Source organism: Sphingomonas ginsengisoli An et al. 2013 (assembly GCF_009363895.1).
Classification (GTDB): Bacteria; Pseudomonadota; Alphaproteobacteria; order Sphingomonadales; family Sphingomonadaceae; genus Sphingomicrobium; species Sphingomicrobium ginsengisoli.
The window spans coordinates 2,476,568-2,530,725 of sequence record NZ_CP045434.1 but is presented as its reverse complement, the minus strand read 5'-3'; the positions used below and the strand labels follow the sequence as shown (position 1 = coordinate 2,530,725).

Sequence of the window (54,158 nt, the reverse complement as noted above, 5' to 3'; positions counted from 1 at the left end):
CCGCCGGCAGCGCCGCTTATGCGATCAGGGTCGACGCGAGCGGCCGCGCGACCGACTGCCGGGCGCGACAGAGCAGCGGCGACTCCGAACTCGATGCGGTCATCTGCCAGATGCTGGTGCCCCGCCTGCGCTTCGCCCCCGCGCGCGACTCGGCGGGCCGCCCACGCCCCGACGAGATCACCTACATCGCCAACTGGTCGCGCCGCTAGCGCGCGGCGACTGCCCGCGTCGGCGCGGCACTGCCGCCGAACAGCACCACCATCCGGCTCGCGTCGCGTTTGTAGATGTCGTCGTGGACCGCATAAACGCCGTCGCCGCTCGGCACCGCGGTCAAATAGGTAATGTAGACGGGGACGGGCCGGTCGAGCGGCACTTGCTGCTCGGGCGTCGCCCCGGCGGCCTTGAGCGAACGGCCGTAGAGCCACTGCGCCAGCCGCGGCGCGGCTTCGAGCCGGACGCACCCGCCAGAGAACAACCGCGACGCCTCGCCGAACAATTCGGTCGAGGGCGTGTCGTGGAGGTAGATGCCCTGCTCGTTGGGGAACATGAACTTCATCACCCCCATCGAATTGCCCGCGCCGGGTTCCTGCCGCAGCCGGACCTGGATTCGGCCCGCGGCCACCCCCGCCCAGTCGACCTTGGTCGGATCGGCGATCGTCGCATTGTCCGACCAGTCCGACAGCAACCGGTAGCCGTGCTGCCTGAGATAGCCGACGCCCGACTTGACCACGAACGGCGCGACCCGCTCGGCGGCGAGGTCGGCCGGGACGTTCCAATAGGGCCGCAACACCGTGTAGCGGATCAGCCCCGCCATCATCGGGGTCGGGTAGATCGGCTTGCCGACCACGACCTTCATCGAATCGACGGTGGCGCCCTGCTCCCACATCGTCAGCCTTTGCTCGGCGGCGTTGACGAGCACATACCGGCCGGCATCGGGCGCGGGCAGCAGGCGCGCGCGCTCGAGGTTGACGGCGAGGAGCTGGCGCGCGGGCTCGTCGGCCGCCTGCAGGATGTCGCGGCGAAGCGCGGCGTAATAAGGATGCATCCAGCCCATCGCCTGGAGATAGGCGGTAAGCGAGGGCGCGGCGGCGGCGGCCTCGAGCGCGGCACGCGGGCTGGGCGCCGCTGGACGCAGCGCCGGATCGACGAAGATGGTGCCAAGGTCGTTGGCGCGGAACTTGAGGTCGCGGACGTAGGCGCCGAACGCGCGGCTCAGCAGCACTTCCTGCGCGCGCCGATCGCGCTTCCAGAAAGAGCGTTCGATGTCGGCGACATGATAGGTGGCGGGGTCGAGCCCGTCGACGCGGGCGTCGCGCAGCAACGTGAGCAGGGCCTCGGCCGCGCCTTCATTGCCCGGCGCCAGCCACAGCGGCTGGCCGCCGCGCGCGGCATAGAAATCGTCGACCGACTGACCGGTCGCAGATGGCGCCACCGTGGCCGGTCGCGCGATCGCCGCCGCGGCCGGCGCGCTCGCCAGCAGCGCGGGCAACGCCAGCGCGCAGAACAGACGTGCCGGCCGCGCGAGGCGACCGGCACGCGAAAACGACTTCGGATACGCGAAGCCTGTCACGGGAACGCGGACGCTTAGCCGCGCTCGCCGCTGCGCACGGGGGCGCTGTAGGTCGGAGCCGGGGCCGGAGCCGGCGCCGGGGCGGCCTGCGGCGGCGCACCCTGATAATATTGGCCGTTGTAGACGTAGCCGTCGACCTGGCCGTCATTGTTGTTGTCGGCCCAGACCGCGCCGGCGAGACCGCCGACTACCGCGCCCGCGACCGCACCGGTCAGGACGCTGACGCCCGGGATCACCGCGCCGGCCACCGCGCCCAGCGCCGCGCCGCCGATCGCCCCGGTCGCCACGCGGCCGGTGGTGCTGTCCCAACCCGACGGAGCACCCTGATAATATTGCCCGTTCTGGACGTAGCCGTCGGCATAGCCGTCGTTGTTGCGATCGGCCCACACCGCGCCGGCGAGACCGCCGACCGCGGCACCGACCGCGGCGCCCGCGATCGTGCTGACACCCGGGAGCGCCGCACCCGCGACCGCGCCGACGCCTGCGCCGACCGCGGCGCCCGTGGCGGCGTCGGCCATGCCGTCATTGTTGTAAGTGCTGCACGCACCCAGCGAAACGGATCCGGCCAGCAAAATGGCCAGTGCAGTCTTCTTCATCATGCCTTCTCCCGATGAGTCAGTGGCAGACCGCGCGCGAAAGGACCGGACAGGCCCGATCGCACCTTGCGCACGCAGTCAGCGGGAGTTGGAACGCAACCGTCACGGCCAAGGTTCCGGGCCAGGTTCGGCGGCGTTGCGGAAGGGGCGAAGGCGCTGGCGGGCAGTGCCCGACGAAGATGAGCACTATGAAGTCGTCATAAGCATCTGATTACAGATATGAAAGTTTAGTCTGTGCGGCGATCGGCAGCTATAGGTGCCGATCGCGCGCCTTTGGGTAGCCATGGAGGGGTTTCGGCTATCCTTTGATGTTGCGAGGATCATTTCCATGCGAGTCTGACTGTCCGATCCGGCCATCCCGGTTATGGATTTTCAGTTCCGTCTCGGCATTTCTGCTGATCTGACGACCACGATCCACTGCATCCTGTTTGATGTTGAAATGGCCGCTCGATCGGTCGCTGCCTCCGCGACGGACGTCCCATCCGCCTTTCGGGTTCGGGACCACGTGATGGGTGCCCCCACTGCTCTTACCTTTGGACATTGGCGAATTCCTTTCGTTTTGCCGTGATCCACGCCCGGTTTTGCAACAAGCCTCACTTCATGTGCAACGGATGGCTAGTGTTACGCATCGAGCAAGAAGGCAGATACAACAATTTTGATTGACATGCAACATTTGTCGCATTATATGCACCATACGACATTAAGCATGCATCAAATCACGGATTTAGCGCACATGGAGCACTTCTCAATCATACAGGCCCTTTGCCGGGCAGCCATGGCGGAGCCGTCGCCAGCATTGCGCAAGCAGGTCGAGCGATTGCGTGATGCCTTGAGTAAGGATGGAGAGGATAAGCAGGCGGCGTCGCTTGGCGGCATACTGGCTGCGGCGGAGCGCCTGAAAGAGATGGCTCCCAGCCGTATCGAGCGCTCTCGCGCAACGCTTCCCGGTGAAGTGCTGGGCCGTAATACGCCAGTGCCCGTGGACCGTGAAACTGCGGCACCGCTGGCGGAGATTATCTTTCCCGCAGAGATCAATGCAGATTCGCCATTGTTCAATCCGACCGTTGCTCAAGCGGTCAGCACGATCATTGATGAGTGGACAAACTTTGAAGCACTGTCAGCCGTCGACATTTCGCCGGCGAAAACCTGCTTGGTTTATGGAGCACCAGGCACCGGGAAGACGCGCTTGGCTCTCTGGATCGCGCGCAAGCTGGATTTGCCAGTGATACTTGTTAAGTTGGATGGGCTGGTCTCTTCGTTTCTTGGGACGACAGCCAGGAACATCGGGAATCTGTTTACGTTTGCCAACCGCTATCGCTGTGTTCTTCTGCTCGATGAATTCGACGCAATTGCGAAGGTGCGGGATGATCCGCAAGAGGTCGGCGAAATAAAGCGTGTTGTAAATGCACTTCTTCAAAACTTGGATGTGCGTCAGAATATTGGTCTCACCATTGGTATCACCAATCATCCTAAGCTTCTTGATCCTGCGGTCTGGCGCCGCTTTGAGATCCAGCTAGAGATTCCGAAGCCCGATTTTGCTGTGAGAAAGGCGATAGCGCAGCACTTCATGCCGCCGGTCCAGGCACCGGACAGTCATCTCCGATTAATTGCGTGGTTTACCGAAGGGTCAACTGGCGCGGAAATCGAAGCGCTTGTTCGTACTTACAAGAAAGCCACGACGGTTCGAGAGGAGGATCGTCGCGGCTTGCTAGATACGCTCCGGCAATTCGCAACGCTCAATGCAGCGCGCATTCAAAGCGAGCGGCGAGCACTTTTGTTTGACGATCCGGCCAACCTCTTTCGAGCGATGCATGAGGATCCCGCACTTGCGTTTTCCATGGGCGATATTGGGGATATCGCCGGGAAGGATAAATCCACAATCAGCAGATGGCTTGGTCGTCAGGGCGGAAAATCGGGTGATGGCGAGGTGACGCATGGCTAGTCCTATTCAGATCGTCCTCAACCCGGAGAATTTCGAGGAGGCGCGCGAGGCCGGCGGCGGCGGCGGGCGCAAGGATTTCTTCGCCAACCGGGATCGCGATTTTGGCGCACACAAGGCTGCGCTTATGAGCCAGCTCGACACGATAGCCGATGTCCTTTCTGCGCAATCGCAAGGTCCCATTGGTTATGTGAAGGTAATCCTGAAACGGGAGGCTTGGGCCAAAAGTCATCGTCCCGTCGGGGCGCTGTTCCGAAATGACCGCGCACCAGTCGTTGGAGGTGGCGACCTTGGCGTCATGATTGTCGAGGGGCATCCATCCGCGCTTGCGAAGGTCAAGGCTGAGATCGGGAAAGCCGAAACGCTGACGCGCATGAAGTTCGATGAAAACAAGGGGAAGGACGTTCCCAACCCTTCCGCTCAGAAGAGCGAAACCGGGGCCATCGAGCGGATTGAACTCTATGGGGCATCCGATAAGCGCAGGTTTTCCGTCGAGGAGGCCGTTGCCTGGCTTTCAAACCCCATGACCGGCAGTGGGTATGAGGTTGAGTTGTTTGACGTGGTGCCTCCGCGATCTGAGTGGGATCGTCTTGATGACTCCCATCGTCGTCTCGTCGAATCCTTCGTAAACGGGTTTAACCGTCTTGGTTACAGCATGTCGGTCGAGCGCTTGCCCATTGGGCGAAACAAGTTGCCGATGCTGGCAGTACGCCTTGATCAAGCTGGTGATGGCGCAATTCTGCGCCTCACTGGAACGCCGACCAAAGAGCGACGTGATCTGGCTCCCTTCGATCCAGATATTCAGCGTCACGGTAGACTGCTGGATTTTCTCGACAAGCACCCGCTGGTGAAGCGCATTGAACTGCCTGGTATCGTCGTGCGTTCGGCCCGGCCTCCGGCACCTGCGCGTGTCCGTCCGGATAATGTCACCATGCCCGTTCGCGACAGTCGGCGTTCCCATCCGAAGCTGGGAATCATTGACGGAGGTCTCAGCCCGACATTGGCAGATTGGGTTATCGATCGATGGGATGTTCTTGCTGATGAAGACATGGACCTGTCTCACGGCACGTTTATTGGCGGCCTTGCGGTGGCGGGTTCCAGCCTCAACGGTGCAGCCACATGCCCGGAGGCAGATGGGACGGAGCTTGTCGATCTCGCGATTTTTCCCAACGAAAGGAAAGCGGGCGCTTTCGCATCCTATTATTCGGGCGGACTTCCACATTTCTTCGATGAAATGGATGCTGCTGTGGCGGATGCCCGTGCGCGACATGGTGTGCGCGTATTTAATATGAGTCTGAACATTCTTCAGCCTGCTGCGCCTGACAGATATAGTCCGCACGCCGTCCGTCTGGATCGTCTCGCGGAGGAAAATAACGCTGTGGTGTTCGTGTCGGCAGGCAACATCCAGCCGCAGGATCTCCGAGCGGAGTGGCCGTCTGACGCTGCGGCAGCTTTGGCTAACCTGGCGCTTGCTCGTAACGATGGTCTTCTCACTCCGGCAGAAAGCGCCCGGAACGTCGCTGTGGCGGCTGTTAACCCGCCTGACCATGCGGGTTGCCTGCCATTCGCACCCACCCGCTTCAGCCGCAGGGGGCCGGGGCTTCGTTCTGGCGTCAAGCCTGATCTCGCTCATGTCGGTGGCTCTGGCACGCTGCATCCGACATTGGGACATGGCCTATTCTCCATTTTGCCAGATGGCACGGTCACTGATGGTTGTGGGACCAGTTACGCCTCGCCGTTGGTCGCAAAAACAGCGGCGGCCCTTGATCATGCAATCGAAGGGGAAGTATCGCGAGAAACGTTGATTGGTTTGCTGGTCCACCATGCGGAGATACCTGAGCCGTTACGCGCCAAGGAGTTGGGGGCTGTAGCTCGCCATTTGGTCGGCTTTGGAATGCCACCTTCTGCAGAGCGAATTTTGGAGACTGGCGATCACTCCATCACTCTGGTGTTCGCATCTCGTATTCAGCACGGCCAGCAGATTAGTTTCCGATTTCCGTGGCCGGCGTCACTTGTTGGTCCAGGAGGAAAGTGCCGGGGGCGTGCGAAGCTCACTCTTGTAACTACACCTCCGCTGGACGCGAGATTCGGCTCGGAGTTCGTTAGGATCAACATCGATGCCGCCCTTCAACAGGAGCAAGCCAAAGGTTGGAAGGGGCGATTGGACCCATTGTACCTCCCTTCTTCTCGTGGTGCCCATGCGGTAGAAGCTGAACGTATCGAGCATGATCTCAAGTGGAGCCCGGTCAAGGTCTTTGGAAAGACATTCCCACAGGGCGTTGGACCATCATCGAACTGGCGTCTGTTCATTGAATACCTGACACGAACCGGCGAAGTTATGCCTGATGAAGGCGTTCCTTTCACAGCGATCCTGACGATCAGCGACCCTGATGCGGAAAAGCCGGTCTTTAATGATATGCGCCAAAGCCTTCAGGCTATTGGTACGCAGATCGCGGACATTCGCACCGCAGCCCGTATCACGCCGCGCATCTAGCCGTCTCATATAGGAGAAATTACTTGGCTCGTTCGAAAGAGAAGCGAATTGGTTATCTCAGAGGAAAGGGGCCTGATGGAACTGAGGTCGTGGTCAGCGTTTCCAAGATTGGTCGCGACTACAGGATAGGATGTGGATTCAAAGATCACCTCTGCCACCCATCTGTTCGAGATATTGAAGGCGTAAGGCGTGAGGCATTGCTCGTCTTCGACGTGCGCGATGCGACTTACCAGTCAATTTAGATGGGCCGCAAAGCGCAAAAATATGATCCGCGAGTTGGCGGAATGACGAAGGAGAGGAAAAGACATGGCTAGATGCACTGCACCATCGAGGGGGCACCGTTCAGCAGCCGCCGCAGCCGACTGTCCTGCATGCGGGAGCCGGTACGGTCGTTACAGCGGTTACGGTGGCTACGGCAGCGGATATGGCAGCTCTGGATCATACTCAGCACCTTCATATTCGCCCTCAAGGAGCACTGGCGGGTCGGGGCGGCGCACCTCAAAGCCGCGTTGGTCAGGAACTGGCTCGGCTGTGTGGTACACGCCCGAACAAGTGCAGGCGCTTACGCCCGTTCGAGAGAACGTTGAGAATCTGGCAGCCTCGCAGCCTGACCTTCGAGACGTATTTCTTTGCCACGCATGGGATGACAGGCAGGGCTCCGCCAAAGAGCTGCATGATCTGCTCGAAGCGCGCGGTGTCCGCGTGTGGTTCAGTGAGAAGGATCTTGGCCTCGGGGTGCCGATGATGCGGGCGATCGACAAGGGCTTAGTGAATTCGCGCGTCGGTATCGTTTTAGTGACCCCGGCTATGTTGCGACGCCTTCCGGCGGAAGGCATCGCCGACAAGGAACTTTCGGCGCTCCTTCGGCGTGAGCGGCTGGTCCCGGTCGTTCACGGAACGACCTATGACGAGCTTGAGCAGGTCAGTCTTCTGCTAGCCTCCCGAGCCGGGCTGAGCACTGCCGAAGAGTCGATGGCAGATGTCGCGACTAAGATAGCCGAGCTGGTCGCCATTTAGTCGCGCCGGGGTTAAACCGGGGGCCGCGCGGTGTCTTCGCCGAATACGGCAAGTTTGACGTTTCATCGTCCAAGCCCTCCGACTACGCGCGGACGCATGAAGTCTCGACGATCCGCCCGCCAGGAATCGAATGAGCGGGAGTTCGGTGCCTCAAACATCATGATACCGCTTGGCCCCGCGACTACCGGCCTTACCACTTTGAGCCGGCCCTCACCGTCAAGTTCGACATAAGGGTAGAGGCCCAGAAATTCTCGTCCACGATAGTAGCGCTCGTGTTCCTCCAGCACTGGAAGAACGCCGACTGTGCCCTTTGCCGCATCGAACCATCCTAGCTCCCAGCACATCCAGAGTGATTGGACCGCGCCTTCGGTATCGAGAAACAAGAGGGAATCGCTCACGCCCATCGTCGCTCGCACAAACGCAGCGTTTGCTGGTGTGACCTGGCTGCGATCGGCTGCCGGAGCTTCAATCCAGTCGCAAAAGACCTTATAACCCGCGGAGGTGAGGAGGTCATAAACTCCAAGCACGATCTCGGCGTCGCGTATCGTTTGGGATAAGAAGATGTCGTAATGCCCAGACCGCTGCCGAGCCGCACGACCGAGTGCCTCTTCAACCGTCGCCCCCTGCGCTGCGGCGCGACGCTGGGCACGTGCGCGCATCTCGCGTTCCCTTAGAAAAGCCATTGCTCGCGTTTACTCCTTGGCACGAGGTCTCCAGAAACGTTCATCCTCGGCGGCTGGCTGCTCGGCGGGACTTCTGAAACGCTCCTCCTTAACCGATACGCCAAGATGGCGATGAAGGAGTGCCACATAGTCTAGTTCATTGGTGAGATCGGCGGGCAACGCGCCGATTCGTTGCGCCACCTCCAAGGTCGCCCCTCCCGTTGATATGATTGGAATCACGGAGGCTTGCGGCTGCAAGCGACGGAACAGTTCATACTCTTGAATGATTCCACCCATGCCGCCGATAAACACGGCAGCCTTGAACACATGTTCTGAGAACATGCGCTCTCGCATAGCCAACAGGCTTTTCTCACGGTCGCCCTCAATGTCGTCCGTGTAGGTGACGTTCCGGAAGCGTTCGTTGTCTTCAGGGAACTCGTCCTTGAAGTGTCTCGACTGATAGAGTTGAACCCAGCTCCCATAATCGACACCAATGTCATGGGCGACCACCCAAATCATTGGCGTGATGGCTGGCTGACCGCCCCAGACCAGAAGGCGACGTCCTAGCGTAATATGGACCAGAGCAGACACGGCGGCCCCGATCGCCACACTATCGGCTGTGGCAGCATATTCCGGCCCCCGCTTCGGGTCGGGAACGCCGGCAGAAAGGAAGATAGCATCGGCCATGCTCAGTCCTCCCATGCCGCGAGCGCCCAGCCTGCTTCAGACACCTTTATCGCGCGGACGGATAAGATCTGTTCATCCAACCATCGTAGGTGAGCGCTCCAAGCGTCGCGAATGCCGAGATGATCGTACACGAGAACCGGCACTTCGCCTTGCTCGGCGCGTCGCGCCTTCTCCGCAACATCGTTCAATATCTCGGCGGTCGGCACGCCAACAATCGGATAGGCCCAAACCTTGCGATCCCCGATCAACCGCACAGCGATTGCACGATGTGCGCCCACACCTTCGACCGAAGCGTCAATCTTCTCGACATCAGCGCGAAGCTTGCCGGTGATCGACATATAGCGGGCCGCGATGCTCCGGCTCCGCAACCGCTCCACCCGAAGCACTATCGATTCGGCCGTATCATTGATTATCGGACCGTCAGATGCTGTAAGCTCAGCAGGGTCGAGATAAACTGTCTCGGCCATATCGGTCAGCTTGCTTGGCACATGTTCAGGCCAGATCACACGAAGAACTTGGATGTCCTTCGCTCGCGCCCGACCGATCTCTTGTCGGGTCCAGCGGCTATCAAAATAGCCAGGGGTATCGAGCATGACCATCACGTCAGAGTCGACTAGACGGTGCCATAGCACGTCCTGAAAGGGATCGCCCGGACGTATATCATGTGTGTCGAGAAAGACGTCAAAGCCGCGAGCGTTGAGCAAGTCATGAAGCTGAAGCGCCGCGGCGCGAGATTCAACCCGCCGATAACTGACGAATACGCGGCGCTGCCTGCGTAGCAAACCAACGCACTCAAGCATCGCCGCCGCGAGTTCGGTCATTGCTGGATCGTCGGCACGACGTTTCAGACCGTTAGCTGACTGTAGAAACTCTGGCACATGCAGGGCGAAGTCGCCATTGGCAGCGATAGTTGGGATGATCGGCGCGCTCGCAAGCACCAGTTCGTGCGCGGCCTCTATGTCGGTGGGTGCCGCCGCACCGAAAAACACGGCGGCAAAGGCGGCGCGCTTGTCGCGACCCGACACCGTCCCTCCGTCATAAACGAGCACGTCGGTGCCTAACACGAGACCAAAATCCTCGACCATTCCGTGCAAGGTCGCGGTTAGGGCATCACGCTCCTCGGTGGCTGGGCTTCCTAGGATTGCAAGCTCGTAAAGGCTCATGCCTCGCCTCAGCGCCCCGCTGCCACGGCCGCAGCCTCAATCCAGGTCGACATATTATTATAACCATCATCATTGACCCAGTCATAGGTCCTGTAGAGACTGCTGAACGGAACCTTTTTGCCATTCTGCTCGACATGCCAGTAATCGAGAGGGTTCTTTCCTTGAACGTCAGCTCCGAGTTGCGGATCTTTGATACGGTGGATGTCGATGGCGAGGATGCCTTTCTTGAGTTCGTAGCTCCGCTTGATTTCGTGTCGCACCCATTCGCGGTCGTAGGTTTCGGCACCGAACAGCACCACCGTGACCGACGTACCCTTGAGCTGTTCCTCAATCCACTTCTCTATGCCACCGGCGCGCTTCTTGGCCTCCTCAAACTCGGCGGCATCATAGAAGGGCTGCGCCTCACCTTTTGCGCGAACGACCCAGGAATTGCGCACCTGAACGATGCGGCGAACGTCACGCGCATAGTGAAAACTGAAAAAAACTTTCCGGGCCATGCATTACCTCCTTATTTTCTTAGACTATGTTGGTGCGCTTGGGCCGCGCCAGCTGTCGGAATGTGCGTTCCTCATCTGAAAACTGCCATCCCGAAAAAAGAGACAGAATCGCCGTAGTCTATCCTAGCAGAAAATGCGGCGATCAGGATGCACGACTTCCAGCTTCCGAGGCTTTGCCATCCTGATCCGGTTCTCGTGCCCGGCGCCCGCTGGCGCTCATGCCGGGCGGGTGGCTTGTGGGCTCCGCCCCCCGGCGCGGCGCAAGGGATCGCTGACGCTCGGCCGGGACGGTTTCCCCGGCCTTCCGCGCGAATGCGTGTTTCACACTCTCAGTTATGACTTCGATCCGCTTGTGCAGGCCGGGTGATCCCCCTCCGTCCCGGCCGCCCTTGCCCCTTGCACCCCCCGGTCTCGGCGACGGCCAGGGTTTCAGCGCGGCGCTTCGCTGCGCGAAACCCAAGCCAAAGGATCAAGACCATGACCAATACTGTCGAAACGACCGCCACGGTTTCCGAAGCCCCCGCCAATGAGAACGGCGCGGTGCTGTTCGTGCCGCTGAACAAGTTGAAGAAGTCGCCCCGCAACGCCCGCAAGACCCCGCACAGCGAAGCCCATATCGAAGCACTGGCGGCCAGCATCGCCGCCAAGGGGATGCTGCAAAATCTGGTGGTGGAGCCGGAGACGAACGCGGAAGGCGAAGCGACCGGCTTCTATCTCGTCACCATCGGCGAAGGCCGCAGGCTGGCGCAATTGCTGCGCGTCAAGCGCAAGCAGATCAAGAAGTCGGAAGCCATCCGTTGCGTTCTGGATACCGAGAACGACGCAGCGGAAATCTCCCTCGACGAGAATATCACCCGCGAGGCGATGCACCCCGCCGATCAGTATGAGCGCTTCCGTGAACTTGCGGACAATCGTGGTTGGGGCGCGGAGGAAATTGCCGCCCGGTTCGGCGTGACCCCGCATGTCGTCAGGCAGCGGATGCGTCTCGGCGCGGTCAGCCCGAAGTTGATGCAGGTCTATCGCGATGGCGGCTTGTCGCTGGACCAGTTGATGGCCTTCGCCATCACCGAGGATCACGACCGGCAGGAACAGGTGTTCGACAACCTGTCCTATAACCGTGAGCCGTGGATTATCCGCCGCGACCTGACCAAGATGAACGTGGAAGCCAGTGACCGGCGCGCGCGTTTCGTCGGCGCGGACGCATACGCCGAGGCGGGCGGCACGATCATCCGCGACCTCTTCACCGAGGATCGGGGCGGCTATTTCGAGGATGCCGCGTTGCTGGACCGGCTTGTCATCGACAAGCTGGAAAGCATTGCTGCCGAGGTTCAGGCGTCGGAGGGGTGGAAGTGGACTTCGGTTCACATCGATTTCCCCCATGCGCACGGGATGCGCCGCACCTATCCGCATCCGGTGGAATTGTCGGCGGACGATGCCGCCGCCTACACCGCCGCGCAGGAGGAATACGACCGCCTGTCGTCGGAATACGAAGGCTACGACGAACTCCCGGACGAAGCGGATCAGCGGTTCGGGGAGTTGGAAGCGGAGATCAAGCGGATCGACGGCAAGCGTCATGCCTATGATGCCGACGAGATCGCGCGTGGCGGTGTGTTCGTCATCCTGAACCATGACGGCACGGCCCGCATCGAACGCGGCTTCATCCGCGCCGAGGACGAGGCTCCCGAACCGGAAGCGGGCGAAGACGGCGAAACCGTCATCGACGGTGTGCGCGTTAACGGTGATGGCGAAATCATCGAAGATGAGGACGGCGGCGAGGATGAGGAACCCGAACCTCACCCGGAGGACGAGGATGCCGGGGATGCGGGAAAGCCGCTGTCGGACGCGCTCGTCCGCGACCTGACCGCGCATCGCACCCTTGGCCTGCGTCTCGCCCTTGGCGAGCAGCCGGACATGGCGCTTGTCGCCGTGGTTCATGCACTGGCGGCGCAGACCTTCTATCGCGGCGGGGAAGCGTCCTGCCTCGAAATCCGCCTGACCAGCGCGTATCTGGCTTCTCACGCGGACGGGATCGAGGACACGCCCGCCGCGCAGGCGCTGGCGGATCGTCATGCCGGATGGGCATCGGATATGCCCCGCGAGGTGGCGGACCTCTGGGCCTTCGTCGCCGGTCTGGATCAGGCGAGCCTTATGGCCTTGCTCGCCCATTGCGTATCGCTGACCGTCAATGCGGTCAGGACACCGTGGGAGCAGAAGCCGAACGCCCGCGCGACGGCGGAGAAGCTGGCGAGCGCGGTGGCGCTGGACATGACGGCGCACTGGACGCCGACGACGCCGACCTATCTCGACCGCGTCACCAAGGCGCATATCCTCGCCGCCGTTCGTGAAGGTGTCAGCGATGAAGCCGCCGAGCGGATCGCGGGCTTGAAGAAGCCGGAGATGGCGCAGGCCGCCGAACAGCTTCTCGCTGGAACGGGCTGGCTACCGACCGTGCTGCGCACCACGCGACCCGCATGGTTGGAGGCCGAGCCGGAAGCCGACGCCTACCTCCAAGCCGCCGAGTGAGGACCGGGCCGGGATCGCGCAAGCGGTCCCGGCCTTCCTGTTTCCTACCCTTCCCAAAAATCGCGGTCGCGCGGGGATCGACCCCGCGCGACCGATCCGATGCCCGTCAGGGTCATCGGCACAGGAGGATTCTGCAAATGATCGTGCTCATGTTGATGGCCGTCGCGCTGGTCGCCGGTCTCTCTGTCCTGGCCTATACGCTGGCCGTTTATGCACTGCCCTTCATGATCGGCGTGGAGGCGGCGCGTTTGGCCTATGCCTCCGGTTCCGGCCTGATCGGCGCAGGACTGGTCGGGTTGGCGGCGGGCGCCGCCGCCTATGGTCTGCTGGTGGTTCTGTTCATGATGGTGAGGACACCAATCCTGCGCCTCGCCGTGGTGCTTGTTTTCGCCGCGCCTGCCGCCGTTGCGGGCTATGCACTGGTTCACGGCATCACGCGCGAGGTCGTGCCGTCCGAGGTCTGGCGCACAATCTTCTGCCTGATCGGCGGCGGCGTGACAGGCGCGTCGGCGCTCGTGCGGCTGGTAGCGAATATCAGCCCGCCCGCCAAATAGCGGAACCACATCCATTCGGCTGCCGCATCTTGATAAATGATAGCAAAGATTCTATAGTGATGGCGTCGCCATCAATTAGCCGGAGACGCCATCAGATGCCCGCCGTCACCATTCGCAACCTGTCAGACGAGGCGCACCGCGCCCTCAAGGTGCGCGCGGCCCATCATGGTCGCAGCACCGAGGCCGAAATCCGCGATATTCTGGAAGAGGCGGTGCGTCCCGCCAACCGCCTGCGCATCGGTTCCGCCATGGCGGCGTTGAGCCGGGAGGCAGGCTTGACCAATGCCGATTTCGAGGCGCTGGAACAGAGCCGCGACCGGACGCCCGCCGTGCCTATGAGCTTTGAATGATCGTTCTGGACACCAATGTCGTTTCCGAGGCGATGAAGCCGGAACCGGCGCCCGCCGTGCGCGACTGGCTGGATGAGCAGGCCGCCGAAACCCTCTATCTCTCCAGCGTCACCGTCGCGGAACTCCTGTTCGGCATCGGCGCGCTGCCGGACGGGCAGCGCAAGCGGAAGCTCGCCGCAACCCTCGACGGGCTTCTCGGCCTGTTCGACGGCAGAATCCTTCCCTTCGATACGGATGCCGCTCGCCGCTATGCCGACCTCGCCGTTGCGGCGCGCAACGCGGGCAAGGGTTTTCCGACGCCGGACGGTTACATCGCGGCCATCGCGACTGCCCATGGCTTTGCAGTCGCCACGCGCGATGCCAGCGCCTTCAAGGCGGCGGGTGTCCCGATCATCGACCCTTGGACGGCCGGGCACTGAACACGAGGGCATCGCCCGATTGCGAAAGGAAGCGTCACCTTATGCTCAAGGTCATCGCCGAGGATTTCATCAAGCCGGAAGCCGTTGAGACCGTCCTGCCGCTCTACCGCGAGCTGGTCGATAAAACCCGACAGGAAGACCTCTGCATTTCCTATGACCTCTTCATCGACCAGAAAGACCCCGGCCATTTCATCTTCATAGAGGAATGGCCGGATCGGGCGGCACTGGACGCCCATTGCAGGACCGAGCATTTCACGCGGCTGGTCCCGCTCATCAATGCGCACCAGCGACAGAAGGCGACGTTCATCCTCATGGATGCGTTTCCGGCCTGACTCGATCAGGAAGATGTTTCCCACTGAACGGGTTTGGGCGTTGCCCTTCGGGCCGCGCTCTCGGCTGCGCCGGAACCACGTCCAGGAGCGCGTTTCCGCCATTCGGCTTCGATCACTAACGCAAGAAGCAGCGGCGGATCGCGTGAAGCCCCGCAACAACGGGGAACGGTGTCTTGCCGCGGTGTCCAGGGCGGCGGACTCAGGATTTGCGGGCGTTGCCCGGTTCCATCACCCGCAATAGCGGATCACGCTTGGAGCGACGGTCCATCTCGCATTGCCGTGCGATAGTGAAGCCGGACGGGAACGCCCAATTCAGCAGTTCCAAACTTGGCGGCCTCCGCAATCCTTGAGGCATGGCCGCAACCTTCGCCTGCGCCGGTAGCACACAAACAGCCTTGTTCAGGAACAGCGCAGGCCATACCGGGGATGCCATCGCTAGGTTCACCGCGTGACAGGGGCCTAGGTCGGATCGACATTCAGGATTGAACGAACCCGCTGACGCGGGAGGGGTGAGCGTATTGGCTGGAATGGCCTCCTGATGGGAAGGTTTGGTTGCTGAAGACCAACCCCTGATCAGGAGACCATCCCATGGCTGATACCACCACGACAGCGGTGAGCCCGCTGCGCCGCCGTATGATCGACGACATGATGCTGCGCAACCTGTCGCCGGCGACGCAACGATCGTACTTGCACGCCGTCACGAAGTTCAGCCGCTATTTCAGACGTTCGCCGGATCGGCTCGGGCTCGAGGATGTCCGGGCATTTCAGGTCTATCTCGTGTCACAGGGGATATCCTGGCCGGCGCTCAACCAGACCGTGTGCGCTCTGCGTTTTTTCTACGGCGTGACGCTGAACCGGGGCGAGATACCCGAGCGGATTGCCTATGCGAGGATGCCCCGCAAGCTGCCGGCGATCTTGAGCGCTGACGAAGTGGTGCGCTTTCTCGAAGCGGTGCCGTCGTTGAAGGCGCGGGCGGCGTTGACCACAGCCTATGCCGCCGGACTTCGCGTATCGGAGGTCGTGAGCCTCAAGGTCGGCGATATCGACAGCGACCGGATGCTTCTCCAGGTGCGGCATGGCAAGGGCGCCAAGGATCGCACGGTGATGCTGTCGGCCCAACTGCTCGATATCCTGCGCACCTATTGGCGCCTGACGCGGCCAACGGACTGGCTTTTCCCGGGACGGGAAGACGGGCCGATCAACGTTACCGTTCTGCATTCGGCGTGCCGATCCGCCGCCAAGGCGGCAGGCTTGACCAAGAAGGTCAGCGTGCACACGTTGCGGCACAGCTTTGCCACCCATCTTCTTGAGAGCGGCGTCGATATTCGCATCATCCAGGTTTTGCTGGGGCATAACAGCCTGTCGACGACAGCGCGCTACACGCAGGTTGCCACGACCACGATCGCTGCGGCGCAGAGCCCGCTTGATCGCTTGACCCTCGAGGTGGTGCCGCCCGCCTGACGCGCCGCCGTGCGCTCGACATTGGAGGTGGCGGATATCTTCCGCCGCCACGGCACTGCCTATGCTCAGGCTCACGACGGCCACCTCGGTCGGGTGGAACGCCGCGTCATGTCCGCGATCCAGTTGTGCCGGACGGCGGCGCTCGGTGGGCACGTCGAGACCTGCGATGACTGCGCACATAGCCGGGTCGCCTACAACTCCTGCCGCAACCGGCATTGTCCCAAGTGCCAAGGCGCCGCCCGCGACCAGTGGCTTGCCGATCGCGAAGCCGACCTTCTGCCCGTTCCCTATTTCCATGTCGTATTCACCGTGCCCGGCGAGGTCGCTGCGATCGCCTACCAGAACAAGCGGCTGCTCTATGGCATCCTGTTTGAAGCCGTCGCCGCGACGCTCAAGACCATCGCCGCCGATCCTCGGCATCGTCTGGGCGGCGAGCTTGGCTTTATCGGTATCCTGCACACTTGGGGGCAGACGCTGACCCATCACCCCCATATTCATTGCCTTGTCCCCGGCGGCGTGCTTGCCGACGGTAGCTCTCGCTGGAGATCGTGCCGGCGCAGCTTCTTCCTGCCCGTCCATGTTCTCTCCAAGCTGTTCCGCAGGGTGTTCATCGAACGGCTGCTGACCGCCCATGCTGCCGGGCAGTTGCAGTTCTTCGGCAACCTGGCGTCACTCCACGATGCCGGATGCTTTGCCGAGACGATCCGCGCGCTGCGCAGGAAGCGCTGGATCACCTATGCCAAGCCGCCATTCGGCTCGCCCGCGCACGTGCTGGCCTATCTTGGCCGCTACACCCACCGCGTCGCCATCGCCAACAGCCGACTGGTGCGCGCCGACGACACCAGCGTGACCTTCCGCTGGAAGGATTATCGCCACGGCAACGCATCGCGCGACATGACCCTTGAGGCCCACGAGTTCATTCGCCGCTTCCTGCTCCACTGCTTGCCCGACGGATTTCACCGCATCCGGCATTACGGTTTCCTCGCCAACGGCATCCGCCGTGCCAGGCTCGCGCAGATCCGGCATCTACTCGCCGACACGCCAGGCGAACCCGCGGTACCTGCCAAGCCTCGAACGCAGCGGCATCCCTTCGATCCCAGCGTCTGCCCATGCTGTGGTGGCAGCTTGCAAATCACCGCGACCTTCGCCCGAGCGCGGCGATGGCCCAACACATCATGAGCATGCTTCGCGGCTCTGATCGACCACTCCGGCATCGCGGCGACATTGCTGATCGATGCGACGATGACGCGCGCCCACGCCAATCTTGGGCGCGGCGTCGGCCCCCACCAAGCGCGCCGCAACCACGCAAATCGACGCTTCCGGGCCGATACACAGGCCGGATTATTCCCCGCGGTGAACATGTCGGCGAACACGTGCAGAGCCTCGAGGTCATGCCCGGACCCACCCGCGAACAACAATATCCATAGCACAGCGCGCGCGTCAGCGGGTTCGTTCAATCCGGCTTCAATGAGGTCGCGCACACAGCGCCAGGACGCCCGCGTTGCGCCCCGCGACCTCACAGAACCCTCCAGATTCCCGCGGCGCGGATTGCGTGATTCATGGGTGGTCGGCTTTCTGGAGGGCCGGCCATGGACGAGCGCTGGAAGTCTGATCTCGAGGGCTGGCTTACGCCCTTTCTCGATGCTCTGCGGCACAAGGTGCGAGCGCGGATGTGTCCGGCCTATGTGGCGGGGCTGATTGGTGCCGGTGATCGCAAGAGCGTCCAGCCGATGGCGGCGCGCGATGGTGGCGTCGGCTACGACCAGCTTCATCACTTCATCGCCGGCGGTGTTTGGGACGCGGCACCGTTGGAGAAGGCTCTTCTCACCGAGGCGGATCGGATGGTCGGCGGCAGCGAGGCCTGGCTGATCGTCGATGACACGGCTTTGCCGAACAAGGGCGAGCGCTCGGTCGGCGTCGCGCCGCAATACGCCTCGGCCCTGGGCAAGAACGCCAACTGCCAGACCTTGGTGTCGCTGACGCTGGCTTCCGGCGAAGTTCCGGTCATGGTGGGCTTGCGGCTGTTTCTGCCCGAGAGCTGGACGAGCGATCCCGCGCGACTGGCCCGAGCCGGCGTGCCGAACGATCACGCAGGCTATCGGACCAAGCCCGAGATCGCGCTCGCCGAGATCGATCGGGCGCGCACGGCCGGCCTGCGCTTCGGCTGCGTGCTGGCTGATGCCGGTTATGGCCTCTCCGCGCCATTCCGGCAGGGTTTGAGCGAGCGTGGCCTCACCTGGGCCGTCGGCATAGGAGCACGCCAGAAAGTCTATCCGGTCGACGTGGCTCTCGTCTTCCCCGTTTCCGGGCGTGGCCGCCCGCGGAAGAACCATGTGCCCGATGCGAAGTCGATATCGGCGGAGAAGATGCTGGCGACGGCGCCCTGGCGCACGCTGAGCTGGCGGCGTGGCACCAAGGGACCGCTGAAGGCTCGCTTCGCCGCCATGCGGATCAGGGTGGCAGACGGGCCGCCCCAGAGGATCGGTGACATGGGACAGCAGCATCTGCCGGGAGAAGAGGCCTGGCTGATCGGCGAACACCGCTCGAATGGAGAGCACAAATATTACCTCTCGAACCTGCCCGCCGACACGTCGCTCAAGCGCTTGGCCGGCGCCATCAAGGCACGCTGGATCTGCGAGCAGGCGCATCAGCAACTGAAGGAGGAACTCGGCCTCGATCACTTCGAGGGACGATCATGGACGGGGCTGCACCGGCACGCACTCATGACCATGATCGCCTATGCCTTCCTTCAATCCCGGCGCCTCAAGCAGGCGAAGCGGGAAAAAAAGAATCCAGGGCCCGCCGCCTCAGCCGACCTTGCCAGCGGTCCGCGCGACCATCATCACGGCCTTCGAAGAGCAACCATCAACACGATGTCCGCACTGCCGCCGCTGGTTCAGCTCTAAAATTCTGCCAAAGTAGTGCTAGATCGTATCATCGTTTCTCTGCCGTCCTGAAGGGGCGCACCTACGGCGTCCTCGAAAGGCATGGGTCTGACCGAAGACCGGCTCCGCCTCGACCATCCTCCCGCAACGTCCGTCACCGGCTTTTTTCCGCCGCGTGCGAGCACGCTTTGCATCGCGAAGCAAAAAAGCCGTCGTCGACTGCCCTCCATTTCATTCCGGCCCTGTGGGTGCGGGCTGATCGCCTCCGGTCTCACGACCGCCATCGAGGACGCGATAGGCGCGGCCCGAGCAACGGAGACACGACAATGGCGACCATCGGCACCTTCACCAAGACAGCGAACGGCGACATCACCGGCACGGTCAAGACCCTGACCCTCAACGTCAAGGCCAAGTTCGCCCCGGCGGCAGGCGAAAGCGAGCGCGGTCCCGACTATCGCATCTTCGCTGGCACCACCGAGTTCGGCGCGGCCTGGAAGAAGACCGCCCGCGAAACCGGCCGCGACTATCTCTCGGTCAAGCTGGACGATTCGAGCTTTCCAGCCCCGATCTACGCCAGCCTGGTCGAGGACGAAGGCGGCGAGGTTCACAACCTCATCTGGTCCCGCCGCAGCGCAGACTGAGCCCGGACACCTCCGAAGCCCCGCCTGAGTAGCGGGGCTTCGTCATACTTGTCTGCGCCTTCAAGAGAATACGGCAATCAGGATATGCGGATTTTAGATTCGGCGGCTTTGCACATCCTGATCCGATCTTCATGCCCGGCGCCCGCTGGCGCTCATGCCGGACGGGTGGCTTGGGGGCGCTGCCCCCTGGCGCGGCGCAAGGGATCGCTGACGCTCGGCCGGGACGGTATCCCCAGCCTTCCTCCACGTCGTTCCTCGTTCCGTGCAGGCCGGGTGATCCCCCTCCGACCCGGCCGCCCTTGCGCCTTACACCCCCCGGTCTCGCCGACGGGCAAGGGTTCAGGAGCCGCGCTTCGCTGCTCTGAACCCCAAGCCCAAGAGGATCAAGACCATGAGCTATCATACCCTTGCCACCCGGTTCGGCCGCAATTCGCATCAGATCAGCGGGCGTGAAGCCCTCGACAATGAAGCCCTGTTTCGCCACGTCCCATCCGTGTTCGCCCGCGAAGCCCATGACAGCCGGTCGGAGCGGTACGTCTATGTCCCTACCATCGAGATTCTGGAGGGGTTGCGCCGGGAAGGATGGTTCCCGTTCTTCGCCGTGCAGGCGGTTCCGCGTGATGGGAACCGTGTCGGCCATGCCAAGCACATGCTGCGCCTGCGCCGCGATGACGGCATCGGCAAGCCGGAGGCGGCGGAAGTCATCATCGTCAATTCGCATGACGGAACGTCCAGCTACCAGATGTTTGCTGGAATGCTCCGCTTCGTTTGCACAAACAGCATGATCGCGGGCGAGCGGTTCGAGGAAGTTCGCGTGCCCCACACGGGCCGCATTCAGGATCAGATTATCGAAGGCGTCTACACGGTCGCGGAGGACTTCCCGCGCCTGATCGACGCCACCGAAGGCATGAAGGAAACCCGTCTCACGCAGGCCGAACAGACCGTGTTGGCCGAGGCGAGCCTTGTCGTCCGCTACGGCGAGGACGAAAGCCCGATTCGCCCGGATCAGATCATCGCCCCACGCCGCCGCGAGGATGTTGGGCAAAGCCTCTGGCAGACCTTCAATGTCATTCAGGAAAACCTCATCCGGGGCGGGATCAGCGGACGCCGCCAGACCGCCGATGGCCGCATCCGCCGCAGCCAGACCCGCGCCATCAACGGCATCGACCAGAATGTCGGCCTCAATCGCGCGCTGTGGACGCTGGCGGAAGGAATGCAGCGCCTCAAGACCGCCTGAAACCCGCAAAGCCGTAGAGCCGCCAATCCGGTTCTACGGCTTTACATCTTTCTGCAATGTCGGATTTCAGATTTTGCGCCGATCCGCTTGTGCGGATCGGCGGAACGGCCGCGCCCAAAAATGCGGCCGCCGCTCGCCGGGCACGCCCGGCTCGCGTAGACTTGAAGAAATACTTCGGATCAGGTATAAATCATTAACCAATATTGATCGACTTGCACGATCATCGTATTATATTGCGAATACTTCAAAGCATACCCCAAGTTGTGGACACTCTATCTTTCCAGCGGCGATCATCGCCGGGGAAGAAAGGGTGACGCCATGCCGAGTTCTGATTGGCGCTCACCGGCAGCCTATGGACATGCCGAACGCATTGCCGCTGCCGGTTTTGCTTGGGAATATCTTCGCCGCCACGACGCGTATCGTCGCGATTTTCGCCGGATGAAAGCCCAGCCGCGTGGCGAGACGCCGACACGGACGGCTTTCGCCGAGCGCTGGGGGTTGCGATTTCCCGGCTGACCCGGACTTGCCTTCCACCGAGGCGCCGGTGTTCTGGTTGCCTGCCTTATCACCGCACGCTTTCGAGCTACGGACTTCACCGGCGTCCGGTGACGATCCCGCCGAAATGCTGGTGGACCTGTCGGGGTTGTCCGGCCTCGACGTTTGCATGGCGTCAGACGGCGCATCGCATGGCCTATGGCGATCTGACGACGCCGCGCACCAATTCTGGCTGGCGGAGCCGTTGCCGATCGATGCCGGCACCTTCATCGTCATCCTGCCGTTCGATCGACTGCTGGAATTGCGCGTCGCCGCCATGCTGCACTTCTGGCGCGCGTTACAGGGCCGTCCGCCCGGAGACTGGCGTTCCGAGTTGCCACAGCAGACGCGGGACCGCCATATCCTGACCTTGCGGGCGCTCGACGGTCGGTTATCCGGCGCGAGCTATCGCCAGATCGCCGAAGTCCTGCTCGGCTTTCGTGGCGCCAAGGCCGATTGGGAAACCGATCCCCGCAAGAACCGGGCGCGCCGCCTGGTTGCCGACGGCGAACGCCTCATGCGAGGCGGCTATCGCGAACTGCTGCACTATCCCGTTCACCTGCCGCGTCGGCGCTGACTACATCGCAAATCGTCTATCGAGATGTTCGTGGCGCCGGAGCTTATCGTGACGCCACGACCGCTACGCCCGCGCCGACCATGACACCGCCAGCCGTCCTGTTGACGCGACGCACAATGGTCGGCGTCCGCAGCAGCCTGCGCGCACGGCCGGCGAGCATCACATGCCCCCCGACCACGACCACCTCGACGGCCAGAATGACGGCCGCCAGAGCCGCGATGTGGCCGGGCGTGAGCGACGATCCGACCACGTTTGGCAGCAGCGCAATGTAGAATAGCGGCATCTTCGGATTGCCGAGGTTGAGGGCTACGCCCGTCGCAAAGACCGCCAGCAGGCCGCGCCGCTCGGATACAGGTCGCAGGTCAGGCACGACGGGCTCGGCCGTCCAGAGCTTGATACCCATCCAGATCAGATAGGCAGCGCCAGCGTAGCGCAGGATCGTCATCACGATCCCCATTTCGGCGGCGATGATCGACAGGCCGAACGCCGCGAGCGTCAGAAAGATGAGGATTCCGGCGACCGTTCCCGCACCATAGGCGATGCCCGAGGCTGCACCGTGCGAGATCGTGCGCGCCACGATGGTCATGTTGTCCGGGCCAGGGCTGGCGGCGAACACGAAAAAGGCCGCCGCGAAGGCGAGTAAGGTCGAAATATCCATGCCGTTCTCCCGATTGTTGTGACCTACCGAATTACAAGGTGAAGCAGCGAGCCGAGCGCATAAAGGCCGAAACCGATCAGGATCAGCCCGGACAGTCTGGACACCCAAACCGCAAAGCCTTCCGGCAAGCGCCGCCGTGCCATCGCCACCCCGCCGCTCAGGACAAACCACCAGAGCAGCGAACCAAGGAATACGCCAGCAACGACGATAACAGCATTGATCGCTCCGGGCGCATCGGCCAACCCGAGGCCAGCGAACATCGCGGCGAAGGCAAGAATGGTCATCGGGTTGGTGATCGTCAGAAGGAACGTCGCCGCGACCGTGCCGAGAAGGTCTCGCGTGCCGACCTGCGCCGCCGGGCGCGGAGGCTTCGGCCTCGTGCTCTTCCAGCCGAGCCACAGCATGAACAGACCGCCGACGAGCTTCAACGGCGCGTCGATCATTGCCAGTGTCGCCGCAAACGCCGAAAAGCCGATCGCCGCAAGGCTCGCGTAGATCGCATCCGCCAGCGCCGTTCCCAGACCTCCGGCCACACCCGCCCAAAAGCCGCGTTCGAGCGTGCGGTTGATGCACAAGGCGCCGATCGGCCCGAGCGGGGCGGCGACCGCCAGGCCGAGAAGCAGGCTTTTGCCGAACAACAGAATGTCCATCAGGCCATCCCCTCTTTCAGAATGAAAGGACCGTCCACGACCGAAGACAGGGCGATGATCGTTTCGGAGCGGGCGAGGAACCCGTGCCCCTTCATATCGGCCAAAAACGCCTCGATCCCGGCGAGTGAGCCAGTGTGGATTTTCATCAGATAGGACCATGGGCCGGTGACGTGATGGCACTCGGCGATGGACGGTTGCGCCGCCGCATAGTTGCGGAACGCGGCCTCGTCGGTGCCCGGCGCGAGCGCGATCCAGACAAAAGCGAGGATCGGCAGGTCCAATGTCTGCGGATCGGCGTCGACGGTCGTGCGGCGGATCGCGCCGCTTGCCGTCAGGCGGCGGATACGTTCGTTGACGGCCGACGCAGACATTTCGACTGCGCTGCCGATATCAGACAGCGAGCGACGGGCGTCCTGGGCCAGAAGGCCGATGATTTTGCGGTCAATGTTGTCCATGGCCGCAATTTATGCCGAATAAAGCCCATAATCAACAAATATTATTGAGCGAGTTGCCCTTCGCCAGTGATTTTGCGGCTACATCGCGGCTTTGCCGCAATCTCTATGGGGGTGCCGAAATCGCACCCCCCTGATTCCGGCACGCTGCAAGCCGCCGTTTCTTCGCCAGGGTTCGCCATAGCCCGCTGCCGCCCTCGGTAGTCCGCTCGAACCCGACCGGAGATCCAATCATGCTTGATCCCAAAACGGGGCTACCGCCCCGATACCTGCGCACGCCCGATGCGGCGCGCTTCCTCGGCATTTCCATCCGCACGCTGGAAAAGCACCGCACCTACGGCACCGGCCCGACCTATCGCAAGATCGGCGGACGCATCGTCTATTCGGTTGATGACCTTCAGGCGTGGACTGACGACGGCATCCGCAAATCCGCCTCGGAGCAGACTGCCACCCGTGTCTTTCCCGCCCGGCCGCTGACCGCAGCCGAAAAGGCGTCCCGCTGAATGCCGGGCGCCGATCATCATGCCCGCAGACGCCTTGGAGAGGGCAGCGAACGCGAACGGCTCGATCCCTTCGTGGTCGCCACCGGCGACGCCAGCCCCCGCGATCAGCGCGATCTCATGGAGCGGCCGTTCTTCTCGCTTGCCAAGGCCAGGCGCATCGCGCCGATCCTCTACGAGGCCGGCGGGCAGCGCGTCGAAGTCTTCGGGATGCCCGAACACGGCATGGCGACGATCTGGGACGCCGACGTGCTGATCTGGGCCGCCAGCCAGATCGTCGAGGCCGAGAACCACGGCCTGCGCACCTCGCGCTTCCTGCGCTTCACACCCTACCAGCTCTTGCAGGCGGTCGGCCGCGCCACCGGCGCGCGCGAATACCGCCTGCTGAAGGGCGCGCTCGCCCGTCTGCAATCGACTGTGATCCGCACCACCATCCGTCACGGCGAGCATTGGCGGCGGCATCAGTTCTCCTGGATCAACGAATGGGAGGAATTGACCACCCGCGACGGCCACGTCGAGGGCATGGAGTTCGTCCTGCCCGACTGGTTCTATCGCGGCGTCATCGACCGTTCGCTGGTCCTGACCATCGACCCAGCCTATTTCCGGCTGACCGGCGGCATCGAACGCTGGCTCTACCGCGTCGCCCGCAAGCACGCCGGCCACCAGCAACATGGCTGGCTGTTCGAGGTCGCCCACCTGCACGAGAAATCGGGCAGTCTCGCGCGCCTCTCCGACTTCGCGCTCGATCTGCGCCGCATTGCCGCCCGCCAGCCGCTGCCCGGCTATCGCCTCGACATCTGGCGCGAAGGGCGGCGCGAGATGATGCAAATCCGCCCCTCCGGTTTATCCACAGTGCCTGTGTATAACCGTGTGGAAACGCTCGTGACTTCGGGCGCAAACGGTATCGGGACTTCGGGCGCAGCACTATCGGGATTTCGGGCGCACGAACCGCAGTTAAGTCTCTGGCCTGAAACGCGGAATCCGGCTGCTAACTTAGAGTCTAACAAAGAATCTAACTCTTCTTTGTTGGCGCGCGCCTGCGCGACCCGTGGTGCCGGTGCCGCCGGCAGGCGGTCGTCATGATCGTCGCGCTCCTCAACCAGAAGGGCGGCGTCGGCAAGACGACGCTGGCGCTGAACCTCGCCGGAGAATGGGCGCGACGGGGCAAGCGCGTCACCCTGATCGACGCCGACCCGCAGGGTTCGGCGCTGGACTGGTCGCAGCAGCGCGCCCGAGAGGGGCTGGGCCGCACGTTCGGCGTCATCGGCCTGGCCCGCGATACATTGCACCGGGAAGCGCCTGAGTTGGCGCGAGACGCCGATGTGATCGTCATCGACGGCCCGCCGCGTGTCGCCGCCCTGATGCGCTCGGCTCTGCTGGCGGCCGACCTGGTGCTGATCCCGGTGCAGCCATCGCCGCTTGACGGCTGGGCCTCGGCGGAAATGCTGGCGCTCATCACCGAGGCGCGCATCTACCGGCCCGAACTGGTCGCGCGCTTCGTGCTCAACCGATGCGGTGCGCGTACCGTGCTCGCCCGTGAGACGGCCGAGACGCTGGCCGATCACGATCCGCCGGTGCTTGCCGCCACCATCGGGCAACGCATCGCCTTCGCCGTCGCTGCACAGTCGGGACGGCTGGTGTCCGAACTGGACGACGACACGCCCGCCGCACGCGAGATCGCGGCGCAGGCAGATGAGATCGACCATCTGCGCATCGGGAGGGTAGCGCCATGAGCGAGCGCCCGACCCGCCGGGGCTTCGCCGCCCGTCCGGCCGATCCCGAACACTGGATCAAGGCGGCGAACGCTTCGCCGCGCGACGGCGATGCCGGCGGCTTCACCGCGCGGCTGACCATCGACGTGACGCCCGAGCTGCGCGGCCGGATCAAGATCGCCGCGTTCCGGCGCGGCGTCACCGTCGCCGACATGCTGCGCGATCTGCTCGCGCGCGAATTTCCACCAACCACCGAAGGAGACCCATCATGACCACCGCCGCGGTTCCCCGCGCGCGGGGCGGCCCCGTGCCGTCCGCGCTACCGGCCGACAGCCTCACCCATGTCGAGCTGACGCATATCGAGAAGCGGATCGAGAACTGGATCAGGTTCGGCCGAGAGGTTCACGAACAGGTGCAGGACCGCCGCCGCCGTCTCTTCTCCTATCGCGCTGGCAGCATCTTCGCCTTCGTCCGCTGGGCGGCCAACGACTTCGGCACCATCATCTCGCGCATCGACATCGTGCGGGCGGTGGAGGCCGGCGAACCCTATCAGACTCTGCCTTTCGTGCGTCCTGGCGGCGACATCCTTCTGAAGATCGAAGGCTGGCCCAAGGTCGAACAGGTGCTCCGCCATATCGACGCGGTGGAAGCGGCCGACATCGACGCTTGCGAGGTCGCGCCGGACCACTGGCGACACGTCGGCAACCGCATCGGCGCGGGCCACCAACCGCGCCCCTACACGGCGGATCGCCATCAGGCGTGGCTCAAGCGGCGGGAGATCGAACAATGACCCGCTTCGGCTATGTCATGGTGACGTACTTTTCCGTGATGGGTATCGCCATCGCGTCCTTCATCCCGACGCCGCTGCGTCTGGTCTGGAACGCTTCCGCCAGCGTGCCGATCGGCCTCTACGATCTCGATCCGCCGCGCAATCTTCGTGTCGGCGATCTGGTCGCCGTCATGCCCTACAAGCCGCTCGCCGATTTCATGGTGGAGCGCGGCTATATCGGTCGCGACGTACCGCTGATGAAGCATGTGGCGGCGCTTTCCGGGCAAGAGGTCTGCCGCACCGGTCGCACGATCACGGTCGATGGCGTGCCATTCGGCGATGCACTCGACCGCGACCGGCGCGACCGCGAACTGCCCGTCTGGCAAGGCTGCCGCCGCATCGCGGACGGCGACATCTTCCTGATGAATCCGTCCGTGCCGGACAGTCTCGACGGCCGCTATTTCGGGCCGATCCCGGCACGCACCGTCATCGGCAAGGCGACGCCGCTCTACACCGACGAAGCCGGTGACGACCATTTCGTCTGGCGTGCCGCCACCCACTGACCCGCTTTCGATCGGCGGGAGCGGTGCTCGCCGATCGCTATCCCAACGCCACCGCCGGAGATTTCCCATGCCGCAAATCGGCCAGTTCACCCGCGAACCATCCGGCTTTGCCGGTCGCATCGAAACACTGACGCTGCTGAGACACATCCATGTCGTTCCGGCCGAGCCGTCCGACGCCGAGAACGCGCCGGACTACCGCGTCCATCTCGGCGACGCGGACGGGCCGGAGATCGGCGCCGGCTGGAAACGCACCGGCGAGAAAGCCGGCGACTATATCGCGCTCACTCTCGACGATCCCGCCTTCCTCGCACCCGTCCGGGCCAACCTCTTCCGTGACGACGACACCGGCAACGCATGGTCGCTGCACTGGAGCCGCCTGCCAAAACGCGACGGGAAGGACTGACATCATGCGATCCGTCAGTCTGTTCGCGCGCGCGATTGCGTTGACCAAGATCGTTCCTTTGTTCGCGGGAAAGCCGTCTCATTCCTTCGTCCCGCTCGACCACAAGTCGGCCGGCGCGCGCATCGAAGGTCAAGGGCGGCGTTTCGCCGGCGCTTTGCGCGCACCCTTGACCGTAGCGAGCACGCTGGCAGGCTGGCATCACAGCGGAGACAGTGTGCCTGTCCGATGCGCGCGCCTGCTGCTGGCGGGATTGTTCGCCTGCGCTTTGCCCGTCGCTGCCGTGGCGCAGCCCCAACCGGCGGAACGCAGCGCACCCGCCGATCCCTATGCCGCGCCGATCGCGGAAGCCTCGCAACGGTTCGGCGTTCCGGTCGCATGGATCAGGGCGGTGCTGCGCGCCGAGAGCGCCGGCGATCCGCGCGCGGTGTCGTCGGCCGGTGCGATCGGACTGATGCAGATCATGCCCGACACCTGGGCCGGTCTGCGCGCCCGGCATCGGCTCGGCAGCGATCCCTACGACCCGCGCGACAACATCCTCGCGGGCACGGCTTACCTGCGCGAACTGCACGACCGCTACGGCAGCGTCACCGCCATGCTGGCCGCCTACAACGCCGGCCCCGGCCGCTACGAGGCGTCGCTGTCTGGTCGGCCGCTGCCCGCCGAAACCCGCGCCTATGTTGCCGCCATCGCGCCGGTCATCGACAGCGGCGTGACCGTCCCGCCTGTCATGGTCGCGGTGGCCGATCAGTCGGCATGGACTCGTGCGCCGCTCTTCGTCGCGCAGCCGGATCGCGGTCCCGTTGTCGATCGCGTGCAGGCCGAGAGTCGGTCGAACGATGTTGGACCGGCTCTGCCCGTGCGCGATGTCTCCGCCATCGTGCCGCAGTCGGGCGGCCTGTTCGTCGCGCGGGCGAGCACCGGATCACGACCATGAGGATCGTAGTCGGCGGGATCGCGTGGCAGGTTTCAGTGTGCAGCGGATGGGGCTGGCGACAGTCTCATCCGTCAGCAGAAGGGGCAGAACAGGTAGGAAGGCGGGAGGGCAAGATAAAACCGGGCGGCACCCTATGGGGCCGATCCGGGGGGCAAGCCCTTGTCTGCACACTGTTCCGGACGGCACCGTCTCCGGGCCGTCATGGTGCCGCGAGGCGCGGCAAAGCCAGCATCCGCCGCGTTTTTCGCGGCACTCTGCGCCCAAATCGACGGTTTCGGGCGGATCGGCCATGAGTGGCGACGACGACAACCGCTTCCGGCCAAGGCCCGGCCGCGTCCGCTCCGACGCGCCGAAGGCGGGGCAGACGAAGAGCTTCTTCAGCCAGGTCAAGAAGATCGCCCGCCAGCAGAGCACGGCGGCATCCTCGCGCCACTCGGCATCGGCGAAGTCGGCCTCGTCCGGCAAGGCAGGTCCGAAGCACAATACCTTCGCGGGACCGGGCGTCCGGCGCGGCCGGGGCGCCAGCTTCGTCCAGTCCCGCCACATCGCCGGCGGCTGGCGGCACAGCGCGCCGGGAATGCGCCGCGTCGTCATCAAGACCCGCTTCGTCAAGGGCGCGGGCAAGAGCGGCAAGGCGGCCGCCCATCTGCGCTATATCCAGCGCGACGGCACGTCACGCGATGGCGAGCGCGGGCAGCTCTATTCGGCGGGCGAGGATCGTGCCGATGGTGATGCCTTCCTTGATCGCGGCAAGGATGATCGCCACCAGTTCCGTTTCATCGTCTCGCCCGAGGACGCCGCCGATCTCGCCGACCTGACGGGCTATACCCGCGAGCTGATGGCGCAGGTCGAGACCGACCTTGGCACCAAGCTCGATTGGGTCGCGGTCAATCACCACAACACCGGCCATCCGCATGTCCACGTCATCGTCAACGGCCGCGATGCGCTGGGCGAGGATCTCGTCATCAATGGCGACTATCTCGCCAATGGCATCCGCGAGCGGGCGAGCGAACTGGCGGCGCTGGAACTCGGCCCCGTCACCGAGATCGAACAGGGCCGCAAACTCGCGGCCGAGATCGACCAGGATCGGCTTACGCGGATCGACCGGGCGATGATCGCCGAGGCCGATGACCGTTTTATCGATCTGCGCCATGAACCGGGCGATCTGCGCGGCCAGTCCGACCGAACCCTGCGCCTGCGCCGTCTCGGCAAGCTCGGCGACATGGGCCTAGCCACCGAGCACGCGCCGAGCGTCTGGGAATTGAGCGAAAGGCTGGAGCCGACCCTGCGCGAGATGGGCGAGCGTGGCGACATCGTTCGCACCATGCAGAAGGCGCTCCGGGCCGAGGGCGCCGAGCGCGATCCGATGAGCTTCGAGATTCACGATGCCGCGCCGGCGACGCCGATCATCGGGCGCGTCATCGACAAGCATCTTTCCGACGAGTTGGGCGAGAACCTGACGCTGGTGGTCGATGGGATCGACGGGCGCACGCACCATGTCTCCGGCATCGATCCGGCCCGCGTTGAAGACGCCCGCATCGGCAGCGTCGTCGAGATCGGCCCGGCGGACGGCGCAGCTCGCCCGTCCGATCGTGCCATCATCGGCATGGCCGAGGACGGCATCTATCGGCCGAGCCGCCATCTGGAGCAGGCCCGGTTCGAGGGCCGCGTGCCGGGCGGGGAATATGAGGGTTTCGTCGATGCCCATGTTCGCCGGCTGGAGGCGTTACGACGGGCCGGGATCGCCGAGCGGATCGACGCCGATCAATGGCGTATCCCGGATGATTTCGAGGCGCGCGTCGCCGCCCATGACGCGGGGCGTAACGCCCGCGCCAATATCCGCGTCCTCTCGACCTTCGACCTCGATCGCCAGATCGGATCGGACGGCGCAACCTGGCTCGACCGCTGGCTGGTCGGCGCGGGTACATCGGACCTGTCGGTGTCGGGGTTCGGAGAGCAGGTTCGCGAGGCGATGGATCGCCGCCGCGAGACCCTGATCGACCGTGGCGATGCGATCCGTCAGGTCGATGGCCGCACCGCCTATCGCCGTAACCTGATCGCCACGCTTCAGGAGCGTGAAGTCGCCCGTGCCGGTGACGAATTGGCGGCGAAGAAGACGCTGCCATTCCGCGCCGCCGCCGATGGCGAGACCGTCACGGGGAAGTTCACCGGGACCGTGCAGCTATCGAGCGGCAAGTTCGCCATCGTCGAGAAGTCCCACGAGTTCACCCTTGTCCCGTGGCGGCCCGTCATCGACCGGCAGCTCGATCGCGAGGTGTCAGGCATCGTCCAGAGCGGATCGGTGTCCTGGCAGTTGGGGCGGCAGCGGGGATTGGGGATTTGATGCTCTTCAATTCCTCGCGGGACTATACCGCGCCATCATCATCGCAACGGCTTCCTCGACGACGCGCTTGCGCTCGGTGGCGGATGGCGCCTCTCCGACACCGACGACGCGCAGCCACAGAAGGGGTTCGTTGAGCAGGCCGAGGAACTGCCGCGCGGCCAGTTCGGCATCGGGGATGGCGAGCGTTCCGTTCTCATTGATCTGCTTCAGATAGCCGATCAAGGCGCGCATGGCCGGCGCCTTGCCGGCCTCGAAGAAGTTGCGCGGCAGGTCGGGAAACCGCGTACCCTCGCTGATGACCATGCGCAGGAAGGCGACGGCGATCGGCGGTTCCCAGAAATCGACGATCGCCTTGCCGAGACGGCCGAGTCCCACGGTCGGGTCATTCAGGGCTTGCCTGTCTGCCGTGATCTCCACCACCGGAAAATCCCACCAGACCCGCTGGACGGCCGCCGCGAACAGCGCCTCCTTGCTCTCGAATTGATTATAGACCGTGCACCGCGCCGCGCCGGATTCCTTCGCCACGAGGTCCATGCTCGCGCCCTCGTAACCGTGTGCCAGAAACACGCGCGTCGCCGCGTCCAGAATGGCGTCCCGCTTCGGCGTCTCCGCGCGAACGGTGTCCTTCTGCGGCAAAACGGTTTTCCCGGCATGGGAACGCGGACCTGACAAGGCATTCTTCTCCTGTTGATTGCACTGCACAGTGCAGTGTAATTAATCCAGCACTGCACTGTGCAGTGCATAGGAGATACACGATGTCAGACTCCATTTCCACCACATCCCCATCCAATGATCGATTCAGAGAGGGCAGCGAGCGGTTCGCCGCCGTCACCGGATTTCCGGCTCAGGCTTTTCTCGACAACTTTAAGAACAGCTCGCCCGATATCGGGCGCTATGTCGTCGAATGGGTGTTCGGCGATGTCTACGGCCGCGACGATCTTGATCTGAAGACGCGCGAACTCGTCATCATCGCTGCCGGAGCCGCGCTCGGGACGACCGGCATTGATGTCCTGAAGTTCCACATCCCAACCGCGATCCGCGCCGGTGCGACCCGCGAGGAAGTCTTCGGCACCCTGATCCAGGTCGCCATCGTCGCCGGCGTCCCGGGCGCACTGGCCGCGATCACGGCGGCGGGGCAGGTTCTTTCCGGCATGGATGGAGCCGCCGCATGACCGAGGCGCCCTCCGTCCGCGAACTGGGAGCGCCCGCGATCGTCATCATGGCGATCGCGTCCGCACTCACCGTGGCCAATGTCTATTTCAATCAGGCGCTGCTTCCGGCCATCGCGGCGGATTTCGGCGTCAGCCCGCGCGATGCCGGCCTGATCGCCACGCTGTCGCAGCTCGGCTATGCCCTCGGCATCCTGCTCGTCGTGCCGCTGGGCGACCGGAACGAGCCGCGTTCTCTCGTCCGCATTTTGCTCATCGGCGTGGCGGCGGCGCTGGCTGCCGCTGGCCGCCGGACTGACCCGCCCTGAACGGCGCGGCCGTGTCATCGCGGCGGTGCAGACGGGCCTCGTGCTCGGCATCCTCATGTCCCGCACCCTGGCGGGGGTGGGGGCAAACAGTTTCGGATGGCGGCCCGTCTATCTGGTTGCGGCCGGGCTGATGGCGGCGTCGGCCGTCATTCTGCCGGCCGTGCTGCCACGGCGCGGCATCGTCCCGGCAGCGACGCCCTATCTCGCCCTGCTGGGGTCTCTCTGGGGATTGCTCCGCCGCGAAAGGGCGCTGCGTCTGTCGTGCCTTCTTGGTGCGGCGATCTTCGCGGCCTTCTCTGCCTTCTGGACCACCATCCCGTTCCGCCTGGGACAGCCTCCGTTCGATCTCGACCTTGCCGGCGTCGGCTATTTCGCGCTGTGGGGCGGGATCGGCGGGCTGGCTTCGCTGTTCGCCGGCGGATTGATCGATCGGTTCGGACAGGACCGGGTGAGCAACGGTGCGATCGTTCTAGCGGCGATCAGTCTGGCGCTCGTCATCTTCCGATCGGACGACTATCTCGCGCTGGTCATCGGCGCAAACCTCCTGAGCTTCGCCCTATCGGCCGGGCAGATTGCCAATCAGGCTCGTATCTTCGCCCTTGGCGCGGACATCCGCAGCCGTCTCAACACGATCTACATGGCCTTCACCTTCGCGGGCGGCGCTATCGGCAGTGCCGGGGCCGGGATCGTTTGGGCATCCCATGGCTGGGTCGGCGTCTGTGGCTTCGCACTGGTCTGTGTGGCCGTAGCGGGCGCGAGCATCGCTTTTACCCTCATAGGTCGGGCGACCCGAGCAGGTGCGCCCTGACGATTCAGCAAGGCACAAATAAGATGCGTAGGACGTGCCGCGTTTCTGATATTCCGGGCGTCGCCAGCGGTCGGATACCGATGGTCTCTCTTCTGCACGTTCTTGCAGTCGCGGAGCATCTGAACTTTCACCATGCGGCGAATGTGCTGGGCACGACGCAATCGAGCGTCAGCGCCCGGATCAAGGCGCTGGAGGAAACACTGGGCATCTTGTTGTTCGAGCGGCGTCATCGCGGCGTTCGGCTGACGGAAGCCGGACGCCGTTTCGTCGCCGAGGTCGCGACCGGGATCGACCATCTCGACCATGCCATCCGAACCGCCGGAGCAATTTCCTCCGGTGCGACCGGGCAACTCGCCATCGGTCTCATTTCGTCTATTGCGGGCGGCTTCCTCGCTGATCTGCGCGCAAGTTTCCGTGCTGAACATCCCGATGTCGAGCAAATCGTCACGGAAGGCCCTTCCGCGCAGACGGTAGCTCTGGTGCGCGACGGCAAGCTTGACGTGGCGTTGGTGCTCGATCCGGTCGACGCGCCGGACTGCCATTCCCGACTGCTCTGGAGCGAGCCTTATCTAATCGCTTTGCCCGCGGCTCATCCCTTGGCGATGAGCGATAGCATCACATGGTCTGACCTCGCGCCGGAGACATTCTTGGTGCGAACCGCCGGAGGCGGGCCGCAGCTCTTCGAGCATATTGTCCGGCGCATCGCCGAGCGCGGGCGATCTCCGCATGTTCAGCGTCGCGATGTCGGCCGCGATACGCTGATGCACATGGTCGCAAGCGGCGAAGGCGTGACCCTCGTCAGCGAGACCGCACGGCACATGAACGTCCCCGGCATCGTGCTGCGCGCGATCGCCGACGAGACTGAACAGGCCCGGTTCAGCGCCATCTGGTCGCCGCACAACCGCAGCCCGGCGCTCATGAACCTGCTAGACCTCGCCGCGCAGATGGGGCGGTCAGCCCGAGCGGGGTGACGCTTTCAACAATTCGCCGGGTTCGACCGCGAGCGCCTCGGCGATCTGCCCCAATACCGTGACGCTGGCCGACACGTCGGCCCGTTCGATCGCGCCGATATAGCGTGCGCTTAGTGCTGCACGGTCGGCCAGCTCTTCCTGCGTCATGTCTCTGTCATGACGCATCCGACGCAGATTGACCGCCATGACCTCTTTCAGGTCCATGGCTGCACAGGAACCTGCGTCGGAACGATCGTTCTAGGAATGATCGTTCCGATTCGTCGATTCTTGTGGTAACTGAAGGAGGATTATTGTCCGCAGACGACACCTTGCTTGCCGCGGTAAAGGAAACATCCGGTCGGTCGCTCGTATTCGAGAGCGATTTGCGGTAAAGCGTGAAACGCCGTCGCGGTGCCGAAAGGAGAACCGCAGGATGCGCGTGCGCCCCGAACTCGATCCCGATGTCGATGATCTGGCCCCAACCGGGCCGGATATCACGATCTATGACGAGAAGCATTTCGTGACCTATCTACGCCTGCTCGACGCCGAGGCGGACGGCGCCGATTGGCAGGAGGTGGCGCGGATCGTTCTGCATCGTGATCCGGTCACGGAAACCGAGCGGACCCGGACATGCTGGCAGAGCCATCTCGCCCGCGCGCAATGGATGACCGGCGTCGGCTATCGCAAGATACTGGAACAGGCGGCGGCCGAGGCGCGATCGACACGGCACTGACCGTCCTTTTTCTTCGCCATGGTATCCGAAACCCGCACGCTTCGGAATTGCTGTTGCTTGTGGTCGGAACGGCTATTCTCTGATCGGCTCCGTCTCTTTTGCCGATCGGAGCCTGTATGCGCGGAGGCCAGATTCTCTGGGGGCAGATCGCCCTCGTGTTCACCATTGTCCTGCTAACGACCTGGGCGGCGACGCAATGGGTTGCTTATAGGTTGGGGTTTCAGGCGCAGCTTGGGCCGCCCTGGTTCGAGGCGGCGGGTTGGCCGGTCTATTATCCTCCAATCTTCTTCTGGTGGTGGTATTGCTACGATGCCTATGCGCCTTCGATCTTTGTCGAGGGTGCGTTCGTCGCGGCATCGGGCGGTTTCATCGCCATCGCCGTTGCGATCGGCATGTCCGTTATCCGCGCCCGGCAGGCGAAGACCGTCGCAACATACGGATCGGCGCGATGGGCGGAACCGGAAGAGATCAAGGCGGCCGGGCTGCTCGACCCCGATGGCGTCCTGCTCGGCCGCCTCGACCACGACTATCTGCGCCATGACGGCCCCGAGCATGTGCTGTGCTTCGCCCCGACCCGATCGGGCAAGGGCGTCGGCCTTGTGGTGCCGACGCTGTTGACCTGGCCCGGTTCGGTCATCGTCCACGACATCAAGGGCGAGAATTGGGGGCTGACCGCCGGCTTCCGGTCGAAGCATGGCCGCGTGCTGCTGTTCGATCCGACCGATCCGGCTTCGTCGGCCTATAATCCGCTGCTGGAGGTGCGGCGCGGCGACAAGGAAGTCCGCGATGTGCAGAACATCGCCGACATCCTCGTCGATCCCGAAGGCGCGCTCGACAAGCGCAACCATTGGGAAAAGACCAGCCATTCGTTGCTGGTCGGTGCGATCCTCCACGTTCTCTACGCCGAGAAGGAGAAGACTCTCGCTGGCGTCGCCAATTTTCTCTCCGACCCCAAGCGCCCCGTCGAGGCGACGTTGCGCGCGATGATGAACACACCGCATCTGGGCGAAGCCGGCGTTCATCCGGTGATCGCGTCATCGGCGCGCGAACTTCTGAACAAGAGCGACAACGAACGGTCGGGCGTGCTTTCGACCGCCATGTCGTTCCTCGGTCTCTATCGCGATCCCGTGGTGGCGAAGGTGACGGCGCGGTGCGACTGGCGCATCGCCGATCTGGTCGCGGGCGAAAAGCCCGTCAGCCTCTATCTCGTTGTGCCACCCTCCGACATCAACCGCACCAAGCCGCTGATCCGCCTGCTGCTCAATCAGGTCGGGCGGCGGCTGACCGAAGACCTGAAGACATCGTCCAACCGCCATCGTCTCTTGTTGATGCTCGACGAGTTTCCCGCACTCGGCCGCCTCGACTTCTTCGAAAGCGCGCTCGCTTTCATGGCGGGCTATGGCATTAAATCCTTCCTGATCGCGCAGAGCCTCAACCAGATCGAGAAGGCGTATGGCGCGAACAACAGTGTGCTCGACAATTGCCATGTGCGAGTCGCCTTCGCCACCAATGACGAGCGCACCGCTAAGCGCGTCTCGGATGCGCTGGGCACCGCGACGGAAATGCGCGATTCCACCAACTATGCCGGCCACCGGCTGTCGCCCTGGCTTGGGCATCTCATGGTGTCGCGGCAGGAGACGGCCCGGCCGCTGCTGACCCCCGGCGAGGTCATGCAGCTTCTGCCCGCCGATGAACTGTTGCTGGTCGCGGGCGTGCCGCCGGTGCGGGCGAAGAAGGCGCGCTATTACGAGGACGCCCGGTTCATGGAGCGCATCCTGCCTCCGCCGAAGCTGGCTGAGGCAAAAGGTCCGGCGAAGCAGCCCGCTGATGACTGGTCGGCGCTGGCGATCCCGTCCACGTCGGCAGGCGCCGCACCGGGTGACGGGAGCGGCGGCGTCGTCGATCCAGCCAATGCGGGTATCCGCCGTGAGCCGGAATTGCCCGAGCACGAGGAAATCGCGCCGCCCGAGCCTTCGACCTTCAACGAGTTCGACGTGCTCGACGACGATCCCGACATCGACGCCGCGAAAGCCCGCCGCCTCCGCCTTCAGGTCACGTCGGTCGCCCGGCAGGCGACGATGGACCCGGCTGACGGCATCGACCTGTGAGGATGGCGGTCATGCAGACCAAGACCCGCATGAACGTCTATTTCGATCCCGATCTTCTGAAGAAGGTCGAGGCGCTGGCGCTCCGCCGCAACATCTCCAAGTCCGCTGTCATCGAAGCCGCCGTCGCATCCTTCCTGTCCGCCGACGCCTCCGAACGGCTGGAGGCGGTGTTCGCCCGTCGCATGGACCGGATCGGTCGCCAGATCGACGGGCTGGACGAAGACCTCGCCATCCTCGGTGAGACGCTCTCGCTGTTCGTCGAATACTGGATGACCATCACACCACCGCTTCCCGAGAGTGCCCACGCATCGGCCAAGGCGAAGGGCGGGGAACGGTTCACGAAATTCCTCAACACGCTCGGCCGGAAACTCGCGACCGGCGATCGGTTCCTCAAAGACCTGTCGCGTGACATTGATGCACGGCGAAATGGCAGTGGTGATTCACAATCATGAAGGGCTGATGGCGGTAGTCGGCAAATATTCAATCCCGCCGATTGCCGCCTTTTCTCGCCGATCCCCGCACGACATTCGATAGTTGTTGAACCGACCTGATTTCCGGCTCTTTTAATCATCCCCGTCCGGGGACCGTGTGTTTCTCCCCGGCGAGATCGGGGATCGAATGGCGGTTTCGCATCACAATTCGGAAGGTCTGGCACGCGGCGCGCGGATGCTGCGCACGGCGCTCGGTCCGGCCATCGCCCGGTTTCTGGAAGACGTTGCCGTCGTCGAGGTTATGCTGAACCCGGATGGCCGCATCTGGATCGACAGACTTTCCGAAGGGCTGTCCGATACGGGCGAACGCCTGTCGCCTGCCGATGGCGAACGCATCGTGCGCCTGGTCGCCCACCATGTCGGCGCCGAGGTTCATGCGGGTAACCCGCGCGTCTCGGCCGAACTGCCGGAGACGGGAGAGCGGTTCGAGGGGCTGTTGCCGCCGGTTGTCGCGGCCCCGGCTTTTGCCATTCGCAAGCCCGCCGTCGCGGTGTTCACCCTCGACGATTACGTCGCGGCCGGGATCATGTCGGCGGCCCAGGCCGAGGCGCTGCGTGAGGGCGTAGCATCGCGCGCCAACATTCTCGTCGCCGGCGGCACCTCGACCGGCAAGACCACGCTGACCAATGCGCTACTCGCCGAGGTGGCGAAAACCGCCGACCGCGTCGTCATCATCGAGGACACGCGCGAACTGCAATGCGCAGCGCCCAACCTCGTCGCCATGCGGACCAAGGATGGCGTGGCGTCGCTCTCCGATTTGGTGCGCTCATCGCTGCGACTGCGTCCCGATCGTATCCCGATCGGCGAAGTGCGCGGCGCGGAAGCGCTCGATCTCCTGAAGGCATGGGGCACCGGTCATCCGGGCGGGGTCGGCACGATCCACGCCGGCAGCGCCATCGGTGCGCTGCGCCGCATGGAACAGCTCATTCAGGAAGCCGTCGTCACCGTCCCGCGCGCGCTGATCGCCGAGACGATCGATCTCGTCGCTGTCCTTTCCGGCCGTGGCTCGGCCCGCCGCCTGTCCGAACTCGCCCGCGTTGAGGGTCTTGGCCCTGACGGCGACTACCGCGTCGTGCCCGCCGTCAGCACTCCGGTTTCCGGGGACGACGGCGACCCGATTTCCACCTCCCAAGCCCCCAACCTCAACCCCGAAGGAGATCGTCCATGATCCAGCGCCTGCGCGTGATGCGCCACCATCTCACCCTGTCGGCCTCGGTCGCCGTCGTCAGCATCCTGACGGCCGTGCCCGCCCACGCCTCCGGCTCGTCGATGCCGTGGGAACAGCCGCTCCAGCAAATCCTCCAGTCGATCGAAGGCCCGGTCGCTAAGATCATTGCCGTGATCGTCATCATCTCGACGGGTCTGGCGCTGGCCTTCGGCGATACGTCGGGCGGGTTCCGCCGTCTGATCCAGATCGTGTTCGGCCTGTCGATCGCCTTCGCGGCAAGCTCGTTCTTCCTGTCGTTCTTCTCCTTCGGCGGCGGGGCGCTGGTCTGATGGCGGGCGTCGTCGATCAGGGGAGCGAGGTTCCGGGCTTCACAGTGCAGGTCCACCGGGCACTGACCGAGCCGATCCTGCTCGGCGGCGCGCCGCGCGCCATCGCCATCATGAATGGAACGCTGGCAGGCGCGGTCGGCCTCGGCCTGCGCCTGTGGCTGGTCGGCCTCGCCATCTGGGTGATCGGCCATTTCGCGGCGGTTTGGGCGGCGAAGCGCGATCCGCTCTTCGTCGAGGTCGGCCGCCGCCATCTGCGCATCCCCGCGCACCTCACGGTCTGACAGGGAGCCGCGCGATGATGAACCTTGCCGAATACCGTAACAAAAACGCACGGCTCGCCGACTTCCTCCCCTGGGTGGCGCTGGTCGGCGCCGGCATCGTCTTGAACAAGGACGGCAGTTTTCAGCGGACAGCTCGCTTCCGTGGGCCGGACCTCGACAGCGCCGTGCCGGCCGAACTGGTCGCCGTCGCCGGGCGCTTGAACAACGCCTTCCGCCGTCTCGGTTCTGGCTGGGCGATCTTCGTCGAAGCGCAGCGCCATGCCGCCGCGACCTATCCGAACAGCTTGTTCCAGGATTCCGCCTCCGCTTTGATCGATGCCGAGCGCAAGGCGGATTTCGAGGAAGCGGGCGCGCATTTCGAGTCCAGCTATTTCCTGACCTTCACCTATCTGCCGCCCGCCGAGGACGCCGCGCGCGCAGAAACCTGGCTCTATGAGGGCCGCGAGAAGACCGGCATCGATCCCAACGAGGTGATGTCGGGTTTCGCCGACCGCACCGACCGGCTCCTGCGCCTGATCGAAGCCTTCATGCCGGAATGCCGCTGGCTTGATGACAGCGAGACGCTGACCTATCTGCATGGCTGCGTGTCCACGCACCGGCACCGTGTACGCGTCCCCGAAACCCCGATCTATCTCGACGCGCTGCTCGCCAATCAGCCGCTGACCGGCGGGCTGGAGCCGCGCCTGGGCGATCAGCATCTGCGCGTGCTGACCATCACCGGATTTCCGACCGCGACGACACCGGGCCTGCTCGACGAACTGAACCGGCTGGCTTTCCCCTATCGCTGGTCCACTCGCGCCATCCTGCTCGACAAGACCGACGCCACGAAGCTGCTGACCAAGATCAGGCGGCAATGGTTCGCCAAGCGCAAGTCCATCGCCGCGATCCTCAAGGAGGTGATGACCAACGAGCAATCCGTGCTGGTGGACACGGATGCGTCGAACAAGGCGGCGGATGCCGATCTCGCGCTTCAGGAACTCGGTGCCGACTATGCCGGCATCGCCTATGTCACGGCGACGGTAACGGTCTGGGACAATGATCCCCGCATCGCCGACGAGAAACTACGCCTCGTAGAGAAGGTCATTCAGGGCCGCGACTTCACGGCGATGGCAGAGACCATCAACGCCGTGGATGCCTGGCTCGGATCGTTGCCCGGCCACGTCTACGCCAATGTCCGGCAGCCGCCGATTTCCACGCTCAATCTCGCCCACATGATCCCGCTTTCAGCGGTGTGGGCGGGGCCGGAACGGGATGAGCACTTCAGTGCACCGCCCCTGCTGTTCGGCAAGACCGAAGGCTCGACCCCGTTCCGGTTTTCCCTTCACGTCGGAGATGTCGGGCATACGCTCGTTGTCGGCCCGACCGGCGCGGGCAAGTCGGTGCTGCTGGCGCTGATGGCGCTTCAGTTCCGTCGTTACCGAAACGCGCAGGTCTTTGCCTTCGATTTCGGGGGCAGCATTCGGGCCGCAGCCCTCGCCATGCGCGGCGACTGGCACGATCTCGGCGGCGGGCTGACGGACGGATCGGAAACCTCCGTCTCGCTGCAACCGCTTGCCCGCATCGAACAGACCGCCGAACGCGCCTGGGCGGCCGACTGGATCGTCGCCATCCTGATCCGCGAGAGCGTCGCCATCACCCCGGAGGTGAAAGAGCATCTCTGGACGGCGCTGACTTCGCTCGCCTCCGCGCCGGTCGAGGAACGCACCATCACCGGCCTCTGCGTCCTGCTCCAGTCGAACGACCTCAAGCAGGCGCTGCGTCCCTACTGTGTCGGGGGTGCCTGGGGCCGCTTGCTCGATGCGGAGGCCGAACATCTCGGCACCGCGACCGTTCAGGCGTTCGAGACAGAAGGGCTGATCGGCACGGACGCCGCACCCGCCGTGCTCCCCTATCTGTTCCACCGCATCGAAGATCGGCTCGACGGGTCGCCGACCCTCATCATCGTCGATGAAGGCTGGCTCGCGCTGGACGACGAGGGCTTCGCCGGCCAGCTCCGCGAATGGCTGAAGACGCTGCGCAAGAAGAACGCCAGCGTGATCTTCGCCACGCAGTCGCTATCCGACATCGACGGCAGCGCGATCGCGCCTGCCATCATCGAGAGCTGCCAGACCCGGCTTCTGCTTCCCAACGAACGGGCGATCGAGCCGCAGATCACCGCCATCTACCGCCGTTTCGGTCTCAACGACCGGCAGATCGAGATCCTCGCGCGGGCCATGCCGAAGCGCGACTATTACTGCCAGTCGCGGCGCGGCAACCGGCTGTTCGAGCTGGGCCTGTCGGAGGTGGCGCTGGCGCTCTGCGCCGCATCCTCCAAGACCGATCAGGCTGCCATCGCAGCCGTCATGGCCGAACACGGCTCGGAAGGCTTCCTCGCCGCCTGGTTGCGCCATCGTGGCGTCGAATGGGCTGCCGATCTCATCCCCAACCTCACCAATCTGGAGACACTGCCATGACTTTCCGCCGCACCCGCGCGGCGCGGCTCGCTGCCGCGCTCTTGACCACTCCCATCATCGCCGCGCCAGTGTTGACGACACTGGTGGCGACACCGGCCCACGCCATCGTCGTGTTCGACCCATCGAACTATGCGCAAAACGTCATACAGGCGGCCCGCGCGCTCCAGCAGATCACCAACCAGATCACCTCGCTTCAGAACGAAGCGCAGATGCTCATCAACCAGGCGAAGAATCTGGCGAGCCTGCCGATCTCGTCGCTTCAGCAGATTCAGCAGTCGGTGCAGAAGACCCAACAGCTTCTGCAACAGGCGCAGAACATCGCCTATGACGTGAAGCAGATCGATCAGGTCTTTTCCCAGAAATACGCCAATGTCTCGATGTCGGCGTCGGACAAGCAGCTTGTCGCCGACGCCCGCTCGCGCTGGCAGAACACGGTCGGCGGTCTTCAGGACGCGATGAAGGTGCAGGCCACCGTCGTCGGCAATATCGACACCAACCGCACGGAGATGTCACGGCTGGTCGGGGCCAGCCAGGGCGCCACCGGCGCGTTGCAGGCGGCCCAGGCCGGCAACCAGCTTCTCGCCCTTCAGGCCCAGCAGCTCGCCGATCTCACCGCCGTCGTCGCCGCCAACGGTCGGGCGCAGGCGCTGACCGATGCCGAACGTGCCGCTGCCGCGGAACAGGGCCGCGAGCAGCGCCGCCGCTTCCTGACACCGGGCGCGGGCTATCAGCCGGGCAATGCCCGGATGTTCCCGAACAGCGGCAATTGAGGGGAGCGACGCCATGGACGGCAAGATGCTCGCCCGGATCGGCGCCGTCGTCTTCGTCGGCGTCGCCATCACTGCCACCGCGATCGAGATGACGCGCAAGCCTGATGAACCGGAGGTGCGTATCCTCCGGCCCGACCTCGATGCGCAGACCGCACCGTCGCGGCCGATATTGCGCCGCTGCCGCGACATGGGCGAGGCCGCCACCCGTGATCCGGCCTGTCTGAAGGCATGGGCACAGAACCGCGACCGCTTCCTGAAACAGGGCAGCGAGATCAGCACATCGGCACCCGATGCGCCGGGCGCGCCGACGACATTGTTCCCATCCGCGCCGGACCCAGCCGCTGATCCGATCCGCAAGGAGTCCATGCCGGCCGATGCGCCCATCGACCTGGAGGCGCGCTGACATGCAGGGCACCGGCGTCATCGACCATTTCCTCGAAGTCTTCACCCGCTACATCGACGGCGGCTTCGGCCTGCTCAAACCCGAGGTGGCCTTCATCGCCACCACGCTGATCGTCATCGACGTGGTGCTGGCGGCGCTGTTCTGGTCGTGGGGCGCCGACGAGGACATCATCGCCCGGCTGGTGAAGAAGACGCTGTTCGTCGGCGTCTTCGCCTACATCATCGGCAACTGGAACAACCTTGCCCGCATCGTCTTCGAGAGTTTTGCCGGCCTCGGCCTGAAGGCCAGCGGCACAGGGTTCTCGGTCTCCGACCTGATGCGTCCCGGCAAGGTGGCGCAGACCGGCCTCGATGCGGGTCGCCCGCTACTCGATTCCATCTCCGACCTGATGGGCTGGGTGTCGTTCTTCGAGAACTTCATCCAGATCGCCTGCCTGCTGTTCGCCTGGGCGCTGATCCTGCTCGCCTTCTTCATATTGGCCGTGCAGCTCTTCGTCACCCTGATCGAGTTCAAGCTGACGACGCTCGCCGGCTTCGTGCTGATCCCCTTCGGCCTGTTCGGCAAATCCGCCTTCATGGCCGAACGCGTGCTCGGCAACGTCATCTCGTCCGGCATCAAGGTGCTGGTGCTCGCCGTCATCATCGGCATCGGCTCGACGTTGTTTTCCGAGTTCACCAAGGGCTTCAGCGGTGCGACGCCGACCATCGACGATGCGATGGCGATCGTGCTCGCGGCTCTTTCCCTTCTCGGCCTCGGCATCTTCGGTCCCGGCATTGCCAACGGTCTCGTTTCCGGCGGCCCGCAGCTTGGCGCCGGCGCGGCGATCGGCACGGGCCTCGCCGCCGGCGGCATGGTCGCGGCAGGCGGTGCGGCCATCGGCGCCGTCGCATCCGGTGGAGCGGCCTTGGCGGGAGGCGCCGCTGCCGCCGCCCGTGGCGGGGCTGCGCTCGCGGGTGGCGCTTCCGCCGCCTACAGCCTCGGCGCGGCCGGTCAGTCCGGCGCATCCGTCGTCGCATCCGGCCTCGGCAATGTCGCTTCGACTGGCGCGCAAGCCGCCGTCTCGCCGCTGAAGAAGGCCGCTGGTCGCGCCGCCGACAGCCTCAAGCAGAGCTACCAGTCCGGTGCGCGCGGCGCGTTCGAGGTGACAGGCGGCTCTTCGACTGCTGGCACGATCGGCGGAGAGGCCGACGCCGCCTCAGCCCCTGACGCACCGTCCGCATCCGCCGCCGGCAGCCCGCCCGCCTGGGCGAAGCGGATGCAGCGCTCCCAGAAATTCTCCCACGGCGTCCAGGCCGCCGCCCACGCCGTCAAGTCCGGCGACGCCCATGGCGGCGGCTCTTCCGTCAATCTCTCCGAAAGCGACTGATCCATGTCCATCTTCAAGCGACCCGCCACCCATTACGGCAAATCACCCCAGCCCGAGACGCCCTATCAACGCGCGAGCCAGGTCTGGGACGACCGCATCGGTTCCGCCCGCGTGCAGGCGAAGAACTGGCGGCTCATGGCCTTCGGTTCGCTGGCGCTCTCGGCGGGCTTGTCCGCCGCGCTGGTCTGGCAATCGACCAGCGGCTCGATCGTGCCGTGGGTGGTGCAGGTCGACAAGCTCGGACAGGCGCAGGCGGTTGCCCCCGCCATCGCTGACTACCGGCCGACCGATCCGCAGATCGCCTTCCACCTCGCGCGCTTCATCGAGCAGGTCCGCTCGATCCCCGCCGACGCCATCATCGTCCGCCAAAACTGGCTGCGCGCCTACGACTTTACCACGCAGGCTGGCGCGCTGGCGCTGAACGATTACGCCCGCGCCAACGACCCCTTCACCAAGGTCGGCAAGCAGCAGGTGGCCGTCGAAGTCTCCAGCGTGATCCGGGCGTCGCCCGACAGTTTCCGCGTCGCCTGGATTGAGCGCCGCTATCAGGACGGCGCACTCGCCAGCACCGAACGCTGGTCCGCCATCCTGACGATCGCGCTCCAGACCCCGCGCGATGCGGAAAAACTCCGGGCCAATCCGCTCGGCATCTACGTCAACGCCATCAACTGGTCGAAGGAGCTTGGACAATGATCCGGCCGTCTCATCCGACCGCCGGACGTCCGGCGGCACGCACTCCCGTATTCCCGTCTCTCCGTAAATCCGCCTATGCGGTCGTGCTGCTCTCCGCCACGGCGCTCGCCGGCTGTGCGACCACGACCCCGCCGCCCGACATCGCCTATGACGACGCGGCGCCCGCCGTGCAGACGGTCGATCCGCCAGCGCCCGTCACCGTGGTCGAACTGCCCAAGCCTCTGCCGCTGCCCGGCCAGATGAAGCCGGTGGGAGCCTCGCGCCAAACACCCGAGCCGGTCGATCCTGCCGCCCGCGTCAATCAGGCCAATGCCGCCGCGCGCATCCAGCCTGTCCGCGACGGCTTCATCAACTCCATGCAGGTCTATCCCTTCACGCAAGGGGCGCTTTATCAGGTCTACACCGCTGTCGGGCAGATCACCGACATCGCGCTTCAACCGGGCGAAACGCTGGTCGGTTCCGGCCCGGTCGCCGCCGGCGACACGGTGCGCTGGATCATCGGCGATACCGAGAGCGGCGCTGGCGCGGGCAAGCAGGTCCATATCCTCGTCAAGCCGACCCGGCCCGAACTAATGACCAATCTCGTCATCAACACGAACCTGCGCACCTATCATATGGAACTGCGCTCGACCGAGCGGACCTATATGGCCTCGGTGTCCTGGCAGTACCCGCAGGACCAACTCATCGCGCTGCGACGCCAGAATGCACAGGCAGAAGCCCAGCAGCCGATCTCGACCGGGGTCGATCTGTCCCGCGTCAATTTCCGCTACGAAGTGTCGGGCGACCGTGCCCCGTGGAAACCGCTGCGCGCCTTCGATGACGGCCGGCAGGTCTTCATCGAATTCCCGCGCGGTATCGGCCAGGGCGAGATGCCGCCGCTGTTCGTCGTCGGGCCGGAAGGCGCGACCTCCGAACTGGTGAACTACCGCGTGCGCGGCAACTACATGATCATCGATCGGCTGTTCGCCGCCGCCGAACTGCGTTTCGGCGCCGACCGCAGCCAGAAGCGCGTCCGTATCTCCCGCACCGACGGAAGGCCGGCATCATGAGCGCCGCCGATCCCTATAAGGAAGAAGGCCGCGAGCCGGATGCTCCGCGTCCGACCGATGCGGGGGGCGACGACGCCCAGCCGCTGACCGGCGAGCCGGTCGCGCCGATGCGACTGAGGTCCGAGCCGCCGCGCGTCACCCGCCTGTCGCGCAAGGTGCTAGCCGGTCTGGGTGTCGTCGCCAGCATGGGCGTCGGCGGAGCGTTGATCTATGCGCTTCAGGTCGGCCATGGCGGCGGCAAGAGCGAGGAACTCTATTCCACCGATAACCGGACGACGCCGGACGGGCTGAACGGTCTGCCGAAGGACTATACCGGCCCGGTGCTCGGCCCGCCGCTGCCCGGCGATCTCGGCCGCCCCATGCTCGACGCGCAGAACCGCGGCCAGCCCGTCACGCCGCCGGCGATGACGACGCCGATGCCCGCCGGTCCCAGCCCGGAGGAGCAGCGCCGCTTGCAGGAGCTGGAGGCCGCACGGCTGGCGAAGCTGTTCGCCCCGACCGAGACACACAAGGCGACACCGGGGGCTTCCACGCCTTCCGCAGCGCCCATGCCGGACCTCGCCAGCCTCGGCCTGGCACCGCAGCCGGCGACACCCTCGGCGCAGGACCGTCAGCTCGCCTTCCTCAACCAAACGCCCGACAAGCGCACGGTCTCGCCCGATCGCGTCGCGGCCCCCGCATCGCCGAACGTGCTTCAGGCCGGGGCGGTGATCGCCGCCGCCCTCATCACCGGCATCCGCTCTGATCTGCCCGGCCAGATCACTGCGCAGGTGACGGAGAACATCTATGATAGCCCGACCGGCCGCATCCTGCTGATCCCGCAGGGCACCCGTGTCATCGGCCAGTACGACAATGGCGTCGGCTTCGGACAGCGCCGCATCCTGCTCGTCTGGAATCGGCTGATCTTCCCGAACGGCCGCTCGATCGTGCTGGAGCGCCAGCCCGGCACGGACCCGCAAGGTTATGCCGGTCTTGAGGATGGCGTCGATTATCATTGGAGCGAGCTGTTCAAGGCCGCAGCACTTTCGACCCTGCTCAGCATCGGCAGCCAGGCGGGATCGTCCGGTGACGAGAGCGAGATCGCCCGCGCGTTGCGTCAGGGCGCATCCGACAGCGTGAGCCAGGTCGGACGGCAGGTGGTCGGCCGCCAGCTCGACATCGCCCCGACGCTCACCATCCGCCCCGGCTTCCCGGTCCGCGTGATCGTCACCCGCGATCTCGTGCTCGAACCTTACGGGAGCGCGCCATGAGCAAGCTCAAGCTCGGCCCGATCGCCGATGACAAGCCGGTCAAGGTCACGGTCGAACTGCCCGCCGCCTTGCACCGCGATCTGACCGATTACGGGCGTTTGCTGGCCGACGGCGGTTCTCCGATCGAGCCGACAAAACTCATCGTCCCCATGCTGGAGCGGTTCATCGCCACCGATCGCGGCTTCGCGAAAGCCCGCCGTGCGACCGATCCGTCCTCGTCCCGAAAGTCTGACCAATGACCCCATCCCATTCTACGGGAGGCCGCCATCGCCTTGCCGCCGTCCTGATTGCTTCCACCATGCTCGCCGCACCGGCGCACGCCAACAATTACGGCGAAAGCTATGGCTGGCAGTTCCGCACCTCCGCCGACCGTGCCAATCAAGCGATCGTCCTCGACCTGATGGAGAAGCGGCGCGGCGGCTTCTATCAGGCGCCCAGCTACACCACGAATATCGACCGCCAGTATAATTGCGGCGTCACCGCCACCTCGGTCGGCAACGAGGGATCGCAGAGCGCGATCGCCAATTCGCCCTCGGTCAGTGGTCCGACCGCGCTCGCCACCGGCAACAATTCCGACACGGTGCTGAATGGTCGGGGTACGGGCCGCGCCGGAAGCTGGCAGAGCAACAGCGGCGCCGTCTCTGCCGGCGTTACCGGATCGGCCTCCGCTTCGGTGAGCGGCAGCCCGACCCAGGCGCTCAATTCAACCCAGACCAACAGCGGATCGCAGCACTCCAGCGTTTCCGGTTCGAGCGCTTGCAGCTTCGGCGGTGCGAGATGATCGGTGCCGCCCGTTTCACCGCCGTCGCCATGGTGGCCGTCTCACTGACGGCCTGCGCCTCGATCCACACCGAACAACTGGCGGCCGGCGAAGCCGCCCAGCCGGTCGGGCCGCCGGTGCGTGACAATCGCACACCGATGGACCCGGTGTTCGCCTGCTTTTCCACGCAGCTTCCCACAAAGGCGAAGGCGCTGGTCATCGGCGTCGGCGAGGTCCGAGACTATACCGGCAAATTCTCCAATCTGGAGGGCAATGCGGTCACGCAGGGCGGCGCACTGATGGTCACATCGGCGCTCGGCAAGCTCGGCGACCGTATCCGTCTTGCCGAACGCTTCGATCCGTCTGTCGCCGAACGCGAGCTGCTGTGGATGGACAAGCGCCAGCTCGGCGACGGTGAACAACATAGCGTTCCCGGCCAGCCTGGCGGGCCGGTGAAGTGGCTGCCGTATTTCGGCGGCTCGCTGATCGGCTCTGATTATTTCATCGTCGGCGGCATCACCGAAGTCAATTACGACCTCCATTCCGGCGGCGCCGAGATCGGCGTCAACGGCGTCGGGCCGAAGGCGCGGGTGTTCACGCAATCGGTCGCGGTCGATCTGCGCATCGTCGACACCCGCTCACTGATCGTCGTGAAGACCGTCAGTCTGACCAAGCAATATACCGGCTACGAGATCGGCGCCGGCACCTTCCGCTTCTTCGGCTCCAACCTCTTCGACATCAACATCGGCGCCAAGGGTCAGGAACCCCTTCAACTCGGCATCCGCACGACGCTCGAAGAAGTGACCCTGCGCCTCGTCGGGACCGTCCTCAAATCCGATCCCGAAACCTGCCTCGCCTCGCGTCCGCCCGAGCAGCGTCCACGCCTGACCGGCGATCGGATTGCTGCTGTCACGACCCATCGCCGCGATCCCGGCCAGTCACTGCCCTGACTGGCGGCCTCAGCACACCTTCCGTTCCCCCACGGCCCAATTCCGGGCCACAACCCAAGGAGACCATGATGACCAGTATCCATTCCCACCGTGCGCGCGGGCTTCTCGCCGGCACCGCCGTCGCGATGCTCGCCACGCTGATCGGCAGCGCCGCCGGCGCTTCCGAGCTTCAGGGCCAATATACCGCCGCCAATCACCAGAAACTCGAACAGGCATGGAGCAGCGAAGGTCAGCCGATCCCGACGACCGCCACCGCCGATGGCCGCTATGGCGTTTCCACTGGCTGGGCGTCGGCGAGTGATTCCGCGCTCACCATCTCCGGCAACCGCCAGTCGGCGGAAGTTGCGGGTAATGCCGCTACGACCACGCTGACCGCGAAGACCGTGCGGGCCGAGGGCGGTGGCACCTATGAGCCGACGCCGTTCGCCGTCCTGTCCAATCGCCAGACTGGTAACGGCGCGGTGAAGGCTACGTCCCGCATGACCGTTGCGGTTCCCGGCGAGATCGGCGGATCGAGCGTTACCCTGTCGGACAACGCCAACACCGCGCTCGCCCGCATGAACGATGCCTCGAATGGTCTGACGGTCGAAACGGTCGGCCTGTCCGGCGATGTGCAGCTCGGCAGCCGCCAGCGTGCAGCCGGCCAGGTCACGACCAGCGCATCCAGCCGGATCGGCGTCGGCAACGCCGGATCGCCCATTGCCTCGTCGCGCGCGACCGTTGAGAGCAACAGCACCGCCTCCGAGGCGACCGCCAACCGGGCGCTCAACAGCCTGACGGCGACGGCAGCGAGTGTTTCCGGCGGGCGCACCGTGCTCGATAACCGCCAGAGCAACGATGCCGAGGTCCGTTCGACGACCAAGGCGGCGTTCGGCGTCGCCGGCAGCGGAGCCTATGGGTCGGCTATCGGCATCGAGGGTAACAGCGCCGCATCGCTGGCGCGCGGCAATGTCGCGGAGAATCGCATGACCGTCTCCGGTGGTGTCGGTAATGGCGACTATCCGGGCGGCGGCGAGGTGCCGATGCTGGCGCGGGCGTCCGTCTCCCTGCCGATCGCCGGTTCAGTGCTCTCCAACCGACAGGTGAACACTGGCGCGGTCACGGCGAAGACTGTTGCCGGCGCAGGCGTCGCGCTCAACTGCGGCTGCACCAACGACAGCCGGATCGGCGCCACCGACAATACCGGCTCTGCGTCCGCCTATGGCAATGCCGCGCTGAACGGCGCGACCGTCAATGGAAATGGTCAGCCGGTCGCCCTGGTCAGCAATGTGCAGGTCAATCGTGGTCCGGTCTCGGCCACCGTCGTCGGTCACTTCGGCGCGTCCATGACCGGCGGCGTCAATGCCGGCCTGGTCACGATCGCCGGCAACAGCCTCACCGCCACCGCCATCGGCAACCAGGCCGTCAACACGCTCACCGCCAGCCGCTGAGCCACCGCTACCGATGACGCCGGAGCCGCCCCGGTGTCATCGGGAAGGCCGCCATGCCGCTCCCCCTCGGCATGGCGGCCTTTTTGATGAGAGCGGCATCATTGCGATCGTGAACCACGAACGAGGTATCGGAACATGCTGACTTCAAACCCACGCCACCATCGGCAGGATCATCGGGCGGCGCTTTGCCGCGCCTTCCGATCGGGGGAACCGACGCCTGCCTATCGAACCGGATGGTGAGTTCATGTCTCGGCGCCAAGATCATAAGACCCGGCGTCAGGCGCGTGCCGCCCCCGGCATTCTGCCCGACGACCTCTACGACTATATAGACGAAGCCGAAGGAGAGGCCGCGCCTCCCGCATCAGTCAAAAGCCGGCCGGTCGATCCGTCGCTCACCCACTGGACGGTCTCCGACGACTGGCCCGAGCGCGTGCCGGTGACGGAGGCCGAAATCGACCTGTTCGAGGCGTGGTTCGGTGACATCTTGGATGAACTGTTCGGCAAGTCCGCCTGATCCGTCTCCCCTCAACGGCAGGCGATTTTCCTTGATTAAATTATGTTACTATGATAACTGAAATGGCGAATATCCGCTTCGCCATCTGGCGCCTTCGTCCGGTCGGCAAGCGCCACGACGGAGGCTTCTACGCCATGACCACGCTGAAGGTCGGCATCGCCGATACCGGGGAGATGAAGGCCCGCACGCTGCGCATCGCGCGCGGCGAGGAAAAGCCGTCGCCCGATGATCCGAAGATCTGGTTCATCTCGACGGAATCCTTTTCCAAGGTGCTGTCCGCGCCCAATCGCGAGATGCTGCGCCTCATCGCCGAAGAGGAGCCGGAGTCGCTCGACGCCCTGGCCGAGCTGACGGGCCGCGCCAAATCCAATCTCTCCCGCACGCTGAAAGCAATGGTCGGCTATGGCCTGATCCGCATGGAGCGCAGCGGCAAGAAACTCGCCCCCAAACTCGTCCATGATCGCGTCATGCTGGAACTGGCGCTCGCCAGCCCACGCCGCAAATCCTCACGTCCGAAGGAGACCATCCATGAATAAAGAAGCTCCCTTGGTCGCCACCCGCGCCGCCCTCTATCTGCGCGTCTCGACGGCGCGGCAGGCCGAACATGACGTGTCGATCCCGGACCAGAAGCGGCAGGGCGAAGCCTATTGCGTATCACGCGGCTACCAGCTCGTCGAAACCTTCGTCGAGCCGGGTGCGACCGCGACCAACGACCGCCGACCGGCCTTCCAGCAGATGATCGAAGCGGGCACGTCGAAGCCCGCGCCGTTCGATGTCGTCGTGGTTCACAGCTTCTCGCGTTTCTTCCGCGATCATTTCGAGCTGGAGTTCTACGTCCGCAAGCTGGCGAAGAACGGCGTCAAGCTGGTCTCGATCACGCAGGAGATCGGCGACGATCCGATGCACGTCATGATGCGGCAGATCATGGCGCTGTTCGACGAATATCAGTCGAAGGAGAACGCCAAGCACGTCATGCGCGCCCTGAAGGAGAATGCCCGTCAGGGCTTCTGGAACGGCGCGCTGCCGCCGATCGGCTATCGCATCATCGCCGCCGAGCAGCGTGGCGCCAAGACCAAGAAAAAGCTGGAGATCGACCCGCTGCACGCCGACACCGTGCGACTGATCTATCGGCTGGCGCTCCAGGGCGAAGGCGGCTCCGGGCCGATGGGCGTCAAGGCCATCGTCAACTATCTCAACCGCAACCGCATTTTCACGCGCGACGGCGGGCGCTGGGGCATCGGCCAGCTTCACCGCATACTGACCCGGCGCACCTATATCGGCGAGCACGAGTTCAACAAGCGCTCCAAGTCCAAGGAGTTGAAGCCGGTCAGCGAGATCGTCGTGGTGCCGGTGCCGCGCCTGATCGATCAGGAGACGTTCGACGCGGTGCAGGAGCATCTGCGCATCCGCAATCCGAAGGTCACGCCGCCGCGGGTGGTCAGCGGGCCGACCCTGCTGACGGGCATCTGCTTTTGCGAGAAGTGCGGTGGGGCCATGACCATCCGCACCGGCAAGGGCGGACGCTATCGCTACTACACCTGCTCGATCAAGGCGCGGCAGGGCGAGACCGGCTGCTCCGGCCGCTCGATCCCGATGCCACAGCTCGACGCCATCGTCTGCGACCATATCGAGAACCGGCTGCTCCAGCCCGAGCGGCTGGAGGACATCCTGGCCTCGATCCTCGACCGGCGCGAAGAGCGGGCCGATCGCCGCCGCGAGCATATCGCCGAGTTGAACCGCCGTGCGGCCGAGACCGAGCTTCGGCTGAAGCGGCTCTATGAGGCGATCGAATCAGGCGTGGCCGATCTGAACGATCCGGCGCTGAAGGAGCGCGTCGTGGCACTCCGGGCGCTGCGCGATCAGGCGCAGGCCGATTCCGAGCGCGCTCAGGCCCAGCTCGAAAGCTCCGGCAGCATGGCCGTCACCCCGGCGGCGCTCCGCAAGTTCGCGACCGCCGCTCGCAAGCGTCTACGTCAGGACGGTGGCGGCTATCGGCGGGATCATCTGCGCGCCTTCGCCCAGCGCGTCGAGGTCGGGGAGAGCCATGTCCGCATCATGGGATCGAAGGGCGAACTGCTCCGCACCCTCACTTCGGTCTCTAGCGGGAAATCGGCGGGAATCGGCGTGCCCACTATGGGACTGAAATGGCGGAGACGGAGGGATTCGAACCCTCGGTACGAGTAATCCCCGTACGGCGGTTTAGCAAACCGCTGGTTTCAGCCACTCACCCACGTCTCCGGATGCGGCGTGCGGAAGCGCCTATAGGGGGGCTTGCCTGATCCAGCAACGTCTAAGCGCGGTAATTCGATTATGTGGCTTTGGTGCGGGTTTGGCAGCGCCGCGTCGTCTTTGAAACGTCCTTTCGTGACTGATTACCAGTGTCGGATTGCCGACATAAAAACTGGGCTAAGTCATTAAAAACTAAGGTATTGCGAACCTTCAATTCGTTGGCGTAATGCTTGCCCCGGGAACGGGAACGGCGCGGCGTTTTTCGCTGCCGTTGGGAGCAAAAGGACGGGCATGAATTTGCCGCTGGATAAGGTGGGAGACGACGAGCGGCTCGCGCTGGCGTTTGCCGGCAACCGGCTGCTGGCGAGCCTGTCCGCGGCCGAGCGCGCGATTCTCGAACCCTATATGGGGGTCCGTTGCTACGAGGTTGGCGAGACCCTGCTCGCCCGCGACGAGCGGATCCTCCACAGCGTGTTCCCGTTCGACACGCTGATGGTCTCGATGATCGTCGAGATCGAGGGAGGGCGCTCGATCGAGGTCGCCTCGATCGGCAAGGAAGGCGCGGTCGGCGGGATCGTCAGCTGCGGTGAAGCCCCGGCCTTCGCCAAAACGGTGGTCCAGATCGCCGGCTCGGCGGCGGTCCTGCCGCTATCGGTGCTTCAGCACGCCAAGCAGCAGAGCCATAATCTTGCGCTGCTCTTCTGCCGCTACTCGGACGCGTTGCTCTCGCAGGTGATGCAGTCGGTCGCCTGCAACAGCTTCCATCCGATCGAGGCGCGGGCCGCGCGCTGGCTGCTCCATGCGCAGGACCGGGTCGGCGGTG

Annotated in this window: 60 protein-coding genes, 1 tRNA gene and 2 pseudogenes (2 of these 63 running past the window's edge); 49 read left to right on the top strand and 14 right to left on the bottom strand. The window is 64.4% G+C overall.

The annotated features are described in order from the left end of the window. On the top strand, positions 1-209 hold the final stretch of the coding sequence (locus GCU42_RS12385) for an energy transducer TonB (RefSeq protein WP_114229136.1). The gene continues 514 nt to the left of window position 1, outside the view; only the last 209 of its 723 coding nucleotides appear in the window; its start codon lies beyond the left edge, outside the window; it ends in the stop codon at positions 207-209. Here GCU42_RS12385 and GCU42_RS12380 read toward each other — a convergent pair. From GCU42_RS12380 to GCU42_RS12365, 3 genes are all read right to left on the bottom strand, one after another. Then, the gene (locus tag GCU42_RS12380; protein WP_114229137.1) at positions 206-1,570 is read right to left on the bottom strand and encodes a L,D-transpeptidase scaffold domain-containing protein; all 1,365 of its coding nucleotides are present in this window, start codon (positions 1,568-1,570) and stop codon (positions 206-208) included. The genes GCU42_RS12385 and GCU42_RS12380 overlap by 4 nt on opposite strands. 14 nt (positions 1,571-1,584) lie before the next feature. Further along, positions 1,585-2,169 (bottom strand): hypothetical protein, encoded by a 585-nt coding sequence (locus GCU42_RS15135; RefSeq protein ID WP_162789376.1) that lies wholly within the window; start codon positions 2,167-2,169, stop codon positions 1,585-1,587. Positions 2,170-2,464: 295 nt separating this feature from the next. After that, complete coding sequence (locus GCU42_RS12365) at positions 2,465-2,707, bottom strand: DUF2188 domain-containing protein (RefSeq protein ID WP_081420087.1); 243 nt, start codon at positions 2,705-2,707, stop codon at positions 2,465-2,467. 123 nt (positions 2,708-2,830) lie between these two features. Here GCU42_RS12365 and GCU42_RS12360 point away from each other — a divergent pair, with 123 nt between their 5' ends. From GCU42_RS12360 to GCU42_RS12350, 3 genes are all read left to right on the top strand, one after another. After that, the gene (locus GCU42_RS12360) at positions 2,831-4,108 is read left to right on the top strand and encodes an AAA family ATPase (protein ID WP_235577910.1); all 1,278 of its coding nucleotides are present in this window, start codon (positions 2,831-2,833) and stop codon (positions 4,106-4,108) included. Next, positions 4,101-6,599, top strand: coding sequence for a S8 family peptidase (locus GCU42_RS12355; protein WP_114229177.1), 2,499 nt, complete (start codon positions 4,101-4,103; stop codon positions 6,597-6,599). The genes GCU42_RS12360 and GCU42_RS12355 overlap by 8 nt, the downstream gene beginning before the upstream one ends. 531 nt (positions 6,600-7,130) lie before the next feature. Further along, positions 7,131-7,616 (top strand): toll/interleukin-1 receptor domain-containing protein, encoded by a 486-nt coding sequence (locus GCU42_RS12350; RefSeq protein WP_235577909.1) that lies wholly within the window; start codon positions 7,131-7,133, stop codon positions 7,614-7,616. Between the two features lie 62 nt (positions 7,617-7,678). Here GCU42_RS12350 and GCU42_RS12345 read toward each other — a convergent pair whose 3' ends face one another. From GCU42_RS12345 to GCU42_RS12330, 4 genes are read right to left on the bottom strand one after another with little or no spacing between them, the layout of a single operon-like run. Next, the gene (locus tag GCU42_RS12345) at positions 7,679-8,275 is read right to left on the bottom strand and encodes a toll/interleukin-1 receptor domain-containing protein (protein WP_152569578.1); all 597 of its coding nucleotides are present in this window, start codon (positions 8,273-8,275) and stop codon (positions 7,679-7,681) included. A gap of 33 nt (positions 8,276-8,308) precedes the next feature. Next, positions 8,309-8,965, bottom strand: a complete 657-nt coding sequence (locus tag GCU42_RS12340; protein ID WP_056878445.1) for a Thoeris type III anti-phage system protein ThcA — start codon at positions 8,963-8,965, stop codon at positions 8,309-8,311. A 2-nt stretch (positions 8,966-8,967) separates the two neighbouring features. Beyond that, positions 8,968-10,128 (bottom strand): Thoeris type III anti-phage system protein ThcB4, encoded by a 1,161-nt coding sequence (locus GCU42_RS12335; RefSeq protein WP_114229175.1) that lies wholly within the window; start codon positions 10,126-10,128, stop codon positions 8,968-8,970. Positions 10,129-10,136: 8 nt separating this feature from the next. Beyond that, positions 10,137-10,625, bottom strand: coding sequence for a TIR domain-containing protein (locus GCU42_RS12330; RefSeq protein WP_056878443.1), 489 nt, complete (start codon positions 10,623-10,625; stop codon positions 10,137-10,139). Between the two features lie 477 nt (positions 10,626-11,102). Here GCU42_RS12330 and GCU42_RS12325 point away from each other — a divergent pair, with 477 nt between their 5' ends. From GCU42_RS12325 to GCU42_RS12305, 5 genes are all read left to right on the top strand, one after another. Beyond that, on the top strand, positions 11,103-13,148 hold the full coding sequence (locus GCU42_RS12325; RefSeq protein ID WP_056878442.1) for a ParB/RepB/Spo0J family partition protein: 2,046 nt from the start codon (positions 11,103-11,105) through the stop codon (positions 13,146-13,148). Positions 13,149-13,285: 137 nt separating this feature from the next. Further along, a complete protein-coding gene (locus GCU42_RS12320) occupies positions 13,286-13,702 on the top strand; it encodes a hypothetical protein (RefSeq protein WP_056878441.1) in 417 nt (138 codons plus the stop codon). A 95-nt stretch (positions 13,703-13,797) separates the two neighbouring features. Next, the gene (locus GCU42_RS12315) at positions 13,798-14,052 is read left to right on the top strand and encodes a FitA-like ribbon-helix-helix domain-containing protein (RefSeq protein ID WP_056878440.1); all 255 of its coding nucleotides are present in this window, start codon (positions 13,798-13,800) and stop codon (positions 14,050-14,052) included. Continuing rightward, complete coding sequence (locus tag GCU42_RS12310) at positions 14,049-14,471, top strand: type II toxin-antitoxin system VapC family toxin (protein ID WP_056878439.1); 423 nt, start codon at positions 14,049-14,051, stop codon at positions 14,469-14,471. Before GCU42_RS12315 ends, GCU42_RS12310 begins: the two co-directional genes overlap by 4 nt. Positions 14,472-14,512: 41 nt before the next feature. Next, positions 14,513-14,803, top strand: coding sequence for a putative quinol monooxygenase (locus GCU42_RS12305; RefSeq protein ID WP_056878438.1), 291 nt, complete (start codon positions 14,513-14,515; stop codon positions 14,801-14,803). Positions 14,804-15,002: 199 nt separating this feature from the next. On the opposite strand, the gene GCU42_RS15565 is transcribed toward GCU42_RS12305, so the two are convergent. Then, complete coding sequence (locus GCU42_RS15565; RefSeq protein ID WP_275887926.1) at positions 15,003-15,128, bottom strand: hypothetical protein; 126 nt, start codon at positions 15,126-15,128, stop codon at positions 15,003-15,005. Between the two features lie 263 nt (positions 15,129-15,391). Between GCU42_RS15565 and GCU42_RS12300 the strand changes: the two genes are divergently transcribed. The 7 genes and pseudogenes from GCU42_RS12300 to GCU42_RS12270 all read left to right on the top strand — a co-directional run bounded on the left by GCU42_RS12300 (position 15,392) and on the right by GCU42_RS12270 (position 22,138). Beyond that, positions 15,392-16,264 carry a tyrosine-type recombinase/integrase gene (locus tag GCU42_RS12300; protein ID WP_056878437.1) on the top strand — a complete coding sequence of 291 codons (873 nt, stop codon included), beginning with the start codon at positions 15,392-15,394 and terminating at the stop codon, positions 16,262-16,264. Positions 16,265-16,273: 9 nt separating this feature from the next. Beyond that, positions 16,274-17,443, top strand: coding sequence for an IS91 family transposase (locus GCU42_RS12295; RefSeq protein WP_056878436.1), 1,170 nt, complete (start codon positions 16,274-16,276; stop codon positions 17,441-17,443). 373 nt (positions 17,444-17,816) lie between these two features. Further along, positions 17,817-19,170 (top strand): annotated as a pseudogene (locus tag GCU42_RS12290) (IS701 family transposase). A 305-nt stretch (positions 19,171-19,475) separates the two neighbouring features. After that, on the top strand, positions 19,476-19,790 hold the full coding sequence (locus GCU42_RS12285; RefSeq protein WP_056878434.1) for a DUF736 domain-containing protein: 315 nt from the start codon (positions 19,476-19,478) through the stop codon (positions 19,788-19,790). Positions 19,791-20,181: 391 nt separating this feature from the next. Continuing rightward, entirely contained in the window at positions 20,182-21,027 is an 846-nt protein-coding gene (locus tag GCU42_RS12280; RefSeq protein ID WP_056878433.1) for a DUF932 domain-containing protein, read from the top strand. Positions 21,028-21,288: 261 nt separating this feature from the next. Beyond that, positions 21,289-21,543 carry a transcriptional regulator domain-containing protein gene (locus tag GCU42_RS12275; protein WP_200948804.1) on the top strand — a complete coding sequence of 85 codons (255 nt, stop codon included), beginning with the start codon at positions 21,289-21,291 and terminating at the stop codon, positions 21,541-21,543. 7 nt (positions 21,544-21,550) lie between these two features. Beyond that, a complete protein-coding gene (locus GCU42_RS12270) occupies positions 21,551-22,138 on the top strand; it encodes a DUF2285 domain-containing protein (RefSeq protein ID WP_240309588.1) in 588 nt (195 codons plus the stop codon). A 43-nt stretch (positions 22,139-22,181) separates the two neighbouring features. On the opposite strand, the gene GCU42_RS12265 is transcribed toward GCU42_RS12270, so the two are convergent. The 3 genes from GCU42_RS12265 to GCU42_RS12255 are packed head-to-tail and all read right to left on the bottom strand — an operon-like array spanning position 22,182 to position 23,901. After that, positions 22,182-22,796, bottom strand: coding sequence for a LysE family translocator (locus tag GCU42_RS12265; RefSeq protein ID WP_056878431.1), 615 nt, complete (start codon positions 22,794-22,796; stop codon positions 22,182-22,184). Between the two features lie 23 nt (positions 22,797-22,819). Then, on the bottom strand, positions 22,820-23,446 hold the full coding sequence (locus GCU42_RS12260) for a LysE family translocator (RefSeq protein WP_056878430.1): 627 nt from the start codon (positions 23,444-23,446) through the stop codon (positions 22,820-22,822). Next, positions 23,446-23,901: an Lrp/AsnC family transcriptional regulator gene (locus GCU42_RS12255; protein WP_056878429.1), complete on the bottom strand. Its 456-nt coding sequence runs from the start codon at positions 23,899-23,901 to the stop codon at positions 23,446-23,448. The genes GCU42_RS12260 and GCU42_RS12255 overlap by 1 nt, the downstream gene beginning before the upstream one ends. 230 nt (positions 23,902-24,131) lie before the next feature. Here GCU42_RS12255 and GCU42_RS12250 point away from each other — a divergent pair, with 230 nt between their 5' ends. From GCU42_RS12250 to GCU42_RS12210, 9 genes are all read left to right on the top strand, one after another. Further along, the gene (locus GCU42_RS12250; RefSeq protein ID WP_056878428.1) at positions 24,132-24,401 is read left to right on the top strand and encodes a helix-turn-helix transcriptional regulator; all 270 of its coding nucleotides are present in this window, start codon (positions 24,132-24,134) and stop codon (positions 24,399-24,401) included. Continuing rightward, entirely contained in the window at positions 24,402-25,481 is a 1,080-nt protein-coding gene (locus tag GCU42_RS12245; RefSeq protein WP_056878427.1) for a replication initiator protein A, read from the top strand. Continuing rightward, positions 25,478-26,131, top strand: coding sequence for a ParA family partition ATPase (gene parA, locus GCU42_RS12240; RefSeq protein ID WP_056878426.1), 654 nt, complete (start codon positions 25,478-25,480; stop codon positions 26,129-26,131). The genes GCU42_RS12245 and parA overlap by 4 nt, the downstream gene beginning before the upstream one ends. Next, positions 26,128-26,382 (top strand): ribbon-helix-helix protein, encoded by a 255-nt coding sequence (locus tag GCU42_RS12235; RefSeq protein ID WP_056878425.1) that lies wholly within the window; start codon positions 26,128-26,130, stop codon positions 26,380-26,382. The genes parA and GCU42_RS12235 overlap by 4 nt, the downstream gene beginning before the upstream one ends. Then, positions 26,379-26,900, top strand: a complete 522-nt coding sequence (locus tag GCU42_RS12230) for a DUF2840 domain-containing protein (RefSeq protein WP_056878424.1) — start codon at positions 26,379-26,381, stop codon at positions 26,898-26,900. Before GCU42_RS12235 ends, GCU42_RS12230 begins: the two co-directional genes overlap by 4 nt. Further along, on the top strand, positions 26,897-27,442 hold the full coding sequence (locus tag GCU42_RS12225; RefSeq protein ID WP_056878423.1) for a S26 family signal peptidase: 546 nt from the start codon (positions 26,897-26,899) through the stop codon (positions 27,440-27,442). Before GCU42_RS12230 ends, GCU42_RS12225 begins: the two co-directional genes overlap by 4 nt. 67 nt (positions 27,443-27,509) lie before the next feature. Next, positions 27,510-27,845, top strand: coding sequence for a DUF736 domain-containing protein (locus tag GCU42_RS12220; protein WP_056878422.1), 336 nt, complete (start codon positions 27,510-27,512; stop codon positions 27,843-27,845). A gap of 214 nt (positions 27,846-28,059) precedes the next feature. After that, entirely contained in the window at positions 28,060-28,779 is a 720-nt protein-coding gene (locus GCU42_RS12215) for a lytic transglycosylase domain-containing protein (RefSeq protein ID WP_056878500.1), read from the top strand. Further along, on the top strand, positions 28,682-31,123 hold the full coding sequence (locus tag GCU42_RS12210) for a relaxase/mobilization nuclease domain-containing protein (RefSeq protein WP_420496930.1): 2,442 nt from the start codon (positions 28,682-28,684) through the stop codon (positions 31,121-31,123). Before GCU42_RS12215 ends, GCU42_RS12210 begins: the two co-directional genes overlap by 98 nt. Positions 31,124-31,129: 6 nt before the next feature. Here the strand turns inward: GCU42_RS12210 and GCU42_RS12205 are convergent, their stop codons facing one another. Next, positions 31,130-31,759, bottom strand: a complete 630-nt coding sequence (locus GCU42_RS12205) for a TetR/AcrR family transcriptional regulator (RefSeq protein ID WP_056878420.1) — start codon at positions 31,757-31,759, stop codon at positions 31,130-31,132. 119 nt (positions 31,760-31,878) lie between these two features. On the opposite strand from GCU42_RS12205, the gene GCU42_RS12200 reads away from it, so the two are divergent. The 3 genes and pseudogenes from GCU42_RS12200 to GCU42_RS12185 all read left to right on the top strand — a co-directional run bounded on the left by GCU42_RS12200 (position 31,879) and on the right by GCU42_RS12185 (position 34,379). Then, positions 31,879-32,295 (top strand): carboxymuconolactone decarboxylase family protein, encoded by a 417-nt coding sequence (locus GCU42_RS12200; protein ID WP_056878419.1) that lies wholly within the window; start codon positions 31,879-31,881, stop codon positions 32,293-32,295. Then, positions 32,292-33,408, top strand: a pseudogene (locus tag GCU42_RS12190) (MFS transporter). Before GCU42_RS12200 ends, GCU42_RS12190 begins: the two are co-directional and overlap by 4 nt. Positions 33,409-33,488: 80 nt before the next feature. Continuing rightward, positions 33,489-34,379 carry a LysR substrate-binding domain-containing protein gene (locus tag GCU42_RS12185; protein ID WP_056878416.1) on the top strand — a complete coding sequence of 297 codons (891 nt, stop codon included), beginning with the start codon at positions 33,489-33,491 and terminating at the stop codon, positions 34,377-34,379. On the opposite strand, the gene GCU42_RS12180 is transcribed toward GCU42_RS12185, so the two are convergent. Further along, a complete protein-coding gene (locus tag GCU42_RS12180; RefSeq protein WP_056878415.1) occupies positions 34,362-34,583 on the bottom strand; it encodes a helix-turn-helix domain-containing protein in 222 nt (73 codons plus the stop codon). The genes GCU42_RS12185 and GCU42_RS12180 overlap by 18 nt on opposite strands. A 208-nt stretch (positions 34,584-34,791) precedes the next feature. Between GCU42_RS12180 and GCU42_RS12175 the strand changes: the two genes are divergently transcribed. From GCU42_RS12175 to GCU42_RS12080, 20 genes are all read left to right on the top strand, one after another. Continuing rightward, on the top strand, positions 34,792-35,091 hold the full coding sequence (locus tag GCU42_RS12175) for a DNA -binding domain-containing protein (RefSeq protein ID WP_056878414.1): 300 nt from the start codon (positions 34,792-34,794) through the stop codon (positions 35,089-35,091). A gap of 116 nt (positions 35,092-35,207) precedes the next feature. Then, entirely contained in the window at positions 35,208-37,199 is a 1,992-nt protein-coding gene (locus GCU42_RS12170) for a conjugal transfer protein TraG (protein WP_056878413.1), read from the top strand. 11 nt (positions 37,200-37,210) lie between these two features. Continuing rightward, positions 37,211-37,651: a ribbon-helix-helix domain-containing protein gene (locus GCU42_RS12165; RefSeq protein ID WP_056878499.1), complete on the top strand. Its 441-nt coding sequence runs from the start codon at positions 37,211-37,213 to the stop codon at positions 37,649-37,651. A gap of 166 nt (positions 37,652-37,817) precedes the next feature. After that, a complete protein-coding gene (trbB, locus tag GCU42_RS12160) occupies positions 37,818-38,858 on the top strand; it encodes a P-type conjugative transfer ATPase TrbB (RefSeq protein WP_056878412.1) in 1,041 nt (346 codons plus the stop codon). Between the two features lie 17 nt (positions 38,859-38,875). Beyond that, on the top strand, positions 38,876-39,187 hold the full coding sequence (locus tag GCU42_RS12155; RefSeq protein WP_420496931.1) for a TrbC/VirB2 family type IV secretion system protein: 312 nt from the start codon (positions 38,876-38,878) through the stop codon (positions 39,185-39,187). Beyond that, positions 39,187-39,468 (top strand): VirB3 family type IV secretion system protein, encoded by a 282-nt coding sequence (locus tag GCU42_RS12150; RefSeq protein WP_056878410.1) that lies wholly within the window; start codon positions 39,187-39,189, stop codon positions 39,466-39,468. The genes GCU42_RS12155 and GCU42_RS12150 overlap by 1 nt, the downstream gene beginning before the upstream one ends. Before the next feature lie 14 nt (positions 39,469-39,482). Continuing rightward, complete coding sequence (gene trbE, locus GCU42_RS12145; protein ID WP_056878409.1) at positions 39,483-41,921, top strand: conjugal transfer protein TrbE; 2,439 nt, start codon at positions 39,483-39,485, stop codon at positions 41,919-41,921. Next, the gene (gene trbJ, locus GCU42_RS12140; protein WP_056878408.1) at positions 41,918-42,691 is read left to right on the top strand and encodes a P-type conjugative transfer protein TrbJ; all 774 of its coding nucleotides are present in this window, start codon (positions 41,918-41,920) and stop codon (positions 42,689-42,691) included. The genes trbE and trbJ overlap by 4 nt, the downstream gene beginning before the upstream one ends. 13 nt (positions 42,692-42,704) lie before the next feature. After that, complete coding sequence (gene trbK-alt, locus GCU42_RS12135) at positions 42,705-43,094, top strand: putative entry exclusion protein TrbK-alt (RefSeq protein WP_056878407.1); 390 nt, start codon at positions 42,705-42,707, stop codon at positions 43,092-43,094. Between the two features lies 1 nt (position 43,095). After that, entirely contained in the window at positions 43,096-44,460 is a 1,365-nt protein-coding gene (gene trbL / locus GCU42_RS12130; protein ID WP_056878406.1) for a P-type conjugative transfer protein TrbL, read from the top strand. Positions 44,461-44,469: 9 nt separating this feature from the next. After that, on the top strand, positions 44,470-45,153 hold the full coding sequence (gene trbF, locus GCU42_RS12125; protein WP_081420101.1) for a conjugal transfer protein TrbF: 684 nt from the start codon (positions 44,470-44,472) through the stop codon (positions 45,151-45,153). Next, on the top strand, positions 45,150-46,202 hold the full coding sequence (gene trbG, locus GCU42_RS12120) for a P-type conjugative transfer protein TrbG (protein WP_056878404.1): 1,053 nt from the start codon (positions 45,150-45,152) through the stop codon (positions 46,200-46,202). The genes trbF and trbG overlap by 4 nt, the downstream gene beginning before the upstream one ends. Beyond that, positions 46,199-47,452, top strand: coding sequence for a TraB/TrbI/VirB10 family type IV secretion system protein (locus GCU42_RS12115; RefSeq protein ID WP_056878403.1), 1,254 nt, complete (start codon positions 46,199-46,201; stop codon positions 47,450-47,452). The genes trbG and GCU42_RS12115 overlap by 4 nt, the downstream gene beginning before the upstream one ends. Then, positions 47,449-47,691 carry a DUF2274 domain-containing protein gene (locus GCU42_RS12110; protein ID WP_056878402.1) on the top strand — a complete coding sequence of 81 codons (243 nt, stop codon included), beginning with the start codon at positions 47,449-47,451 and terminating at the stop codon, positions 47,689-47,691. The genes GCU42_RS12115 and GCU42_RS12110 overlap by 4 nt, the downstream gene beginning before the upstream one ends. Before the next feature lie 59 nt (positions 47,692-47,750). Next, entirely contained in the window at positions 47,751-48,233 is a 483-nt protein-coding gene (locus GCU42_RS12105; protein WP_114229173.1) for a hypothetical protein, read from the top strand. Next, positions 48,230-49,162 carry a CsgG/HfaB family protein gene (locus GCU42_RS12100; protein WP_056878400.1) on the top strand — a complete coding sequence of 311 codons (933 nt, stop codon included), beginning with the start codon at positions 48,230-48,232 and terminating at the stop codon, positions 49,160-49,162. Before GCU42_RS12105 ends, GCU42_RS12100 begins: the two co-directional genes overlap by 4 nt. Before the next feature lie 65 nt (positions 49,163-49,227). Continuing rightward, positions 49,228-50,592 (top strand): hypothetical protein, encoded by a 1,365-nt coding sequence (locus GCU42_RS12095; protein WP_056878399.1) that lies wholly within the window; start codon positions 49,228-49,230, stop codon positions 50,590-50,592. Between the two features lie 244 nt (positions 50,593-50,836). Then, entirely contained in the window at positions 50,837-51,106 is a 270-nt protein-coding gene (locus GCU42_RS12090) for a hypothetical protein (RefSeq protein WP_114229172.1), read from the top strand. A 62-nt stretch (positions 51,107-51,168) separates the two neighbouring features. Next, the gene (locus GCU42_RS12085; protein WP_235577907.1) at positions 51,169-51,642 is read left to right on the top strand and encodes an HVO_A0114 family putative DNA-binding protein; all 474 of its coding nucleotides are present in this window, start codon (positions 51,169-51,171) and stop codon (positions 51,640-51,642) included. Further along, positions 51,635-53,290, top strand: coding sequence for a recombinase family protein (locus GCU42_RS12080; RefSeq protein ID WP_152569577.1), 1,656 nt, complete (start codon positions 51,635-51,637; stop codon positions 53,288-53,290). Before GCU42_RS12085 ends, GCU42_RS12080 begins: the two co-directional genes overlap by 8 nt. On the opposite strand, the gene GCU42_RS12075 is transcribed toward GCU42_RS12080, so the two are convergent. Further along, positions 53,252-53,344, bottom strand: a tRNA-Ser gene (locus GCU42_RS12075). The two genes, GCU42_RS12080 and GCU42_RS12075, sit on opposite strands and share 39 nt — an antisense overlap. 282 nt (positions 53,345-53,626) lie before the next feature. Here GCU42_RS12075 and GCU42_RS12070 point away from each other — a divergent pair. Further along, positions 53,627-54,158, top strand: partial view of a Crp/Fnr family transcriptional regulator gene (locus GCU42_RS12070; protein WP_114229139.1) — the 5' portion only. It continues 236 nt past the right edge of the window; only the first 532 of its 768 coding nucleotides appear in the window; it begins with the start codon at positions 53,627-53,629; its stop codon lies off the right edge, out of view.

What these genes read in the sequence shown, in the direction of transcription:
- GCU42_RS12340 (WP_056878445.1), bottom strand. Translation starts at nt 8,965, where the DNA reads ATGGCCGATGCTATCTTCCTTTCTGCCGGCGTTCCCGACCCGAAGCGG.
- GCU42_RS12315 (WP_056878440.1), top strand. Translation starts at nt 13,798, where the DNA reads ATGCCCGCCGTCACCATTCGCAACCTGTCAGACGAGGCGCACCGCGCC.
- GCU42_RS12220 (WP_056878422.1), top strand. Translation starts at nt 27,510, where the DNA reads ATGCCGCAAATCGGCCAGTTCACCCGCGAACCATCCGGCTTTGCCGGT.
- GCU42_RS12265 (WP_056878431.1), bottom strand. Translation starts at nt 22,796, where the DNA reads ATGGATATTTCGACCTTACTCGCCTTCGCGGCGGCCTTTTTCGTGTTC.
- trbJ (WP_056878408.1), top strand. Translation starts at nt 41,918, where the DNA reads ATGACTTTCCGCCGCACCCGCGCGGCGCGGCTCGCTGCCGCGCTCTTG.
- GCU42_RS12080 (WP_152569577.1), top strand. Translation starts at nt 51,635, where the DNA reads ATGAATAAAGAAGCTCCCTTGGTCGCCACCCGCGCCGCCCTCTATCTG.
- GCU42_RS12320 (WP_056878441.1), top strand. Translation starts at nt 13,286, where the DNA reads ATGATCGTGCTCATGTTGATGGCCGTCGCGCTGGTCGCCGGTCTCTCT.
- GCU42_RS12305 (WP_056878438.1), top strand. Translation starts at nt 14,513, where the DNA reads ATGCTCAAGGTCATCGCCGAGGATTTCATCAAGCCGGAAGCCGTTGAG.
- GCU42_RS12090 (WP_114229172.1), top strand. Translation starts at nt 50,837, where the DNA reads ATGTCTCGGCGCCAAGATCATAAGACCCGGCGTCAGGCGCGTGCCGCC.
- GCU42_RS12210 (WP_420496930.1), top strand. Translation starts at nt 28,682, where the DNA reads ATGTTGGACCGGCTCTGCCCGTGCGCGATGTCTCCGCCATCGTGCCGC.
- GCU42_RS12255 (WP_056878429.1), bottom strand. Translation starts at nt 23,901, where the DNA reads ATGGACAACATTGACCGCAAAATCATCGGCCTTCTGGCCCAGGACGCC.
- trbL (WP_056878406.1), top strand. Translation starts at nt 43,096, where the DNA reads ATGCAGGGCACCGGCGTCATCGACCATTTCCTCGAAGTCTTCACCCGC.
- GCU42_RS15135 (WP_162789376.1), bottom strand. Translation starts at nt 2,169, where the DNA reads ATGATGAAGAAGACTGCACTGGCCATTTTGCTGGCCGGATCCGTTTCG.
- GCU42_RS12100 (WP_056878400.1), top strand. Translation starts at nt 48,230, where the DNA reads ATGATCGGTGCCGCCCGTTTCACCGCCGTCGCCATGGTGGCCGTCTCA.
- GCU42_RS12180 (WP_056878415.1), bottom strand. Translation starts at nt 34,583, where the DNA reads ATGGACCTGAAAGAGGTCATGGCGGTCAATCTGCGTCGGATGCGTCAT.
- GCU42_RS12170 (WP_056878413.1), top strand. Translation starts at nt 35,208, where the DNA reads ATGCGCGGAGGCCAGATTCTCTGGGGGCAGATCGCCCTCGTGTTCACC.
- parA (WP_056878426.1), top strand. Translation starts at nt 25,478, where the DNA reads ATGATCGTCGCGCTCCTCAACCAGAAGGGCGGCGTCGGCAAGACGACG.
- GCU42_RS12115 (WP_056878403.1), top strand. Translation starts at nt 46,199, where the DNA reads ATGAGCGCCGCCGATCCCTATAAGGAAGAAGGCCGCGAGCCGGATGCT.
- GCU42_RS12345 (WP_152569578.1), bottom strand. Translation starts at nt 8,275, where the DNA reads ATGCGCGCACGTGCCCAGCGTCGCGCCGCAGCGCAGGGGGCGACGGTT.
- GCU42_RS12155 (WP_420496931.1), top strand. Translation starts at nt 38,876, where the DNA reads ATGCGCCACCATCTCACCCTGTCGGCCTCGGTCGCCGTCGTCAGCATC.
- GCU42_RS12105 (WP_114229173.1), top strand. Translation starts at nt 47,751, where the DNA reads ATGCTCGCCGCACCGGCGCACGCCAACAATTACGGCGAAAGCTATGGC.
- GCU42_RS12230 (WP_056878424.1), top strand. Translation starts at nt 26,379, where the DNA reads ATGACCACCGCCGCGGTTCCCCGCGCGCGGGGCGGCCCCGTGCCGTCC.
- GCU42_RS12360 (WP_235577910.1), top strand. Translation starts at nt 2,831, where the DNA reads ATGCAACATTTGTCGCATTATATGCACCATACGACATTAAGCATGCAT.
- trbK-alt (WP_056878407.1), top strand. Translation starts at nt 42,705, where the DNA reads ATGGACGGCAAGATGCTCGCCCGGATCGGCGCCGTCGTCTTCGTCGGC.
- GCU42_RS12245 (WP_056878427.1), top strand. Translation starts at nt 24,402, where the DNA reads ATGCCGGGCGCCGATCATCATGCCCGCAGACGCCTTGGAGAGGGCAGC.
- GCU42_RS12300 (WP_056878437.1), top strand. Translation starts at nt 15,392, where the DNA reads ATGGCTGATACCACCACGACAGCGGTGAGCCCGCTGCGCCGCCGTATG.
- GCU42_RS12225 (WP_056878423.1), top strand. Translation starts at nt 26,897, where the DNA reads ATGACCCGCTTCGGCTATGTCATGGTGACGTACTTTTCCGTGATGGGT.
- GCU42_RS12175 (WP_056878414.1), top strand. Translation starts at nt 34,792, where the DNA reads ATGCGCGTGCGCCCCGAACTCGATCCCGATGTCGATGATCTGGCCCCA.
- GCU42_RS12325 (WP_056878442.1), top strand. Translation starts at nt 11,103, where the DNA reads ATGACCAATACTGTCGAAACGACCGCCACGGTTTCCGAAGCCCCCGCC.
- GCU42_RS12235 (WP_056878425.1), top strand. Translation starts at nt 26,128, where the DNA reads ATGAGCGAGCGCCCGACCCGCCGGGGCTTCGCCGCCCGTCCGGCCGAT.
- GCU42_RS12310 (WP_056878439.1), top strand. Translation starts at nt 14,049, where the DNA reads ATGATCGTTCTGGACACCAATGTCGTTTCCGAGGCGATGAAGCCGGAA.
- GCU42_RS12280 (WP_056878433.1), top strand. Translation starts at nt 20,182, where the DNA reads ATGAGCTATCATACCCTTGCCACCCGGTTCGGCCGCAATTCGCATCAG.
- GCU42_RS12085 (WP_235577907.1), top strand. Translation starts at nt 51,169, where the DNA reads ATGGCGAATATCCGCTTCGCCATCTGGCGCCTTCGTCCGGTCGGCAAG.
- GCU42_RS12260 (WP_056878430.1), bottom strand. Translation starts at nt 23,446, where the DNA reads ATGGACATTCTGTTGTTCGGCAAAAGCCTGCTTCTCGGCCTGGCGGTC.
- GCU42_RS12330 (WP_056878443.1), bottom strand. Translation starts at nt 10,625, where the DNA reads ATGGCCCGGAAAGTTTTTTTCAGTTTTCACTATGCGCGTGACGTTCGC.
- GCU42_RS12185 (WP_056878416.1), top strand. Translation starts at nt 33,489, where the DNA reads ATGGTCTCTCTTCTGCACGTTCTTGCAGTCGCGGAGCATCTGAACTTT.
- GCU42_RS12165 (WP_056878499.1), top strand. Translation starts at nt 37,211, where the DNA reads ATGCAGACCAAGACCCGCATGAACGTCTATTTCGATCCCGATCTTCTG.
- GCU42_RS12250 (WP_056878428.1), top strand. Translation starts at nt 24,132, where the DNA reads ATGCTTGATCCCAAAACGGGGCTACCGCCCCGATACCTGCGCACGCCC.
- GCU42_RS12095 (WP_056878399.1), top strand. Translation starts at nt 49,228, where the DNA reads ATGATGACCAGTATCCATTCCCACCGTGCGCGCGGGCTTCTCGCCGGC.
- GCU42_RS12355 (WP_114229177.1), top strand. Translation starts at nt 4,101, where the DNA reads ATGGCTAGTCCTATTCAGATCGTCCTCAACCCGGAGAATTTCGAGGAG.
- GCU42_RS12285 (WP_056878434.1), top strand. Translation starts at nt 19,476, where the DNA reads ATGGCGACCATCGGCACCTTCACCAAGACAGCGAACGGCGACATCACC.
- trbB (WP_056878412.1), top strand. Translation starts at nt 37,818, where the DNA reads ATGGCGGTTTCGCATCACAATTCGGAAGGTCTGGCACGCGGCGCGCGG.
- GCU42_RS12335 (WP_114229175.1), bottom strand. Translation starts at nt 10,128, where the DNA reads ATGAGCCTTTACGAGCTTGCAATCCTAGGAAGCCCAGCCACCGAGGAG.
- GCU42_RS12110 (WP_056878402.1), top strand. Translation starts at nt 47,449, where the DNA reads ATGAGCAAGCTCAAGCTCGGCCCGATCGCCGATGACAAGCCGGTCAAG.
- GCU42_RS12365 (WP_081420087.1), bottom strand. Translation starts at nt 2,707, where the DNA reads ATGTCCAAAGGTAAGAGCAGTGGGGGCACCCATCACGTGGTCCCGAAC.
- trbG (WP_056878404.1), top strand. Translation starts at nt 45,150, where the DNA reads ATGATCCGGCCGTCTCATCCGACCGCCGGACGTCCGGCGGCACGCACT.
- trbE (WP_056878409.1), top strand. Translation starts at nt 39,483, where the DNA reads ATGATGAACCTTGCCGAATACCGTAACAAAAACGCACGGCTCGCCGAC.
- GCU42_RS12200 (WP_056878419.1), top strand. Translation starts at nt 31,879, where the DNA reads ATGTCAGACTCCATTTCCACCACATCCCCATCCAATGATCGATTCAGA.
- GCU42_RS12150 (WP_056878410.1), top strand. Translation starts at nt 39,187, where the DNA reads ATGGCGGGCGTCGTCGATCAGGGGAGCGAGGTTCCGGGCTTCACAGTG.